Annotated in this window: 62 protein-coding genes and 1 tRNA gene (2 of these 63 only partly in view); 29 read left to right on the top strand and 34 right to left on the bottom strand. The window is 64.1% G+C overall.

Features of this window, described 5'->3' with window-relative positions; all coding sequences use genetic code 11:
• Positions 1-291 carry the end of an indolepyruvate oxidoreductase subunit beta family protein gene (locus O9Z70_RS14765; protein WP_286020198.1) on the top strand. Its footprint begins 1,245 nt before the window's first position, so only the last 291 of its 1,536 coding nucleotides appear in the window; its start codon lies off the left edge, out of view; it ends in the stop codon at positions 289-291.
• Between the two features lie 2 nt (positions 292-293).
• Here the strand turns inward: O9Z70_RS14765 and O9Z70_RS14760 are convergent, their stop codons facing one another.
• Positions 294-827, bottom strand: a complete 534-nt coding sequence (locus tag O9Z70_RS14760) for a MarR family winged helix-turn-helix transcriptional regulator (protein WP_286020197.1) — start codon at positions 825-827, stop codon at positions 294-296.
• Positions 828-1,042: 215 nt separating this feature from the next.
• Positions 1,043-1,118: transfer RNA gene (locus tag O9Z70_RS14755), tRNA-Ala, on the bottom strand.
• Between the two features lie 175 nt (positions 1,119-1,293).
• On the opposite strand from O9Z70_RS14755, the gene O9Z70_RS14750 reads away from it, so the two are divergent.
• Positions 1,294-1,572, top strand: a complete 279-nt coding sequence (locus O9Z70_RS14750; RefSeq protein WP_286020196.1) for a hypothetical protein — start codon at positions 1,294-1,296, stop codon at positions 1,570-1,572.
• Between the two features lie 5 nt (positions 1,573-1,577).
• Here O9Z70_RS14750 and O9Z70_RS14745 read toward each other — a convergent pair whose 3' ends face one another.
• On the bottom strand, positions 1,578-2,783 hold the full coding sequence (locus tag O9Z70_RS14745; protein ID WP_286020195.1) for a GGDEF domain-containing protein: 1,206 nt from the start codon (positions 2,781-2,783) through the stop codon (positions 1,578-1,580).
• A gap of 76 nt (positions 2,784-2,859) precedes the next feature.
• Complete coding sequence (locus O9Z70_RS14740; RefSeq protein WP_286020194.1) at positions 2,860-3,867, bottom strand: LLM class flavin-dependent oxidoreductase; 1,008 nt, start codon at positions 3,865-3,867, stop codon at positions 2,860-2,862.
• Between the two features lie 169 nt (positions 3,868-4,036).
• On the opposite strand from O9Z70_RS14740, the gene O9Z70_RS14735 reads away from it, so the two are divergent.
• Complete coding sequence (locus O9Z70_RS14735; protein ID WP_286020193.1) at positions 4,037-4,627, top strand: acyloxyacyl hydrolase; 591 nt, start codon at positions 4,037-4,039, stop codon at positions 4,625-4,627.
• A gap of 9 nt (positions 4,628-4,636) precedes the next feature.
• On the opposite strand, the gene O9Z70_RS14730 is transcribed toward O9Z70_RS14735, so the two are convergent.
• A complete protein-coding gene (locus O9Z70_RS14730; RefSeq protein ID WP_286020192.1) occupies positions 4,637-5,827 on the bottom strand; it encodes a BaiN/RdsA family NAD(P)/FAD-dependent oxidoreductase in 1,191 nt (396 codons plus the stop codon).
• A gap of 388 nt (positions 5,828-6,215) precedes the next feature.
• On the opposite strand from O9Z70_RS14730, the gene O9Z70_RS14725 reads away from it, so the two are divergent.
• Positions 6,216-7,256: an aspartate-semialdehyde dehydrogenase gene (locus O9Z70_RS14725; RefSeq protein ID WP_286020191.1), complete on the top strand. Its 1,041-nt coding sequence runs from the start codon at positions 6,216-6,218 to the stop codon at positions 7,254-7,256.
• Positions 7,257-7,346: 90 nt separating this feature from the next.
• Here O9Z70_RS14725 and O9Z70_RS14720 read toward each other — a convergent pair whose 3' ends face one another.
• The 3 genes from O9Z70_RS14720 to O9Z70_RS14710 all read right to left on the bottom strand — a co-directional run bounded on the left by O9Z70_RS14720 (position 7,347) and on the right by O9Z70_RS14710 (position 8,965).
• Complete coding sequence (locus O9Z70_RS14720; RefSeq protein ID WP_286020190.1) at positions 7,347-7,601, bottom strand: EF-hand domain-containing protein; 255 nt, start codon at positions 7,599-7,601, stop codon at positions 7,347-7,349.
• Between the two features lie 114 nt (positions 7,602-7,715).
• Complete coding sequence (locus O9Z70_RS14715) at positions 7,716-7,961, bottom strand: EF-hand domain-containing protein (RefSeq protein ID WP_286020189.1); 246 nt, start codon at positions 7,959-7,961, stop codon at positions 7,716-7,718.
• A gap of 365 nt (positions 7,962-8,326) precedes the next feature.
• The gene (locus O9Z70_RS14710) at positions 8,327-8,965 is read right to left on the bottom strand and encodes a carbonic anhydrase (RefSeq protein WP_286020188.1); all 639 of its coding nucleotides are present in this window, start codon (positions 8,963-8,965) and stop codon (positions 8,327-8,329) included.
• Positions 8,966-9,038: 73 nt separating this feature from the next.
• Between O9Z70_RS14710 and O9Z70_RS14705 the strand changes: the two genes are divergently transcribed.
• The 7 genes from O9Z70_RS14705 to O9Z70_RS14675 all read left to right on the top strand — a co-directional run bounded on the left by O9Z70_RS14705 (position 9,039) and on the right by O9Z70_RS14675 (position 15,258).
• Positions 9,039-9,245: a DUF1737 domain-containing protein gene (locus O9Z70_RS14705; protein ID WP_286020187.1), complete on the top strand. Its 207-nt coding sequence runs from the start codon at positions 9,039-9,041 to the stop codon at positions 9,243-9,245.
• Positions 9,246-9,362: 117 nt separating this feature from the next.
• A complete protein-coding gene (locus O9Z70_RS14700; protein WP_286020186.1) occupies positions 9,363-10,955 on the top strand; it encodes a methyl-accepting chemotaxis protein in 1,593 nt (530 codons plus the stop codon).
• A 13-nt stretch (positions 10,956-10,968) separates the two neighbouring features.
• Positions 10,969-11,331, top strand: a complete 363-nt coding sequence (locus O9Z70_RS14695) for a methylglyoxal synthase (protein ID WP_286020185.1) — start codon at positions 10,969-10,971, stop codon at positions 11,329-11,331.
• A gap of 109 nt (positions 11,332-11,440) precedes the next feature.
• Positions 11,441-12,223: an ABC transporter ATP-binding protein gene (locus tag O9Z70_RS14690; protein ID WP_286020184.1), complete on the top strand. Its 783-nt coding sequence runs from the start codon at positions 11,441-11,443 to the stop codon at positions 12,221-12,223.
• Between the two features lie 2 nt (positions 12,224-12,225).
• Complete coding sequence (locus O9Z70_RS14685; RefSeq protein WP_286022025.1) at positions 12,226-12,930, top strand: ABC transporter ATP-binding protein; 705 nt, start codon at positions 12,226-12,228, stop codon at positions 12,928-12,930.
• Positions 12,931-12,934: 4 nt separating this feature from the next.
• Positions 12,935-13,942 carry a branched-chain amino acid ABC transporter permease gene (locus O9Z70_RS14680; RefSeq protein WP_286020183.1) on the top strand — a complete coding sequence of 336 codons (1,008 nt, stop codon included), beginning with the start codon at positions 12,935-12,937 and terminating at the stop codon, positions 13,940-13,942.
• Positions 13,939-15,258 carry a branched-chain amino acid ABC transporter permease gene (locus O9Z70_RS14675; RefSeq protein WP_286020182.1) on the top strand — a complete coding sequence of 440 codons (1,320 nt, stop codon included), beginning with the start codon at positions 13,939-13,941 and terminating at the stop codon, positions 15,256-15,258. The genes O9Z70_RS14680 and O9Z70_RS14675 overlap by 4 nt, the downstream gene beginning before the upstream one ends.
• Positions 15,259-15,310: 52 nt before the next feature.
• Here O9Z70_RS14675 and O9Z70_RS14670 read toward each other — a convergent pair whose 3' ends face one another.
• The gene (locus O9Z70_RS14670) at positions 15,311-15,901 is read right to left on the bottom strand and encodes a class I SAM-dependent methyltransferase (protein ID WP_286020181.1); all 591 of its coding nucleotides are present in this window, start codon (positions 15,899-15,901) and stop codon (positions 15,311-15,313) included.
• A 71-nt stretch (positions 15,902-15,972) separates the two neighbouring features.
• The gene (locus tag O9Z70_RS14665; protein WP_286020180.1) at positions 15,973-17,175 is read right to left on the bottom strand and encodes an ABC transporter substrate-binding protein; all 1,203 of its coding nucleotides are present in this window, start codon (positions 17,173-17,175) and stop codon (positions 15,973-15,975) included.
• Positions 17,176-17,394: 219 nt separating this feature from the next.
• Between O9Z70_RS14665 and O9Z70_RS14660 the strand changes: the two genes are divergently transcribed.
• From O9Z70_RS14660 to pyc, 6 genes are all read left to right on the top strand, one after another.
• Positions 17,395-18,438, top strand: coding sequence for a glycine betaine ABC transporter substrate-binding protein (locus O9Z70_RS14660; RefSeq protein ID WP_286020179.1), 1,044 nt, complete (start codon positions 17,395-17,397; stop codon positions 18,436-18,438).
• Between the two features lie 239 nt (positions 18,439-18,677).
• Complete coding sequence (locus O9Z70_RS14655; protein WP_286020178.1) at positions 18,678-19,703, top strand: glycine betaine ABC transporter substrate-binding protein; 1,026 nt, start codon at positions 18,678-18,680, stop codon at positions 19,701-19,703.
• A gap of 225 nt (positions 19,704-19,928) precedes the next feature.
• Positions 19,929-20,798, top strand: a complete 870-nt coding sequence (locus O9Z70_RS14650) for an ABC transporter permease (protein ID WP_286020177.1) — start codon at positions 19,929-19,931, stop codon at positions 20,796-20,798.
• Positions 20,799-21,851, top strand: a complete 1,053-nt coding sequence (locus O9Z70_RS14645) for a quaternary amine ABC transporter ATP-binding protein (RefSeq protein WP_286020176.1) — start codon at positions 20,799-20,801, stop codon at positions 21,849-21,851. It abuts the gene before it with no gap.
• A 9-nt stretch (positions 21,852-21,860) separates the two neighbouring features.
• Positions 21,861-22,373, top strand: a complete 513-nt coding sequence (locus O9Z70_RS14640; protein WP_286020175.1) for a protein tyrosine phosphatase family protein — start codon at positions 21,861-21,863, stop codon at positions 22,371-22,373.
• Positions 22,374-22,474: 101 nt separating this feature from the next.
• Entirely contained in the window at positions 22,475-25,915 is a 3,441-nt protein-coding gene (pyc, locus tag O9Z70_RS14635; protein ID WP_286020174.1) for a pyruvate carboxylase, read from the top strand.
• Between the two features lie 233 nt (positions 25,916-26,148).
• Here the strand turns inward: pyc and O9Z70_RS14630 are convergent, their stop codons facing one another.
• From O9Z70_RS14630 to O9Z70_RS14620, 3 genes are all read right to left on the bottom strand, one after another.
• Positions 26,149-26,610 (bottom strand): GreA/GreB family elongation factor, encoded by a 462-nt coding sequence (locus O9Z70_RS14630; RefSeq protein ID WP_286020173.1) that lies wholly within the window; start codon positions 26,608-26,610, stop codon positions 26,149-26,151.
• A gap of 196 nt (positions 26,611-26,806) precedes the next feature.
• A complete protein-coding gene (locus tag O9Z70_RS14625; protein ID WP_286020172.1) occupies positions 26,807-27,016 on the bottom strand; it encodes a hypothetical protein in 210 nt (69 codons plus the stop codon).
• Positions 27,017-27,268: 252 nt separating this feature from the next.
• A complete protein-coding gene (locus O9Z70_RS14620) occupies positions 27,269-27,568 on the bottom strand; it encodes a YkvA family protein (RefSeq protein ID WP_286020171.1) in 300 nt (99 codons plus the stop codon).
• 658 nt (positions 27,569-28,226) lie between these two features.
• Here O9Z70_RS14620 and ispG point away from each other — a divergent pair.
• A complete protein-coding gene (ispG, locus tag O9Z70_RS14615; protein WP_502870203.1) occupies positions 28,227-29,468 on the top strand; it encodes a flavodoxin-dependent (E)-4-hydroxy-3-methylbut-2-enyl-diphosphate synthase in 1,242 nt (413 codons plus the stop codon).
• Between the two features lie 60 nt (positions 29,469-29,528).
• On the opposite strand, the gene O9Z70_RS14610 is transcribed toward ispG, so the two are convergent.
• The 4 genes from O9Z70_RS14610 to O9Z70_RS14595 all read right to left on the bottom strand — a co-directional run bounded on the left by O9Z70_RS14610 (position 29,529) and on the right by O9Z70_RS14595 (position 32,131).
• On the bottom strand, positions 29,529-29,975 hold the full coding sequence (locus tag O9Z70_RS14610; RefSeq protein ID WP_286020169.1) for a PACE efflux transporter: 447 nt from the start codon (positions 29,973-29,975) through the stop codon (positions 29,529-29,531).
• Between the two features lie 123 nt (positions 29,976-30,098).
• A complete protein-coding gene (locus O9Z70_RS14605; RefSeq protein WP_286020168.1) occupies positions 30,099-30,731 on the bottom strand; it encodes a class I SAM-dependent methyltransferase in 633 nt (210 codons plus the stop codon).
• The gene (locus tag O9Z70_RS14600) at positions 30,713-31,180 is read right to left on the bottom strand and encodes a YbaK/EbsC family protein (RefSeq protein ID WP_286020167.1); all 468 of its coding nucleotides are present in this window, start codon (positions 31,178-31,180) and stop codon (positions 30,713-30,715) included. Before O9Z70_RS14600 ends, O9Z70_RS14605 begins: the two co-directional genes overlap by 19 nt.
• 48 nt (positions 31,181-31,228) lie before the next feature.
• Entirely contained in the window at positions 31,229-32,131 is a 903-nt protein-coding gene (locus O9Z70_RS14595) for a polyprenyl synthetase family protein (RefSeq protein WP_286020166.1), read from the bottom strand.
• A 258-nt stretch (positions 32,132-32,389) separates the two neighbouring features.
• Here O9Z70_RS14595 and O9Z70_RS14590 point away from each other — a divergent pair, with 258 nt between their 5' ends.
• The gene (locus O9Z70_RS14590) at positions 32,390-33,097 is read left to right on the top strand and encodes a transglycosylase domain-containing protein (protein WP_286020165.1); all 708 of its coding nucleotides are present in this window, start codon (positions 32,390-32,392) and stop codon (positions 33,095-33,097) included.
• 105 nt (positions 33,098-33,202) lie between these two features.
• Here O9Z70_RS14590 and O9Z70_RS14585 read toward each other — a convergent pair whose 3' ends face one another.
• Entirely contained in the window at positions 33,203-33,490 is a 288-nt protein-coding gene (locus tag O9Z70_RS14585; protein ID WP_286020164.1) for a BrnA antitoxin family protein, read from the bottom strand.
• On the bottom strand, positions 33,471-33,740 hold the full coding sequence (locus O9Z70_RS14580; protein WP_286020163.1) for a BrnT family toxin: 270 nt from the start codon (positions 33,738-33,740) through the stop codon (positions 33,471-33,473). Before O9Z70_RS14580 ends, O9Z70_RS14585 begins: the two co-directional genes overlap by 20 nt.
• Before the next feature lie 187 nt (positions 33,741-33,927).
• Here O9Z70_RS14580 and rpmF point away from each other — a divergent pair, with 187 nt between their 5' ends.
• Entirely contained in the window at positions 33,928-34,107 is a 180-nt protein-coding gene (gene rpmF, locus O9Z70_RS14575) for a 50S ribosomal protein L32 (RefSeq protein WP_286020162.1), read from the top strand.
• Positions 34,108-34,227: 120 nt separating this feature from the next.
• On the top strand, positions 34,228-35,628 hold the full coding sequence (gene fumC / locus O9Z70_RS14570; RefSeq protein ID WP_286020161.1) for a class II fumarate hydratase: 1,401 nt from the start codon (positions 34,228-34,230) through the stop codon (positions 35,626-35,628).
• A 105-nt stretch (positions 35,629-35,733) separates the two neighbouring features.
• Here the strand turns inward: fumC and O9Z70_RS14565 are convergent, their stop codons facing one another.
• The 3 genes from O9Z70_RS14565 to gloB form a co-directional block, all read right to left on the bottom strand.
• Positions 35,734-36,213, bottom strand: a complete 480-nt coding sequence (locus tag O9Z70_RS14565) for a VOC family protein (RefSeq protein WP_286020160.1) — start codon at positions 36,211-36,213, stop codon at positions 35,734-35,736.
• Between the two features lie 109 nt (positions 36,214-36,322).
• On the bottom strand, positions 36,323-36,580 hold the full coding sequence (locus O9Z70_RS14560) for a hypothetical protein (RefSeq protein WP_286020159.1): 258 nt from the start codon (positions 36,578-36,580) through the stop codon (positions 36,323-36,325).
• A 157-nt stretch (positions 36,581-36,737) separates the two neighbouring features.
• The gene (gene gloB / locus O9Z70_RS14555) at positions 36,738-37,505 is read right to left on the bottom strand and encodes a hydroxyacylglutathione hydrolase (RefSeq protein WP_286020158.1); all 768 of its coding nucleotides are present in this window, start codon (positions 37,503-37,505) and stop codon (positions 36,738-36,740) included.
• 101 nt (positions 37,506-37,606) lie between these two features.
• On the opposite strand from gloB, the gene O9Z70_RS14550 reads away from it, so the two are divergent.
• Entirely contained in the window at positions 37,607-38,362 is a 756-nt protein-coding gene (locus O9Z70_RS14550) for a class I SAM-dependent methyltransferase (RefSeq protein ID WP_286020157.1), read from the top strand.
• 77 nt (positions 38,363-38,439) lie between these two features.
• Here O9Z70_RS14550 and O9Z70_RS14545 read toward each other — a convergent pair whose 3' ends face one another.
• Positions 38,440-39,102: a TlpA family protein disulfide reductase gene (locus O9Z70_RS14545; RefSeq protein ID WP_286020156.1), complete on the bottom strand. Its 663-nt coding sequence runs from the start codon at positions 39,100-39,102 to the stop codon at positions 38,440-38,442.
• A gap of 21 nt (positions 39,103-39,123) precedes the next feature.
• On the opposite strand from O9Z70_RS14545, the gene argH reads away from it, so the two are divergent.
• Positions 39,124-40,572: an argininosuccinate lyase gene (gene argH / locus O9Z70_RS14540; protein ID WP_286020155.1), complete on the top strand. Its 1,449-nt coding sequence runs from the start codon at positions 39,124-39,126 to the stop codon at positions 40,570-40,572.
• Between the two features lie 154 nt (positions 40,573-40,726).
• Complete coding sequence (lysA, locus tag O9Z70_RS14535; RefSeq protein ID WP_286020154.1) at positions 40,727-41,986, top strand: diaminopimelate decarboxylase; 1,260 nt, start codon at positions 40,727-40,729, stop codon at positions 41,984-41,986.
• Between the two features lies 1 nt (position 41,987).
• On the opposite strand, the gene O9Z70_RS14530 is transcribed toward lysA, so the two are convergent.
• A complete protein-coding gene (locus O9Z70_RS14530; RefSeq protein ID WP_286020153.1) occupies positions 41,988-42,395 on the bottom strand; it encodes a response regulator in 408 nt (135 codons plus the stop codon).
• Between the two features lie 104 nt (positions 42,396-42,499).
• Positions 42,500-43,387 carry a zinc-ribbon domain-containing protein gene (locus tag O9Z70_RS14525; protein WP_286020152.1) on the bottom strand — a complete coding sequence of 296 codons (888 nt, stop codon included), beginning with the start codon at positions 43,385-43,387 and terminating at the stop codon, positions 42,500-42,502.
• Between the two features lie 204 nt (positions 43,388-43,591).
• On the opposite strand from O9Z70_RS14525, the gene O9Z70_RS14520 reads away from it, so the two are divergent.
• The 4 genes from O9Z70_RS14520 (at position 43,592) to O9Z70_RS14505 (ending at position 46,515) form a co-directional block, all read left to right on the top strand.
• Positions 43,592-44,254: a cell division ATP-binding protein FtsE gene (locus tag O9Z70_RS14520; RefSeq protein ID WP_286020151.1), complete on the top strand. Its 663-nt coding sequence runs from the start codon at positions 43,592-43,594 to the stop codon at positions 44,252-44,254.
• Complete coding sequence (locus O9Z70_RS14515) at positions 44,247-45,176, top strand: cell division protein FtsX (RefSeq protein ID WP_286020150.1); 930 nt, start codon at positions 44,247-44,249, stop codon at positions 45,174-45,176. Before O9Z70_RS14520 ends, O9Z70_RS14515 begins: the two co-directional genes overlap by 8 nt.
• A gap of 72 nt (positions 45,177-45,248) precedes the next feature.
• Positions 45,249-46,079, top strand: coding sequence for a lysophospholipid acyltransferase family protein (locus tag O9Z70_RS14510; RefSeq protein WP_286020149.1), 831 nt, complete (start codon positions 45,249-45,251; stop codon positions 46,077-46,079).
• A 91-nt stretch (positions 46,080-46,170) separates the two neighbouring features.
• Positions 46,171-46,515 (top strand): hypothetical protein, encoded by a 345-nt coding sequence (locus O9Z70_RS14505; protein ID WP_286020148.1) that lies wholly within the window; start codon positions 46,171-46,173, stop codon positions 46,513-46,515.
• Here the strand turns inward: O9Z70_RS14505 and O9Z70_RS14500 are convergent.
• Positions 46,503-47,051: a gamma-glutamylcyclotransferase gene (locus O9Z70_RS14500; protein WP_286020147.1), complete on the bottom strand. Its 549-nt coding sequence runs from the start codon at positions 47,049-47,051 to the stop codon at positions 46,503-46,505. The two genes, O9Z70_RS14505 and O9Z70_RS14500, sit on opposite strands and share 13 nt — an antisense overlap.
• 157 nt (positions 47,052-47,208) lie before the next feature.
• Here O9Z70_RS14500 and O9Z70_RS14495 point away from each other — a divergent pair, with 157 nt between their 5' ends.
• On the top strand, positions 47,209-48,180 hold the full coding sequence (locus tag O9Z70_RS14495) for a DUF2125 domain-containing protein (RefSeq protein WP_286020146.1): 972 nt from the start codon (positions 47,209-47,211) through the stop codon (positions 48,178-48,180).
• 31 nt (positions 48,181-48,211) lie between these two features.
• Here O9Z70_RS14495 and O9Z70_RS14490 read toward each other — a convergent pair whose 3' ends face one another.
• From O9Z70_RS14490 to gluQRS, 8 genes are all read right to left on the bottom strand, one after another.
• Positions 48,212-49,183: a prephenate/arogenate dehydrogenase family protein gene (locus O9Z70_RS14490; protein WP_286020145.1), complete on the bottom strand. Its 972-nt coding sequence runs from the start codon at positions 49,181-49,183 to the stop codon at positions 48,212-48,214.
• Positions 49,180-50,274: a histidinol-phosphate transaminase gene (gene hisC, locus O9Z70_RS14485; protein ID WP_286020144.1), complete on the bottom strand. Its 1,095-nt coding sequence runs from the start codon at positions 50,272-50,274 to the stop codon at positions 49,180-49,182. Before hisC ends, O9Z70_RS14490 begins: the two co-directional genes overlap by 4 nt.
• Before the next feature lie 130 nt (positions 50,275-50,404).
• Positions 50,405-50,614, bottom strand: coding sequence for a hypothetical protein (locus O9Z70_RS14480; RefSeq protein ID WP_286020143.1), 210 nt, complete (start codon positions 50,612-50,614; stop codon positions 50,405-50,407).
• A gap of 12 nt (positions 50,615-50,626) precedes the next feature.
• Complete coding sequence (locus O9Z70_RS14475; RefSeq protein WP_286020142.1) at positions 50,627-50,809, bottom strand: putative motility protein; 183 nt, start codon at positions 50,807-50,809, stop codon at positions 50,627-50,629.
• 95 nt (positions 50,810-50,904) lie between these two features.
• Positions 50,905-51,588, bottom strand: a complete 684-nt coding sequence (locus tag O9Z70_RS14470; protein ID WP_286020141.1) for a rhomboid family intramembrane serine protease — start codon at positions 51,586-51,588, stop codon at positions 50,905-50,907.
• Positions 51,589-51,611: 23 nt separating this feature from the next.
• Complete coding sequence (locus O9Z70_RS14465) at positions 51,612-52,205, bottom strand: cob(I)yrinic acid a,c-diamide adenosyltransferase (RefSeq protein ID WP_286020140.1); 594 nt, start codon at positions 52,203-52,205, stop codon at positions 51,612-51,614.
• Between the two features lie 15 nt (positions 52,206-52,220).
• Positions 52,221-52,421, bottom strand: coding sequence for a twin transmembrane helix small protein (locus O9Z70_RS14460; protein WP_286020139.1), 201 nt, complete (start codon positions 52,419-52,421; stop codon positions 52,221-52,223).
• 122 nt (positions 52,422-52,543) lie between these two features.
• A protein-coding gene (gene gluQRS, locus O9Z70_RS14455) for a tRNA glutamyl-Q(34) synthetase GluQRS (RefSeq protein ID WP_286022024.1) crosses the window boundary here: on the bottom strand, positions 52,544-53,373 show its 3' portion. The gene runs 13 nt beyond the window's last position; only the last 830 of its 843 coding nucleotides appear in the window; its start codon lies off the right edge, out of view — the gene reads right to left on this strand; it ends in the stop codon at positions 52,544-52,546.

Here is a 53,373-nt window from a genome sequence, read left to right as displayed (position 1 = left end):
GTGGAGATGGATCATCTGGCCCGCTGGATCGATATCGCCACCGGCCTGCTGCCCTTGAACTATGCCCTGGCCACCCAGGTGCTGGCGACCCGGCGCCTGATCAAGGGCTATTCCGACACCCACAGCCGCGGCGAAGCCAAGTTCGACCGCGTCCTGTCGGCGGTGCCGGCCCTGACCGATCGTCCGGATGGCGGCGAATGGCTGGGCCGCCTGATCCAGGCAGCTCTCATGGACGAAGAGGGCAAAGCGCTGGCGGGCGCGCTGGAAACGGTGCGCAGCCTGGCTCCCTGAGTTCAGGCTTCGCCCGGTCTGAAGCTGCGAGGCTCGCTCGCAGAGCGAGCGTCCATATTGCGCATCACCTTGTGCAGTGTTTCCACAAATCGCTGATACTCGACCGCTTCGACGCCCTCGAACAGGTCGGCATAGAGCCCGTATAAGGTCGGCCAGAACTCGGCGAAGGTGCTGCGGCCGGCCTCGGTGATGTGCAATTCGCGCACCCGCATATCGGTGGCCCGCGATTGCCGCCGCACGAGGCCCTGGACTTCGAGCGCGTCAAGCGTGCGGCTCATCGTCGATTGCTCGACCACCGCCAGTTCCGACAGCTCGTTGACGGTTAAGCCAGGCGAAATGGCGAGTATGGTCAGTGCACGCATCTTGGCGGTGGTCAGTTCGTGCTGCTTCAGCGCTTCCTGCAGATGCGCATTATAGGTCGCTGACAGGCGATTGATGAGATAGGGCGCGAACTGTGCCAAGCCGATTTCGCCCAGGCTCGGCACGCGACCTTCGGGGTCATCCCGGTTCAGGCCACCATGAAACTTCGCAACCATTCCACCCTCGTCGCAATGTCGAAAGACCACAGCAGGATTGCTGGATCGGATGCACGGCGGCCTGCAGTCAGTCAAGGCCAAAGCCCGGACATTCAATCACGCGCGCACGGCTCGACCAATTTGGTGAGTTTTTCTTTTCCGGCCAGTTTCAAGAACCTGCAAGTTCTTGACCTATGGCGCGCCGACTGGGTGAAGATGACAATTACATCCGAAAATGGTGGAGCTGAGCGGGATCGAACCGCTGACCTCGTCGTTGCGAACGACGCGCTCTCCCAACTGAGCTACAGCCCCATTCCGGAGGCGTGTATGAACAATATTCGAGGATGGAGCAAGAGAAATGCGGTGGTTGGCAGACAGGATTTCATGCCGTGGGGCGGGGCCGATGCCCACAAATAATTGACCGGCCCGGCCGGGAACCGCCTGGGAGCCGGTCCGTTTTGAGAGGGATTGACTACAGGAGGCGAAAATGAAAGGCGCGCATGTGCTGACGCGGCATCGGGACATCCGCAACTGGGTCCTCGACCGCAATGGGGCCCCGGCCATTGCCCGGGTGCGCAACAGGTTCGGCGAGGAATATGCGCAATTGAAACTGCGCTTCGCCCAGCAGAATGAAGGCCGCGAGGATACCGGAATGAGCCCCTGTTCCTGGACGGCTTGGCTGGCCGAACTGGACCGGCAGCAATTGGCGCTGCGGGTCGAGCCGACGGGGCGCTGCGATCTGGTGTCGCGCGGAACCATGAACTGAGCGCCTCAGCGCAGAAATGCGTCGGCTTTTCCAAGCATGAAGGCCTGCGGGGCGATTTCATCCCGCGACAGGCAGACGCGATTGCGCCCTTCGCTCTTGGCCCGGTACAGCGCAATATCGGCGCGGCGCATCAGATTGGACAGGGTGTCCCCGGGCCGCAAGGCGGCGATGCCGAATGAGGCGCTGACCGTGCCGGGCAGGCCGGTCATGGCCGGCGACAGGCTGGTGAAGGCGCTGCGCGCGGTTTCGGCGTAGAGCCGCCCGGTCATCAGATTGGCCCCGGGAATGAACACGGCGAATTCCTCGCCGCCCAGACGGCCGACAAGGCTGCGCGGTGCGGCGGTGTCGCGCAAGATGCCGGCAAAGGCCGTGATGACCTTGTCGCCCATGGCATGGCCGAACCGGTCATTGATCGATTTGAACTGGTCGAGATCGGCGACGATCATCACCGCGGGAACGCCGGCGCGCGCCGCCAGCGTCAGGGCCTTGTCGCCGCGATCCTCGAAGCCGCGGCGGTTGAGCAGCAGCGACAAGGGATCGGTTTCGGAGCGCGCCGTGATGTCGGCAAGCATGTCGCGGACGATGATGAGCAGGATGACCAGGCCATTGGTGACCAGCAGAATGGTGCCCAGCGATTGCGAATAGGCGGCATAGGTCGAGCTGAGATAGGCCTGAGGCATGGCGCCCGAGCCGATCAGGGCGGCCAGCACCGGCTTGCCGAGAAAATGCAGGCTCGAAACGATCAGCAGCGCCATCAAGGTCAGGTCGAGCGCCCGCCAATGCCGATGGCCCAGCAAGATGACCAAGGCCAAGGCCTGCATCAGCGTGTAAGGGGTCTGATAGAGCATGGCGCGCAGGAAGCTGTCGCGCGGCATGTCGAGGATGAGCAGATTGGTGAGCATGGAGCCGGCCAGCAGTGCCGCCAATGCCAGCCAGGGCCGGCGGCGCTGATAATGGTAGGCCAGGCCGATGACGCAGGCGGCCAGGGCGCCGAGGAAAGCTGTGAAAATGGCGAAGCTGACCAGGCGGTGATCCTGCTGATAGGGCAGGACGAATTCAAGCAGGACGTTGACCATCCCCATGCCATAGGCCAGAGCCATCCAGCGGGCGCTCAGGGCCGAACGCTGATAGACGGCGACGATGCCGAAGGCCGCCGCGAACAGGCCCGCCACGAACAGATTGATGGCCAGCACAAAGATCGCGGCGCTCATGAACCGATTGTCCCCCCGGGATCGCGCCATGCTAGTCCGGGGGAGCCCAACGAGACGTTAATGCGCCCCCGCCCCGCTAGCGCGGCGCGATGCCGAGAGCCTCGGCAAGCAGGGCATAGGAGCGGCGGCGCAGCGCGTAGGAATGGATGGTCGTGGTGATCATTACTTCGTCGGCGCCGGCCTCGCGGGCTTTTTCCGAGATGGTCTGGGCCATTCGTTCGGGATCGCCGACCAGCCAGAGGCTCGATTGGTGATCGATGACTTGTTGCTGCTGCGGCGTGAGCTTATGGGCCAGGGCCTTGTCGGGCGCGGTCAGCTGCCGCTGTTCGCCGGTGACGAAGCGGGCCCAGTTCACCGCCTGCGAGCTCGACAGGTAAGCCGCTTCTTCCGCCGTCGGGGCGCAGATGACCGACAGGCACAATATGGTGCGCGGCTCGGGGAAATCAGCGGATGGCTGGAAGCCCTGCCGATAGGCGGCGAAGGCCGGGGCGGCCGGCGTATGGCTGAAATGGGCGGCGAAGGCATAGCCGAAACCGAGCTGGCCCGCCGCCTCGGCGCTGGCCCCGGAAGAGCCGAGCAGCCATTTGGGCGGCAGGGAAATGCCGCCCGGCGATACCGGCACACGGGAAAAGGGATGGTCGGCGGGAAAACTGTCCTCGTCGAAGGCCATCAATTCGGCGAGATAGGCGGAAAATTCCTCGCCGCCGCCGCTGCGCAGGGCGCGCATAGCATAGCCGTCGCCGCCGGGAGCCCGGCCCAGTCCCAGATCGATGCGGCCGGGATAGAGGGCCGCGAGGGTGCGATAGGCCTCGGCGATCCGCAGTGGCGCATGATTGAGCAGCATGACGCCGCCCGAGCCGACGCGGATATCCCGGGTCGCGGCGGCGGCGCTGGCGATGAGGATTTCCGGTACCGAGGAGGCGATGGAGGGCATGCCGTGATGTTCGGCATACCAGAGCCTTGCATAACCGAGCCGGTCGGCTTCCCGGGCGAGATGGACGGTTTCGGCCATAGCCTCCGGGGTGGAGCTGCCTTCGGCGATGGGGGCGAGGTCCTGTAGCGACAGGGCGAAGGAAGCGGACATGAAAACACTTTCGGGCAAGCCAATATCAATCGTTAGATCACGATGATGAGGGTAAACGTCAAGGCCGGCCCGGGCATTTCGTGACAGAACCGGGGCGGCTATGGCGCCGGGACGATTGACTCGGGCCGCCGCCAATGGCCCTATGCGGCCGTTTCAGGAGTGCGTGCGCATGATGCGGTGGGCCGGTTTGCTGTTTGCGGGTATGATGGGGCTGGCGAGCGCCCCCGCCAGCGCCCAGGATCTGCTCGATCCGCATCCTCTTGCCGGGGTCGTCGACGAATTGCGCATCGGCCTCAATGCCCATGACGTTCACCATGCGGCGCTGCCCTTCCTTGTGGGGGAATGGCGTCTGGACCGGATCGAGGATGTCAGTTTCGACGTGCTGTTCGCCTCCCCCGATCTCGATGCCTTCCGCTGGATCGGCGCGCCGCGTCCCGAGATCGGCGCCACGCTCAATCTGGGCGGGCAGGACAGCCTGGTCCATGCCAATCTTACCTGGCAATTGCCGGTCTTCGACACCCCGCTTTATCTCGAGGCTGGCCTGGGCGTCGCCGTGCATGACGGGGCGCTGAGCGGCGCGGCGCCGGGCCGCAAGAATTTCGGCTGCCGGATCAATTTCTACGAGCGCTGGGGCGTGGGCATGCAGGTCAGCGACCAGGCCACGGCGACGCTGACCTATGAGCACACTTCCAATAATGGCTGGTGCGACGCCAATGACGGCCTGTCCAATGTCGGCCTGCGCCTGGGCTGGAAGTTCTAGCGGAAGGCCTCAGGCCGCCTGGCCCGCGACCCAGCCCGAGGCCCAGGCCCATTGGAAATTATAGCCGCCGAGCCAGCCGGTGACGTCCACCGCTTCGCCGACGAAATACAGCCCCGGCACGGTTCGGGCCATCATGGTCCGGGCATCGAGCCCCGTGGTGTCGACGCCGCCCAGCGTCACCTCGGCGGTGCGATAGCCTTCCGAGCCCACCGGCTTCAGCGTCCAGCGGCTGACGAGGCCGGCGGCGGCGCTGAGCTTCTTGTCGGAGAGATCGCCGATCATGCCGGGCTGGTCGATGAGGTCGCCCACCAATTGCGCCAGCCGTTTGGGCAGCTTTTCGGCGAGCACGGTCTGGAGATGCAGCCGCGGCGTCTGCTGCCGGGCGGCGCGGAACAAGGCCAGGGCGTCCGCGCCGGGCAGCAGGTCGACGGCGATGGCGTCGCCTTCGCGCCAATAGGAGGAAATCTGCAGGATGGCCGGGCCGGAAAGCCCCCGATGGGTGAAGAGCAGCGCTTCCTCGAACGCGGTCTTGCCGTGGCTGACGACGGCCGGGGTGGAGACGCCGGCCAGGGGCTTCAATCGTTCCAGCGCGCCGGGTTCGAACATCAGCGGCACCAGCGCCGGGCGGGTCTCGGTAATGGCCAGGCCGAACTGGCGGGCAAGGTCATAGGCCAGGCCGGTGGCGCCCATTTTCGGGATGGACTTGCCGCCGGTGGCGACGACGAGGCTGCTGGAAGTTATCCGTCCATCGCCGATCATGACATCGAAGCCGTCGCCGGCCCGTTCGATGCTGCCGACGCTGCGGCCGGTCCAGATGGCGCCGCCGGCCTGGCGCAATTCGTTGATCAGCATGGCCACGATCTGGGTGGCCGACCCGTCGCAGAACAGCTGGCCCAGGGTTTTTTCGTGATAGGCGATGCCGTTCTTCTTCACCCGCTCGATAAACATGTCGGGGGTGAAGCGCGACAGCGCCGAGAGCGCGAAGCGCGGATTGGCGCTCAGGAAACGCTCGCGGCCCAAGGTGTGGGTGGCGTTGATATTGGTGAAATTGCAGCGGCCGCCGCCGGAAATGCGGATTTTTTCGCCCGGGTCGCGCGCATGGTCGACCACCAGGACCTTGCGGCCGCGCCGGCCTGCCTCGATGCCGGCCATCAGGCCCGCGGCGCCGGCGCCCAGGATGATCACGTCGAAATCGGCCATGTTTCGTCCTTTCTGGCGTAGCCCCTCATCCCCGAAAGCGGGCGGCAGCGCAAGAGCCGAAACCCGTCTTCGCTGTAAGGCGGAGCCATTTCCGGCAATTGCCGGCGGCCGCCGGCGTGCCGCATGGATTGACTCTTTCCTATTTGAGCGTATGAGAAGTCCTGCTCTGCTATAGGAAGCATTTATTCGTCATGGTTCGCACTGGCTCCATCGCCGCTTTCGCCTTGGCCCGGCCGTTCGCCGGGAGCGCCGCCGTCATGACTAAAACCACCAAAACCGCCTGACGCTTGTCCCCGGGCCGTCTCCGCCGGGGAGAGGCGCCAATCAGCAGCCGCGTCGCCAGGGCGATGCGCGGGGGCGGAAATGGTAAGGAACCGGAGTTCCAAAAATGGGTTATCGCGTCGCTGTAGTCGGGGCCACGGGCAATGTGGGCCGCGAGGTTCTCAATATTCTGGCCGAGCGCAAGTTTCCGGCCGACGAGGTCATTGCCTTGGCGTCGTCCCGCTCGATCGGCAGGGAATTATCCTTCGGCGACAAGGTGCTGAAAGCCAGGGACCTCCAGCATTTCGATTTTTCCACCGTCGATTTCGCCATCCTGTCGGCGGGCGGCGCGCTGTCCAAGGAATGGGCGCCGCGCATTGCCGCGGCCGGCGCCATCGTCATCGATAATTCCTCCTATTGGCGCTATCATTCCGATGTGCCGCTGATCGTGCCGGAAGTGAACGGACAGGTGCTCGACCGCTGGCTGGCCGATCCCCGGCGCACCAATATCATCGCCAATCCGAATTGCTCGACGGCGCAGCTGGTGGTGGCGCTCAAGCCGCTGCATGACCTGGCGACCATCAAGCGCGTCGTGGTCTCGACCTATCAATCGGTGTCCGGCGCCGGCAAGGAAGGCGCCGACGAGCTGTGGAACCAGACCAAGGGCATTTTCGTCAATGACAGCCCCAGTCCGCAGAAATTCTCCAAGCAGATCGCCTTCAACGTCATCCCGCATATCGATGAGTTCATGGAGGACGGCTATACCAAGGAAGAGTGGAAGGTGCTGGCCGAGACCAAGAAAATGCTCGACCCCAAGATCAAGGTGACCTGCACCGCGGTGCGCGTCCCGGTCTTTGTCGGCCATTCCGAGGCGGTCAATATCGAGTTCGAAAAGCCGATCAGCGCCGATGAGGCGCGCGAGGCGCTGCGCGAAGCGCCGGGTATTTCGGTGCTCGACAAGCGCGAGGCCGGCGGCTACGCGACGCCGGTGGAAAGCGTGGGCGAAGACGACACCTATGTGTCCCGCATCCGCGAGGATGTCACGGTCGAGAACGGCCTGGCCATGTGGGTGGTTTCGGACAATCTGCGCAAGGGCGCGGCGCTCAACACCATCCAGATCGCCGAAGCGCTGATCGAAAAGGGTTTTGCGGGCCGCCAGGCCGCCTGACGGAAACTCCAGTGGCGGCCGCAGGCCGCCGGACCGTTTGCGCGGGGAACAGATCGAGCCGGATATCCGGCTCGATCGGCAGCGGCCGCTCTATTCGTCGCTCGGAGCCGGCAGGGTGCTGGGCTGCAGGGCGTCGAGTTCGTCCGGGGTCAGCCCGCCGCTCATATTGACGTCGGCGCGATTGAACTCCTCCTCGCTGAGATCGGGCCATACGGCGGTCAGTTCCTCGAAGCTCAGCTCGCCATTGCCGTCGAGATCGACATCGGCAAAGGTGAGCGGCGTCTGGGCCAGGGCGGCGGAAGTAGCAAGGGTCAGGGCGACAAGGCCCAAGGCGATCCTGCGCATGAAAGTCTCCAAATTCGGGGTGAACACACCCCCTGATGTCATTAAAAGCCGCGGCCACCCCGGGGACGTTCGGGGTGGCCGGCAGGACTGCCCTTAAATAGGGCAGGAACGGCCTTATTGGGCCGGGACGGAAGCACCCGCGAGGGCGTCATATTCTTCGGCCGAAAGTTCGCCATTGCCGTCGATATCGGCTGCGGCAAAGGCCTCTTCAGCCAGGTCGGGCCAGGCCAGTACGGCTTCGGCATAGGAAATGCCGCCATTGGCATCGGTATCCACCGAGGCGAAATCGGTGGCGGCCTGGGCCAGGGCGGCGCTCGAAAGGCCGATGGCGAAGAGGGTGCCGAGAACGATCTTGTGCATGGGATAATGCTCCATGTTGACTTTGGGAGGAGGCGGCGCCGGCTCATCCGGCCCCGACGGGCCGCTGTCCGGCGACCCGTGGGACAGACAATCACCGCTCAATGTGGCTCACACTGGCCCGGAGCGGGGCGGGGCCGGACCGATCTCGGGGCAATTTGATGGCATCGCGGAAAGCGCGGAAAACCGGCGCTCTCGAAGTTGTGAACGAAAAATTTCGAGGACTCGAGACGTTGAAGGGTGGCGTCAAGTGTTCACGATTGTGTCAGGCCAAGTGCAATTTGAGGGCAATCCAATGGCAACGAGGCATAGCGCAAATGAAAACGGCCGCCTATTGGCGGCCGCATCGTCGCGTTAATGAAGCAAGCTCAGAGTTCGGGGCGGATGAAATCGCCGCTTTCGTTCATCACCCATAATTCGCCGGTGGAAATATCGAACCAGGCGCCATGCACGGCGAGCTGCCCCGAATCCTCCAGGGCTTTGACATAGGGGAAGGTGCGCAGATTGTTGATCGAATTGCGGATGGAAATCCGCTCCATGGCCGTCTGTTGCTCGGTGGCGGTCATCAGCCCATTGCCGCCCAATTGCGCCGGCAGATCGCCCAGCATGGTCAGCCATTTGCCGATGAAATCGCCCTGGTCCAGCGGCTTGTGCTGGGGGTCGAGCGCCGCCTTGATGCCGCCGCAGCGGCCATGGCCCATGATCACGATATCGGCAATGTTGAGCGCCTTGACCGCGAATTCGATGCCGGCCGAGGTGCCGTGCTGGCCGCCGCTGGGCTCATAGGGGGGCACCAGATTGGCCACATTGCGCAGGACGAACAGCTCGCCCGGGCCGCAATCGAAGATCAGCTCGGGGGCGGCGCGGCTGTCGCAGCAGGCGATCATCATGGTGGTGGGGTTCTGCCCGGAGGCGGCGAGGTCGCGATAACGATCCCGCTCGCGCGTATAGCGCCCGGACATGAAGTTCGCGTGGCCGTCAAGCAGATGCTGAGGAAAGCTATGCATATGCGTTCGATTAGCGCTAAGAGGCGACGGAATCAATCGCCGGTTTCTGCACGCCGGCATATAGGGATCATGCATGCAAATCTATCGTTTTCTCACTGGCGAGGATGACAGCGCCTTCTGCCACAAGGTCACCGAGGCGCTGGCCCTGGGCTGGCAATTGCATGGCGGGCCGAGCTATGCCTATGACGCGGTCAGCAAGAAAATGCGGTGCGGCCAGGCAGTTACCAAGATTGTTCGCGACCAGGCCTACGATCCGGACAAGAAGCTGGTGGATTATTAACCGGGCCTGGTCCGGGCCATATACCCGGACTTAACCATAAGCGGATAGTTCTCGGGCGATGGTCCGCAGCTGCAAGCGGCGCGGATCATATGCCAAATGCCTGGGGGCCCTCGCTTCATGTCTTCGTCTCATCACGACCAGTTCCAAACCCGTCTCGACTTTCTGGGTCTGGATGAAGCGGCGCTCGCTCGCCTGGCCGCTGCCAAGCCCGCCGTCGACGCCCATCTGGAGCCGGCGCTGAGCCGGTTCTACGATTTGCTCGCCGCCGTGCCGGAGGTTGCCCGCTTCTTCGATGGCAAGGCCGGGATGAACCGTGTCCAGGGCAAGCAGGCGCAACATTGGCAGGCGATCGCCGACGGGGCGCTGGATGCGGATTATTATGCCGCCTCCAGCCGGATCGGCCTGCGCCACGCCCAGATCGGGCTGGAGCCGCGCTGGCATATCGGCGGCTATGGCCTCATCATGGAAACCCTGGTCAAGGGCGTGGTCCATGAATTGATGGCCGAGGCGCTGCAGCCGCAAAAGACCCGGTTCGGGCGCCAGGTGCCGCGCAGCGCCGAGGCGGTGCTCGCCAGCGCCGATGCCATGGGCGAAACGCTGGCGACGCTGCTCAAGGCGATCATGCTCGATATCGATATCGGGGTCAGCGCCTATTTCGACAAGCTCAGCGCCGATGCGCGGGCCATCGAGGAGGCTTCGCGCGCCAAGATCCAGAAGGCGGTGGCGGCAACCGGCGCGGTTCTGCGCGACGTGGCGGCGGGCGACCTCACCAGCCGGGTGACTGCCGAGCTCGATCCCGAATTCGACCAGATCAAGGCCGATACCAATGCGGTGGTCGAGCGCCTCGCCGATATTGTGGGGCGGCTGCAACAGACGTCGGGGTCGCTCAAGACCGCCACCGGGGAAATCCTGGCCGGGGCCAATGACCTGGCCGAGCGCACCACGCGGCAGGCGGCGACCATCGAAGAGACCGCCGCCGCCATCGAGCAATTGTCCGCCGCCGTGGTGGACAATGCCAAGCGGGCGGTCACCGCCAATGACAAGGCCCAGGCGGTGGCGGCCAGCGCCACCCATGGCGGCGAGGCGATGAAGCAGGCCAATGCGGCGATGAATGCCATCGAAAGCTCCTCGTCTAAGATTTCCAACATTATCGGGCTGATCGACGACATCGCCTTCCAGACCAACCTGTTGGCGCTCAATGCCTCGGTGGAAGCGGCGCGGGCCGGCGAGGCCGGCAAGGGCTTTGCCGTGGTGGCGGTGGAAGTGCGAAGGCTGGCGCAGAGCGCCGCCAATGCCTCCTCGGAGGTCAAGGCGCTGATCGAGACCAGTGCCGGCGAAGTGCGCGGCGGCAGCCAATTGGTGGCCGAGGCCGCCGAGGCCCTGCTGGACATTCTGGCGGGGGCCGAGGAAAGCGCCGGCCTGATCGAAAATATCGCCGCGGAAAACCGCAATCAATCACGCGCACTCGAAGAGGTCAGCGTGGCGATGCGGCAGATGGACGAGATGACCCAGCATAATGCCGCTCTGGTGGAACAGACCAATGCCGCCATCGAGCAGACCGAGAGCCAGGCCTCGGATCTGGACGGCATTATCGAGGTGTTCCGCACCGGACGCGAGGCTGCAATTCCGCCCGCCGCGAAGCCGGCGCCCGCGCCCGTGCCGCGCGCCATGGGCAATGCCGCCCTGGCCGCGGATTGGGACGAGTTCTGAGCCGGAGGCCCGCATGGTTCGGATCGGCCTGGTGGCCCATGACGACAAGAAGGACGATCTCTGCCGCTGGGCCGAAGCGCATCGCCACAAGCTGAGCCTGCACGAGCTCTGGGGCACCGGCACGACCGGCAGCCGGATCATGGCGGCCACCGGGCTCGACGTGCATCTGCTCAAGAGCGGCCCGCTGGGCGGCGACCAGCAATTGGGCGCCATGATCTGCGAGGGACGTCTGGATGTCCTCGTCTTCTTCATCGATCCGCTCTCGGCCCAGCCCCATGACGTGGATGTGAAGGCCCTGACTCGGCTGGCTACCCTCTATGATGTGCCGCTGGCCAATAATAAATCCACAGCAAACGCGGTGCTGGCGGCGGTTTGACTGTTCGGACAAGGTTGACCGTTTGCCGCTGTTATGAACAGATGCCGCAAAATTGCCCGGATTGAACCGGGTCCGGGAAGACATTCAGGAAAATCGGGGCGCATCGCATTTGTCCGCCGACTTGGTCATAGACGTTCGCAACGTCTCAAAACGCTTTGGCGGTCTCCAGGCCGTCAATAATTGCTCGCTCTCGGTGAAAAGCGGTTCCATTACCGGTCTTATCGGCCCCAATGGCGCCGGCAAATCCACCCTGTTCAACATCGTGGCCGGCAATATCGTGCCCGATAGCGGCGCGGTGATCTTCGATGGACAGGACGTCACCGGCTGGCAGCCGCATGAATTGTTCCGCATCGGCATGTTGCGCACCTTCCAGATCGCGCATGAATTTTCCCAGATGACGGCGCTGGAAAACCTGATGATGGTGCCCGGCGACCAGCCGGGGGAAAAGCTGCTCGACAATTGGCTGCGGCCCGGGCTGGTGCGGTCGCGCGAAACCGAAGTGCGCAAGAAGGCGCTGGACGTCATCGACTTCCTCAAGCTCGGTCACGTGCGCGACGAATTGGCCGGCAATCTGTCGGGCGGGCAGAAAAAGCTGCTGGAGCTGGGCCGCACCATGATGGTCGATGCCAAGGTGGTGCTGCTCGACGAGGTGGCGGCGGGCGTCAACAAGACCCTGCTCAACGATCTCGCCGCCAATATCGAGCGCATGAACCGCGAACTGGGCTATACTTTTTTCGTCATCGAGCACGACATGGACCTGATCGGCCGGCTCTGCGATCCGGTGATCGTCATGGCGCAGGGCGAAAAGATCGCCGAAGGACCCATGGCCGAAATCCGCGCCAATCCGGCCATCGTCGAAGCCTATTTCGGCTCCCCGGTGGAGGCGGCGTGACCATGGCGCTAATCGAACTCAAGCACGTCGTTGGCGGCTATGGCGGCGCGCCCATTCTCAACGGCGTCGACATCGCCATCGACAAAAGCGATATCGGGGTCATTGTCGGGCCCAATGGCGCCGGCAAGTCCACCACGCTCAAGGCGATTTTCGGCCTGCTCCGGGTGACCGGCGGCACTATCGAATTCGCCGGCGAGAATATCGTCAATTCGCTGCCCGACAAACTGGTGCCCAAGGGCCTCAGCTTCGTGCCGCAGGAGAAGAATGTCTTCACCTCGCTGACGGTCGAGGAAAACCTCGAAATGGGGGCCTTTACCCGCAGCGACGATTATTCGGACACTATGAGCTGGGTCTATGGGATGTTTCCGGTCCTGGCCGAAAAACGCCGCCAGCCGGCAGGCGAGCTCTCCGGCGGGCAGCGGCAGATGGTGGCCATGGGCCGGGCGCTGATGAGCCGCCCGAGCCTGCTCATGCTCGACGAGCCCTCGGCGGGCCTGTCGCCGCGCTATGTCATCTCGATCTTCGAGACGGTCCAGCGCATCAATCAGGAAGGCGTCGGCATTCTCATGGTCGAGCAGAATGCGCGTCAGGCGCTGGCCTTCGCCTCCAAGGGCTTCGTGCTCGCCCAGGGGCAGAACCGTTTCACCGGCACCGGGCCGGAACTGATCGCCGACCCTGAGGTCGCCAAGAGCTTCCTGGGGGGCTGAGCCGATGGATGAACTGATTTTCTTCATCAACCGCGTGCTGATCTCGGGCACGGTGCTGGGCTCGATCTACGCGCTGGGGGCCATCGGCATCACGCTGATCTTCGGCATATTGCGCTTCGCCCATTTCGCCCATGGCGACATGATGACCATGGGCGCCTTCATCGCCTTCGTGCTGGCCAGTGCGCTGGCGGCGCTGGGCATCGTGCTGCCCCTGCCCATGGCGTTCGCGGTCTTGCCGGTGGCCATGGTGCTGACCGCCTTTCTGGCGCTGGGCATCGACAAGGGATTTTACGCGCCATTGCGAGCGCGGGGCGCCCGGCCGGTCACCCTGCTCATCGCCTCGATCGGCGTCACCCTGATGATCCAGGGGCTGATCCGCCTGCTCTTCGGCTCGGGCACCAAGTCGATCTTCGTGGCCGGCGAGAGCAAGGATATCTTCCGCTTCGACATGAGCTGGGCCGGGGGCATGCGGCCGATCAACATTACTGAGCCGCAAATCATCATGTTCGCGGTCACGGCGCTGCTGGTGGTGGCCCTGCATCTTTTCCTCACCCGCTCGCGGCTGGGCAAGGCCATGCGCGCCATGGCCGACAATGCCGATCTGGCGCAGGTTTCGGGCATCAACACCGCCTTGGTGGTGCGGGTGACCTGGATCATTGCCGGCTCGCTCGCCTGCGTCGCCGGCACCATGCTGGCGCTCGACGTGGCGCTGATGCCGGACCTGGCCTTCAATATCGTGCTGCCGATTTTCGCCGCGGCCATTGTCGGCGGGCTGGGCCACGCTTACGGGGCCATTGTCGGCGGCTTCCTCATCGCCTTTGCCGAGACGCTGGCGGTGTTCAACTGGACCGCGGTGCTGCGCCCGCTCAATGCCGTGCTGCCCGAAGGCATGGCGCTGCCGGCCAATCTGGCCCTGGTCCCCACCGAATATAAACTCACCGTGGCCTTCGTCATCCTGGTGATCACGCTGCTCTTGCGGCCCACCGGTATCTTCAAGGGAGCTTCGACATGAGCGCCGCTTCCGCGTCCAATGCCGGCTGGGACAGCCCGCTGCGCCGGGGCCTGCTGCTGTTTGCCGCCATGTTCGTCATCGTCGTGGTGGTCGGACTGGTGCAGGGCACCGCCTCGATGCTGCTCATCCTCACCCAGGCCACGGCCTTCGCGCTGATCGCCCTGGGCCTCAATATCCAATGGGGCTATGGCGGGCTGTTCAATTTCGCCATTATGGGCTTCCTCATGGTGGGCGGCGCCTCCACGGTCTTCCTGTCCTATCCGGTCAATATGGCCTTCTGGGAGAGCGAGGGGCCGATGATGCTGGGGCGGGCTTTGGCCGCCTTCGTGGTCGGCGTGGCGCTGGTCATGCTGGCGCGGCGGGCCGACCGCATCGGCATCAGGGGCAAGTGGAAAACGACGCTCGTCGCCCTGGCGTGGTTCGCCGGCTATATCATCTATCGCACCCAGATCGATCCGGCCGCCGCCTATATCGAATCCACCGCCGGTTTCGTCGGCGGCCTCGGCCTGCATCCGGTTCTCGGCTGGGGCTTTGGCGGGCTGGTCTCGGCGGTCATCGCCTTTTATATCGGCAAGATCAGCCTGGGGCTGCGCACCGATTATCTGGCCATCGCTACTATCGGCATGTCGGAAATCCTGCGCGCCCTGATCAAGAACATGGACTGGCTGACGCGCGGCACCATGACGGTGTCGCCCATGCCCTGGCCGACGCCGCTGCCGCAGCATTTGCAGGCCGCCGGCATGTCGATCACCGAGAGCTTCATCTTTGCCCGGCTCGGTTTCCTGGCCCTAGTCATCATCATCCTGATCGGCGCCTTCGTGCTGGTGCAGCGCGCCTATGGCGGCCCCTGGGGTCGGATGATGCGCGCCATCCGCGACAATCACATCTCCGCGGCCTCCATGGGCAAGGACGTTACCGGGCGGCAGCTGGAATTGTTCATCTTCGGCTCGATCCTGATGGGGATCGGCGGGGCGATGCTCGCCACCTTCACCCAGATTTTCGATCCCTCCGGCTATCAGCCGATCAACCACACTTTCATGGTCTGGGTGATGGTGATCGTCGGCGGCGCCGGCAATAATTGGGGCGTCGTGCTGGGGGCTTTCCTCATCTATATCGTCTGGATCATTTCCGATCCGCTGGCGCAGCTCATCTTCATCAATCTCTCCCAGCTCACCAGTTCCCTCGGCTGGGGCGCCATCCCCGAGATCGATTCCCGGGCCCTGCAAATGCGGGTCTTCGTGCTCGGCGTGGTCATCTCCATCGCCCTGCGCTACGCCCCGCGGGGGCTGATCCCGGAAGTGGTGCGGCGCGGCTGAGCCCGCCCCGCTATCCCGATATATGGCCCGCCGGCTTTCCGGCGGGCCATTGTCATTTGCGCGCCGTCACCCAGAGCCATGGCGTCGGCTGGCCGTCATACCCGCCGCCCGCGACCGTATCGAGACTGAGAAACGCCCAATCGGCCGCCGAGCGATAATGGGCCAGCAGCGTTTCCGCGTCCGGATAATTGTAATAGCGGTTGAACCGGTCGCGGCCCTCGCCATTGCCGGCCTTGAAGCTGGCCACGAAAAGCCCTTCCGGTCGCAGGGCGCGGAAAATACGGGCGAGGTCCCCGGTCAGTTCGCTCGCCGGCGCATGCAGCAGGCTGGCGCAGGCCCAGACGGCGTCATAGGTTTCGAGCGCTTCCAATTGGTCGAAACGCAGCAGCCGCACCGGCTTGCCGAGGCGCTTTTCGGCTTCCTCCGCCAGCGCGGCGGAGGCGTCGGTGGCATCGACCTGCATGCCACGGCGCGCCATGTAGGCGGCATCGCGTCCGCTGCCGGCGCCCAGTTCCAATATGCCGGCGCCTTCCGGCAGCTCATCCACGAAAGCCACCAGGCGCGGGTCGGGCGCATCGCCGCCATGGGCCACATAGCGCGCCGCGTTGCGGGCGTAGAAATCAAGCGTCGGATCGTCCGGCATGGCCGTTCCCTCATAAAAAACGGCCCGGGAGAAATCCCCCGGGCCGCGACTGTTCGATAGCGTCGAGCCGCTTACTCGATCAGGCCCTTATCGACGGATTCACCGCCTTCGATGACCCAATAATTGATGGCGCCGGCCACGTCGCCGACCTCGTCGAATTCGACGGAGCCCGAGGCGCCTTCATAATTGATGTCGGTACCGGCGGCGATCAGTTCCTTGGCCTTGGCCCATTCGCCCGGCAGGATGGTCTCGCCCGGAGCATTGGCGATCTCGCGCAGCGCGGCGGAAAGCCCCTCGCGCTCGGCCGAGCCGTTCTTCTCGATGGCCAGGGCCAGCAGGAACACGGCGTCATAGGAATTGGTCACATAGGTGCCATTGACGTCCTGGCCGGCAGCCTCGGTCACGGCGGCCAGGGCGTCGAAGGCGGGGCCTTCGGCGGCGGCGGCCTGCGTGAGGATCATGCCTTCGAGATCGGCGCCGTTGCGGCTGGCGAGCAGGGCGTCGCCGGCCATGCCGTCGCCGCCCATGAACAGGTCGAACGAGCCGGCTTCGATGGCCTGGTTGAGGATGGCGCCGCCACCGGCATTCTCATAGCCATAGATCACCAGCGTCGTGGCGCCGGCGGCTTCGATCTGGCCGATTTCCGGACGATAATCGGCCTTGCCGTCTTCATGGGCGACATTGGCGAGCACGGTGCCGCCGCCGGCCGCGAAGGCTTCGGCGAAGGCGCCGGCCAGGCCGGAGCCATAATCGTTGTTCACATAGGTGACGCCGGCTTCGGTGACGCCCTGGCTGAGCAGCAATTCGGCGGCCTTGACGCCCTGGATGGAGTCGGGAACCACGTCGCGGAAGACGAGGTCGTTGTCATCGAGTTCGGCGACGGCCGGAGCGGTCGAGGCCGGGGAGATCATGACGACATTGCCCGGAATGGCCGAGCCATTGGCGCCGGCCAGGGTGGAACCGGAGCAATAGCCGCCGAAAATGGCGGTGACGTTCTCGGCATTGACCAGACGGTCGGCGGCCGGCCCGGCGGCGCCGGCGTCGCAGGCGCTGTCGGCGATCACCGAAACCAGCGTCTGGCCGTCCAGGATGCCGCCCTGGTCGTTGACATTGGCGATGGCGAGATTGCCGGCATCGATCATGCCCGGGGCGAAGCCGGCAATGCCGCCGGTCACGTCGGCCAGAAAGCCGATTTTGACCTCCTGGGCGAGGGCCGGGGCGGCGATGATCAGGGTGGAGGCGGCTGCCGCCAGGGTCAGGGTTTTCTTGAACATGGACATCCCTCTGTTACGGTTGCGCGCCGATGGCCTTGCTGGGCTCGCTTTTTGCGGCGCGACAACGATTTGGGGGCGCGCGATGCGCCCCGCTGGATGCGACTGTTGCACATTCCAGTGGCAAAAGTCACCGGGATTTCAGCGCCAAATCCTCAGACTCGTCCAGTTGCTTAACATGGCGGTTTTCAGCATAGACTGGGCGGGAGGCAAAGGATGGTCATGAACGGCAAGGCTGCGGCAATCATCGGACTGGTGCTGACCCTGCTGGCCGGGCCGGCGCTGGCGCAATTCACCACGCTCGACGACGCCGGGGACGCGCCGGCCCCGCCCCCCGAAAGCGAGGAAATCGCGCCCGGCGCCCCGGAACCGGTCTGCGGCGACCAGCCCTTCACCATTGCCCGGATGAACTGGCCCTCGGCCATGCTGCTGGCCGAAATCCACGCCCTGGTCCTCGCCGCCGAATTCGATTGCGAGGCGCGGGTAATGCCCGGCGATCCGGGGGGCACGGCGTCGTCCATGGGCTCCACCGGCCAGCCGGCAATGGCGCCCGAACTCTGGGTCAACCGCATCGCCGATGTCTGGAACGGGGCGATGGAAGCGCAGATGGTGCGCAGCGCCGCGCCGGCCTATGCCGAAAGCAGTTTCGAAGGCTGGTACATGCCGGTCTATCTGGCCGGCAATTTCACCGCGACGCCCAGCGCGGCGGCGCTGGCCGAAGCCTTGCCGCTGCTGTCGCCGGGCCAGCCAATGCGCTTCATTTCCTGCCCCATCGACTGGGCCTGCTCGATCATCAACCGCAATCTGGTGCGGGCCCATGGCCTGGACGGCCTGGTCGAGCTGGTCGAGCCGGCCAACCGTCTCGAAATGGACCGGCTGATCGCCGAGGGAGTCAGCCGGCGCGAGCCGTTCCTGTTCTATTATTGGCAGCCCAATGCGGTGCTGGCACAGCTCGAATTCACCGCGCTCGACATGGGCGCCTATGACGAGGCGGCGGCCAAATGCCTGGCCAGCCGCATCTGCGCCGAGCCGCAGCCCTCAGCCTTCCCGCCCGATCTGGTGATCATCGCGCTGGCCGAGCGGGTCTTTGCCGACATGCCGCAGATCGCCGGCTATTTCCAGCGCGCCACGCTGCCGCTGGCCGAGATGGATGCCATGCTGGCCCAGCTCAACCTGCCCGGGGCCACGCCCGAGACGGTGGCCAAACGTTTCGTCGCCGAGCGCGCCGATATCTGGCGGGCCTGGATCGGCGACGGGACGCCCTGACCGGCGCTCTGTGGCCCCATAGATTTTTTTGATTTGCTGGATAGTTGTTTTTCTACATGCGGGCTGCTTGGGCAGTCAAGACGCGCAGTCCAGTCAATAGAGTCCTGAAGTTTTCAAGTCCGTCACGCCAAGAAATCACCGGTGTGATTGTCTGTTATTGCTCAAATATTGCCAGATTTGACACACAATTCTGCCATCTTTATGGTCCCGCGCATCCCATAACAACAGGAGTTAGCCTGATGATTTTGAAATCCGGTGGCATTGCCGCCGCGATAGCTGTTGCCCTTTTTTCCGTGGCCAGCTTTCCCGCCCTTGCCCAGGATGATGCCGCCCTGTGCGGTACCGATCGCAAAATCGACATTGCCGAAATGACCTGGCCGTCCGCAGCCGCTCTGGCGCATATCCATGCGACGATCCTGGATGCGGGCTTCGGCTGCAATGTCGAGATCGTCACCGGCGACACCGTGCCCACCGCCTCCTCCATGCTGAACCGCGGCACCCCGGCCGTGGCCCCCGAATTGTGGACCAGCACCATCGAGGAAGCCTGGGCCAACGGCATCGAAGAAGGCATTGTGGTGCAATTGGGTGATGCCATTACCGATGGCACGGTGGAAGGCTGGTTCATTCCCGCCTATCTCCAGGACGCCCATCCCGAATTGCAGACCGCCGAAGACGTCATCGCCCGTCCGGACCTGTTCCCCGACCCGGAAGATCCCGGCAAGGGACGGCTCTATTCCTGCCCGCCGGGCTGGGCCTGCGAGCTTTCCACCACGGCCCTGTTCGATGCCTATGACATGGACGAGACCTGGAACCTGTTCTCGCCCGGTTCGGGTGGCGCGCTCGATGCCTCGATCGCCCGGGCCTTTACCCGCGAAGAGCCGATCCTGTTCTATTATTGGGGTCCCTCGGCCATTCTGGGCAAGTTCCCGGCCGCGCAGCTCGATCTGGGCGAAGCCCGGCCCGAAATCTATGCCTGCAATACCGATATGGATTGCACCGAACCGGCCGGCGTGACCGCCTATCCGTCCAGCCCCGCCGTGGTCGGGGCCGCCGCCTGGCTGCAGGACGAGGCTCCGCAAGTGGCGCAATATTTCTCCGGCGTCGGCCTCACCAATGCCGAGATCAGCGAATTGCTGGTCTATGGCGACGAGAACCAGGCCGATGCGGCTGAAACCGCCGAGAATTTCCTGCGCACCAGGCAGGATGTCTGGACGCAATGGGTCCCGGCCGAAGTGGCCGACAGGGTGCTGGCCGAACTCGGCTAGCCCGAAGCTGCTGCTTGCGACGGCCGGGTTTCGACCCGGCCGTTTTCAATGGCAGCTCCGAAAACCGGTCCCGAACCCGCCTTCCCGAGGAGGACGGCAAGGGCCGGCGCCGGTCGATAGCAATAGAGCGGTGAATGGGGCGAGAGCCCTCACCCTCAATCCCTGCTTCTAAAGGCAGGGAGGCGAAAGAGCCCGTTTCTCGGCTCCAAAAAAGAGAACCAAGACATGTTTCCTGAACTGATCGATACCCGCCCGCTGCGCCGGGCCATTGACGATGGCCTCAATTGGGTCGTGCGCCATTGGGGCGGTGAACTCGAAGCCGCCGCCTATCCGCTGCTCATGCTGCTCAATGCCATCGAGCGCCTGCTCGTCGCCACGCCCTTCTGGCTGATCATGGCCATTCTGGTCGGCACGGCCTGGCTGGCGACGCGCCGCTGGCAATTGCCGGCCCTGGTGCTGGTCTCGCTGCTGTTTCTCGGCGTCATGGGCCTATGGCGCGACGCCATGGCCACTATGGCGCTGATGATCGCCGCCACGCTCACCGTCATCGTCGCCTCCATCCCCATCGGGGTATGGATGAGCCGCTCGCTGCGGGTGCGGCAGGTGGTGACGCCGATCCTCGACCTGATGCAGACCCTGCCCAGCTTCGTCTATCTCATTCCCACGGTGATGATTTTCGGTCCGGGCAAGATTCCGGCCCTGCTCGCCACCATCGTCTATGCGGCGCCGCCCCTGGTGCGGCTCACCGATCTGGGGCTGCGCTCGGTCGATCCGGCGGTGATGGAGGCCAGCCGCTCCTTCGGCACCACGCCGGGCCAGCGCCTGTTCGGGGTGCAGATTCCCCTGGCCCTGCCGACCATCCTGGCCGGCGTCAACCAGACCACGATGATGGCGCTGGCCATGGTGGTCATCGCCTCGATGATCGGGGCCGGGGGGCTGGGCTATCAGGTGCTGCAGGGGATCGGGCGGCTGGAAGTCAGCCGTGGGCTCTTTGCCGGCCTCGGCATCGTGGTGCTGGCCATCATCTTCGATCGCATCACCCAATCCTTCGGCAAACAGCTCCAGGCCCGGATCGGCCTGGCGGAGGCGCGCTAAATGAACGCTATCGATATCAATACCGACCTCGCCATCTCGATGCGCGGCATCACCAAGATTTTCGGCAGCCAGCCGCAGGCGGCGCTCGAATTGCTGCGTAGCGGCAAGTCGAAGGCCGAGGTGCAGGCCGAAACCAATCATGTGGTGGGGCTCGACAATGTCTCGCTCGATATCGCGCGGGGCCAGATTTTCGTGGTCATGGGCCTGTCGGGCTCGGGCAAGTCGACGCTGATCCGCCACGTCAACCGGCTGATCGATCCCACGGCGGGGGAAATCCTGGTCGAGGGCAATGACGTGCTCAAGATGAGCCTGGCGGATTTGCGGACCTATCGGCGCAATACCGTCGCCATGGTATTCCAGAAATTCGGCCTCCTGCCGCATCGCTCGGTCATCGACAATGTCGCCTATGGGCTGGAGGTCAAGGGGGTCGGCAAGGCCGAACGGCTGGAACAGGCGGCCAAGTGGATCGAGCTTGTCGGCCTGTCCGGCTATGAGCGGAGCCAGCCGCGCCAGTTGTCGGGTGGCCAGCAGCAGCGCGTCGGACTGGCCCGGGCGCTGGCGCTCGATACCGACATCATCCTCATGGATGAGGCGTTTTCGGCGCTCGACCCGCTGATCCGCTCCGGCATGCAGGACCAGTTGATGGAATTGCAGAAGACCCTGGGCAAGACCATTCTGTTCATCACCCACGATTTCGACGAGGCGCTCAAGATCGCCGATCATATCGCGGTGCTCCGGGACGGGGCGGTGCAGCAGCAGGGCCGTCCCGAAGACATCGTGCTCAAGCCGGCCAACGAGCATATCGAGGATTTCGTGCGCGAGGTGAACAAGGCCCGCGCCATCCATGTCCGCACCATCATGGAGCGGGGCGAATTCGAGCCCTGCCAGTTCACCGTGCCGGTCAGTGCCCGCTGCGAGGACGTGCTGCCCTATTTCGCCGAACATCAATCGGTCGGCGTCACCGATGAGCAGGGGGTTCAGGTCGGCCGCATCACCGCCAGGCGGGTGATTCAGGCCCTGGCCCGCTATACGCCGGGGGCGAATGAAGGCTAAGGCGATAGTATGATGACGGCTCGGCGCCGCGGGGAGTTGCATCCCGGCGATGCCGGTGGCTATAACGGGGCCGCAAATGCCCATCCCGATACGAGGAGCAGCGCCTTGGAATTGAAGCGGATCAACGATCACGTCAGCGTTTCGGGACAGATCCAGCCGGAAGACGTGGCGACGCTCAAGGCGCTTGGCTTTGTCACCATCGTCAATAACCGCCCGGACGGCGAAGCCCCCGACCAGCCTGCGGGCGCTGAAATCGAAGCGGCCGCCAAGGCCGCCGGACTTGGCTATGCCGCCATTCCGCTGGGGCGGGAAGGGGTAACCCCCGATCTCGTGCGTGAGACCAAGGCCGCGCTTGAGGGGAGCGATGGCCCGGTCTTGTGCTATTGCCGGTCGGGCACCCGTTCGACGACGCTCTGGGCGCTGAGCCAGGCCGGGGATGTTCCGGTGGAGGACATCATCACCCAGGCGGCGGAAGCCGGCTACGACATGAGCCACCTGGCCGGCCATCTCGGCCGGACCTGAAAACTGAATTGCGGCGGTTGGGCGGTCAACCGTCCCTTCCGTTCATTTGCTGAGCCGGACCGGCAGCGGTCCTTCGCCCCTTTTGCTCGGAACTGCACTCGATGCCCATCAAGAAAATCCTCGTCGCCAATCGCAGCGAAATCGCCATCCGCGTGTTTCGCGCCGCCAACGAACTCGGGCTGAAGACGGTCGCCGTCTTCGCCGAGGAAGACAAGCTGGCGCTGCACCGCTTCAAGGCCGACGAGGCCTATCTGATCGGCAAGGGGCTGGGGCCGGTGGAGGCCTATCTCCAGATCGAGGAATATATCCGCATCGCCCGGATTTCGGGGGCCGATGCCATCCATCCCGGCTATGGCCTGCTCGCCGAAAGCCCCGAATTCGTCGATGCCTGCGAGGATGCCGGCATCACTTTTATCGGTCCGCGCGCCCAGACCATGCGCGATCTCGGCAACAAGGTCGCCGCCCGCAATATGGCCATCGCCTCCGATGTGCCGGTGGTGCCGGCCACCGAGGCGCTGCCCGACGATCCGGAGACCATCAAGAAGCTGGCCGCCGAGATCGGCTACCCGCTGATGCTCAAGGCGAGCTGGGGCGGCGGCGGGCGCGGCATGCGCCGGATCATGGACGAAAAGTCGCTGCTTTCGGAAGTCTCCGAAGGCAAGCGCGAGGCCAAGGCGGCCTTCGGCAAGGACGAGATGTATCTCGAAAAGCTGATCGAGCGCGCCCGCCATGTCGAGGTGCAGCTGATCGGCGACGAACACGGCAATCTCGTGCATCTTTACGAGCGCGATTGCTCGGTGCAGCGGCGCAACCAGAAAGTGGTGGAGCGCGCGCCGGCGCCCTATCTCAACGACGAAGTGCGTCAGAGCCTGACCGACGCTGCCGTGAGGCTCGGCAAGGCCGCCAATTATCGCGGCGCCGGCACGGTCGAATTCCTCATGGATGCCGATAATGACAAATTCTACTTCATCGAGGTCAATCCGCGCATCCAGGTGGAGCATACGGTCACCGAGGAGGTGACCGGCATCGACATCGTCAAGGCGCAGATCCACATGCTGGACGGCGCGGTGATCGGCACGCCGGAATCGGGTGTGCCGGCCCAGGAAAATATCCGCCTCAACGGCAATGCCATCCAGTGCCGGGTCACCACCGAGGACCCGGAGCATAATTTCATCCCCGATTACGGCCGCATCACCGCCTATCGCGGCGCCACCGGCTTCGGGGTGCGTCTGGATGGCGGCACCGCCTATGCGGGAGCGATCATCACCCGCTATTACGATCCGCTCCTGGAAAAGGTCACCTGCTGGGCGCCGAGCGCCGACGAGGCCATTGCCCGCATGCATCGGGCCCTGCGCGAATTCCGCATTCGCGGCGTCGCCACCAATCTGGCCTTCCTCGAAAACATCATCACCCATCCCGATTTCGTCGAGAACCGCTATACGACGCGCTTCATCGACACGACGCCGGACCTGTTCAATTTCAAGCCGCTCAAGGACCGGGCGACCAAGCTGTTGAGCTATATCGCCGACGTCACCGTCAACGGCCATCCCGAAGTGCGCGACCGGCCGCGCCCGCCGGCGGAGGCCGCCGCGCCGATCGTGCCCGAATTCCCGCCGCTGGCAATGGTGGACGGCAGCCGCCAGATTCTCGAGCGCGACGGCCCCGAGGGTCTGGCCCGCTGGATGAAGGCGCAGGAACGGGTCCTCTTTACCGACACCACCATGCGCGACGCGCATCAATCGCTCCTGGCGACGCGGATGCGCAGCTTCGACATCACCCGCATCGCCCAGGCCTATCGGGACGGGCTGCCCGATCTGTTCTCGCTCGAATGCTGGGGCGGCGCCACGTTCGACGTCGCCATGCGCTTCCTCAACGAGGACCCGTGGGAGCGGCTGGCCAAAGTGCGCGAAGGGGCGCCCAATATCCTCACCCAGATGCTGCTGCGCGGCTCCAACGGCGTCGGCTACACCAATTATGCCGACAATGTGGTCAAGTTCTTCGTGCGCCAGGCGGCGCGGGGCGGGGTCGACGTGTTCCGCATTTTCGACTGCCTCAACTGGGTCGAGAATATGCGGGTCTCCATCGACGCGGTGGTCGAAGAAGGCAAGGTGGCGGAAGGCGCCATCTGCTATACCGGCGATCTGTTCGATCCTGATCGCGCCAAATACGACCTCAAATATTATGTCGGCCTCGCCAAGGAACTGGAAGCCGCCGGCGCCCATGTGCTGGGCATCAAGGACATGGCCGGGCTGTTGAAGCCCGCCGCGGCGAAGAAGCTGGTTGCGGTGCTCAAGGAAGAAGTGGGCCTGCCGATACACCTCCATACCCACGACACGTCCGGCGCGTCGGCGGCGACGGTGCTGGCGGCGGTGGAAGCCGGCGTCGATGCGGTCGATGCGGCCATGGACGCGCTCAGCTCCACCACCAGCCAGCCGACGCTGGGCTCGCTGGTCGCGGCGCTCGAGGGCGATGCCCGCGATCCGCAGCTCGACGCCCGGGCGATCCGCCAGATTTCTTTCTATTGGGAAGCGGTGCGCACCCAGTACCGCGCCTTCGAGAGCGATCTCAAGGGCGGGGCCTCGGAAGTCTATCTGCATGAAATGCCGGGCGGCCAGTTCACCAATCTCAAGGAACAGGCGCGCTCGCTGGGCCTGGAAACCCGCTGGCACGAAGTCGCCCAGACCTATGCCGACGTCAATCAGATGTTCGGCGATATCGTCAAGGTCACCCCCTCGTCCAAAGTGGTGGGCGACATGGCCCTGGCCATGGTCTCGGCCGGCATCACCCGCGCCGAGGTCGAAGACCCCAATAAGGACATCGCCTTCCCCGATTCCGTCATCGGCTTCTTCGCCGGCGATCTCGGCCAGCCGCCGGGCGGTTTTCCCGAGGCGCTGCAAAAGAAGGTGCTCAAGGGCAAGAAGCCGCTGAGCGAGCGCCCCGGCTCCTATCTGCCCGATGTGGATCTCGAAGCCGAGCGGCGCAAGATCGCCGAGGAGGCCGGCCTGGATATCGACGATTTCCGCCTCGCCTCCTACCTGATGTATCCCAAGGTCTTTGCTGATTTCGAAAAGACCCAGGAGCGCTACGGCCCCACCGAAGTCCTGCCGACGCCGGTCTATTTCTACGGCCTGCATGAGGGCGACGAATTGTTCGTCGATATCGAGAAGGGCAAGACGCTGGTTATCGCCTATCAGGGCCGCGCCCCGACCAATGAAAAGGGCGAGGTCCGCGTCTTCTTCGATCTCAACGGCCAGCCCCGCACTATCATCGTGCCCGACCGGCTGAAGGCCGGCGAGGTCAAGGTCCGCGCCAAGGCCATTGCCGGCGATGCCAGGCAGGTTGGCGCGCCGATGCCGGGCGTGGTCTCGACCCTGGCCGTGCATGAGGGCCAGAAGGTCTCGGCCGGCGACGTGCTGTGCTCGATCGAAGCGATGAAGATGGAAACCGCCATCCATGCCGAGGTCGACGGGGTGGTGGCCGAGCTCTTGATCAAGCCCGGCGACCAGATCGACGCCAAGGACCTGCTGGTCCGGCTGGAATAGAACAAGGCCCGGAGCGATCAAAACCAAAATTCGGCGGTTCAGACCACCATTCGTCGAGGGAAGGCGTCATCCACGCCAATGCGATGGCCCTGCTCTCAAGACCCTCACCCCGATACCCCGCAGACCTCATCCCGACCCTTCGGCAAGCTCAGGATGTCGAAGGAGGAGGTCGGTTAATGCAGCGGCTGCGACCTCATGGTTCGACAAGCTCTCCATGAGGTCTTTGGGGCGGACTACGCCGCGCTCGGCCCGGGATCGTCGGAACCCGGCTCTTCTATCGGCCGCGGCCCGGTATTGGCGACCTTGAGCACCTTGATGCGCTGCGTGCCGCTATCGGGGTCGATCCAGGTCATGATATGGCCGGGCCGCAAGCCGAGCAGCGCCGCGCCATGCGCCGAGGTGACCGAAAGCCGGTAGCCGCCGGGCAGGTGCTCGTCCGCCGGCAGCACCAGCTTGATGGTGCGTTCCTCGCCGGGCAGCGATTTGTAACGCACGATGCTGCCGATGCGGATGACATCGGCAGGCAGCAGCGCATCCCGCATGATCCGGGCCCGATCCAGTTCATAGAGCAGGAAGTCGATGCGCTCGGCGCCGCCCACATCGGTCATGGCGGTGATGGTGAGCCGTTTATGCTCCTGCTCGCCGACCAGGATTTCGGGCGATTGCGACCAGTCGGACAGGGAAATCGTCGTCATTGCCGCTCCTCGCTCATGGTCGTCGCCGGCGGACCGCTTATGGAGGCGCGGTCATAGATGGCGAACAGGTGTTCGGGCTGTGAAGCGTTCTCACCATAGCTTCGGTGGCACCACGGGCAGCGGCGCGACGCGCGTGGACGGGGACCGGAACAGGACCGGCAATAGCGTAGGGCTTGCACATCATCTCCTTTCCAGCTCAAGCAAAGGGCGTCTTGGCGAAGGTTTCGAGCACCCGGGCGCGATCGGTGATGGACAGCAGCCGCACGGTCATGGTCTCGGTCTTGACGGGGGTCTGCGGCGGCAGGCTATAGCTCAGTTCCGGCAGGTGGCTTTCGGCCCATTCGCGGAACCGGCGCAACTTGTTGTTGCCGCTGATCGGAAGGGTCACGGAATATTTGAAAGTCATGGCAAGGTCTCTTTCAGGCCATGCGTCATCGTCGCGCGCAGGCGACGCGATGGGCATGTTCAGGAAATCAGGAGAGGTGGCGATCGAAATCCTGGTGCCGCTCTTGCCCATGGGCAGGTAGCAACACCAGGCAATCATCCTGCCTTGCGAAGACGACTTTCAAACAGACGTGTGACTGCGAAAACCCGGTTCATGGCCGCTATCATGGCCAAATCCCAGATTTTGTCAAATGGGCTGGGGGGTTGCACGGAATCACATCCGCCGCGCCCGGCCATCCAGCGTCGGGCCGTATTTTCCGGCATAGACCTTGGCCGGCACCGGCAGGCGCGCCACGATCCAGCTGACCAGCAGCGGGATCAGCACGATATCGTCGACCCAGCCGAGCAGGGGGATGACATCGGGGATGATGTCGAACGGATTGACCAGGTAGAAGGCGGCAAACAGGGTCGCCGCCTTGAGATAGAGCGGGGTCTCGGGCGCCCAGAAAGCCTTCCAGAGCTGCACGACTTCCTTGCGGAAGAGGATAATGCGGGGGAGGAGCCTGTTCATCATGCCTCTTAAGATGGTCCTGCCCGGCGCCGGTTCAAGATCGGGCCGAGCAAATTTGCAGCGCGGCTCCTGCCTTGAGGACCCGGGGATGAAGTCTACGTGAAAATTGTGCGGGAATTGCCCACAACCACCACTCGTCACCCTCGCGCTCGACGCGAGGGCGTTACCGGCACCGCAAGAGCCCTCGTGTCGAGCACGAGGGTGACGATCCGGGGAGGGGCGCCATCCACGTCACGGACGATAGCTCTACTCCCCGGGCGATTTGGGGGCCACACAATTGCCCAACCTCCCGCTCGTCACTCCTGCGCCTCCCTCCCCCTTGAGGGGAGGGATTGAGGGTGGGGGTGTCGGAGCCAGGACCAGGCTCCCGGATGTGTAGGAACCGCAGCACCCCCACCCCGGCCCTCCCCTCAAGGGGGAGGGGGCTAAGGGTCTCACGTCCCGAGACAATTTGGCTCGAAGTGCCCGATGTAAACACTGCCGAAGCGGAGGGGGTGCTGCGGTGATGCTCCGGCGTCCTTAAACCCCATGGTGAGCTTCGAACCACGAGGTCGGGGCATGGATTTTTTCGCTCCCGGGCCAAACGTCACTTTATTGTTCGGTTGCCAGGCTCAAAGGGAAGTCCTATCTCGTGACGACAAGGAAATTTCCGAGGATGACCATGGCCGGTCCAGCGCCGCGCAGGCAATCGGTGGGAGTGGATGTCGGCGGCGTCATGGTCGGCGGCGGCGCTCCCGTCGTCGTGCAATCCATGACCAATACCGACACCGCCGATATCGACGCGACCGTCAGGCAGGTGATGCAGCTGGCTCGCGCCGGCTCGGAAATCGTGCGCATCACCGTGGATCGCGACGAGAGCGCCGCCGCCGTGCCCATCATCCGCGACCGCCTCGCCGTCATGGGCTATGACGTGCCGCTGGTCGGCGACTTCCACTATATCGGCCACAAGCTGCTGACCGATCATCCGGCCTGCGCCGAGGCCCTGGCGAAATATCGCATCAATCCGGGCAATGTCGGCTTCAAGGCCAAGCGCGACATGCAATTCGCCACGCTGATCGACATTGCCAACCGCCATGACAAGCCGGTGCGCATCGGGGTGAATTGGGGCTCGCTCGACGAGGAATTGCTCACCCGCCTCATGGATGAGAATGCCGCCGCGCCCCATCCGATCTCGGCCTCCGCCGTGCAGCGCGAAGCCATCATCCAGTCGGCCCTGCTCTCGGCGGCCCGCGCCGAGGAATTGGGCATGGGCCGTGACAAGATTCTGCTCTCCACCAAGGTGAGCGACGTCCAACATCTGATCGCCGTCTATCAGGACCTCGCCGCCCGCTGCGATTATGCGCTGCATCTCGGCCTCACCGAGGCGGGCATGGGCTCCAAGGGCATTGTCGCCTCCTCGGCGGCTTTGGGCATCCTGCTGCAGCAGGGCATCGGCGACACGATCCGCATTTCGCTGACGCCCGAGCCGGGCGGCGACCGGACCACGGAAGTCAAGGTGGCGCAGGAATTGCTGCAGACCATGGGCTTCCGCCAGTTCCTGCCGGTGGTGGCCGCCTGTCCCGGCTGCGGGCGCACCACCTCCACCACGTTCCAGACCCTGGCCAAGGACATCCAGGACCACCTCAACATGTCCATGCCCGAATGGCGCGAGCGCTATCCCGGCGTCGAGACGCTGTCGGTGGCGGTGATGGGCTGCATCGTCAACGGGCCGGGCGAGAGCAAGCAGGCCAATATCGGCATTTCCCTGCCCGGCACCGGCGAAAGCCCGGCCGCGCCGGTTTTCGTCGATGGCGAAAAGGTCGCGACGCTGCGCGGGGCCGACGTCGCCGACCAGTTCAAGGTCATGGTGGCCGATTATATCGAGAAGAAGTTCGGCGCCGGCCGGCAGAGCGCCGCCGAATGAACGAGCGCCATCAGCGACGTCTGTTCTGGCTGGCCATGCTGATCATCGTGCTTGGCGGGCTCAAGCTGCTGGGCCAGATTTAGCCGGCTCCCGCCATTCGGGCAGCGGGAAGACCCGGTCATAGGCCAGGTTGAAGACGAAGGCATAGCCCATATAGAACAGGGCGAAGGCGATATCCATGACCAGCGCCTGCCAGAGGCTGATGCCCAGGTAAAAGGCGATCAGCGGCAGCAGCATGATCAGCAGGCCCAATTCGAACAGCATGGCATGCAGCACGCGCAGCAGCAGCGACTTTTCGGTATTGCCGCGCCAGCGCCGCATGGCATGGTCGAAGAGCAGGTTGTAGACATAGTTCCAGGCCATCGCCACAGTGGCGCTGCCGACGACGATGACGGCGCTGTCGCCGCCCGGCAGGTGGAAGGCGAAGGCGGCGAGCGGCGTCGCCAGCACGATGCCGATGAGTTCGAAGCTGACCGCGTGGCGGATACGGTCCGAGGTGGTGCGCATGGATTTCCCCATAGCTGCCGGGCCGTCCCGAACGCTTGCCAAGATGGGCGAGGCCGTCCCCGCTGGCCTGGATATAGGACAAGGCCATTGGGCGGGCAAGGCCGGGCCGGCATGTCCGATATTCTAGGGGCGCAGGGCGAAGATGCCGGCCCTGACCGGCGCGCCGCTCCCCATATCGGGCACCCTGTATTCGGCCAGCAGCTCCAGATGGTCCAGCGGCAGGTCGCGGCGAAAGGGATCGCCGATCAGCACTGTCGCGCCGCGCTCGGCGGCCTGGCTGAGGACGGGCAGGGTGCGGGCCGCCACTTCGGCCGTGTAGAAGACGTCGCCGGCCAGGACGATATCGGTCTTGGGCAGTTCGGTGCCGATGCTCAATTCGACGCCATTGGCCTCGGCATTGAGCCGCGCGGCCGCCTGTCCGAGCGGGTCGGGTTCCAGCGCCGTCACCCGGCCGGCGCCCGCCTTGGCCGCGGCAATGCCCGCCAGGCCCGATCCGGCGCCGAAATCGAGTACCGTCCGGCCGGAGACGAGTTCGGGATGGTCGCGGAGATAGAGCGCCAGGGCGGCGCCGCCGGCCCAGGCATAGGCCCAATAGGGCGGAACACCGGCGCGGCCCTGTTCGGCCAGCCAGGCATTCAGGCCGCTGCCGGGCGTCGGGCGGTAGAGCGAAATGTCGGGCCGGAAGGGCAGGGGCGCCAGTGCCAGCCGGGTGCGAATGAAGTCCTCGGGGGACAGGCTCACCCGGGCAGCTGGCAAACATCCACCCATTGATTGCCGCACAATTCGGCCAGCCGGTCCAGGGTCAGCTTGATCGAGGCATGGCTGTCGCCGCCCGCCGGAATGACGATGTCATAGATTTTGAGCGAGGTGTCGAGATAGATCGGCAGCGGCGCCGGCAGGCCGAAGGGGCAGACCCCGCCCACCTGATGGCCGGTGAGCCGCAACACGTCCTCGGCCCCCAGCATGCGCGGCCGCCCGCCGAAGGCGCTTTTGGATTTCTGGTTGTCGAGCCGGGCATCGCCCCGCGTCACCAGCAGGAATTCCGCATCCTTGACGCGGATGCACAGCGTCTTGGCGATCTGGCCGGGTTCGACCCCATGCACGTCCGCCGCCAATTGCACCGTGGCGGTCGAGGCCTCGGTGACGAGGACGGTGAGGTCGGGGGCGCGGGACGCAAGGTCGGCGCGGACGGATTCAAGGCTCATTGCACATATACCGCATTATCTGACGATGGTGGAAGGAATGGTCAAAGCTCACTTCTCCCGCGCCGCGAAATAGCGGGCGGTGGCGCGCAAGCCGTCGGCCCGGGGGCCGAAAGTGCGCAGCGCCGAAATGGCGTCGGCGACGATGTCGTCCAGCATCTGCCGCGCCGCCTCGACGCCGAGCCGGGCCACCAGGGTCTGCTTGCCGGCGCCCGCATCCTTGCCGGTGGCCTTGCCCATGATTTCGGGCGTCGCGGTCACGTCGAGAATGTCGTCGGCCAGCTGGAAGGCGCGGCCGGCCGCTTCGGCATAGGCGGTGAGCGCCGAGAGCGCCCGGGCATCGGCGCCGCCGAGCAGGGCGCCCATCCGTACCGAGGCCCGGATCAGCGCCCCGGTCTTCATGGCCTGCATGACGGCGATCTCGCCTTCGGTGAGGCCGCCGCTTTCCCCTTCGATGTCGCGCATCTGTCCGCCCACCATGCCGCCGGCGCCGCCGCCTTGCGCCAGTTCGGCGATCAGCGCCACGCGCACGGCGGGATCGGCATGGCAATGGGGATCGGCCAGAACGGCAAAGGCCTGGGCCAACAGGGCGTCCCCCGCCAGGATGGCGGTGGCCTCGTCATATTGCTTATGCACGCTGGGCCGGCCGCGCCGCAAATCGTCGTCGTCCATGGCGGGCAGGTCGTCATGGATCAGCGAATAGCAATGCACCATTTCCACGGCCATTCCGGCCGGCAGCGCCGCCTCGCGCGGCACCGAGAAGATCGCCGCCGCCTGCCGCACCAGGAGCGGCCGCAAGCGCTTGCCGCCTTCGAGGCTCCCATGCCGCATGGCTTCCACCAGCCTTTCGGCGGCGGGACCCGGGCCGGACAGCCTGGCGCCGGTCAGATAATCGGAAAGCCCGGCCTCCACGGCGCGGGCGCAATCGGCGCTGTCGGCGGAAAAGTCATACATGGTTCGTTGCTAGCTTTTTGCCCGGCATCGGGCAATCCCCCCATCACCCGCCCTTCGGGGCACCCTCCCGAGGGGGAGAGGAATAAGGGGCGCAGGCCGAACCATTCTTCTCCCCCTCGGGGAGAAGGTGGCGCGCAGCGCCGGATGAGGGGGAACACGGCCGGGCGCGCAGCGCCGGATGAGGGGGAACGTGGCCGGGAGCACAGCGCCGGACGAGGGGGCTTGGCCGCAACCGCACACGCGGTTACACACCCGCCCATGGCGCGACGCAAACAGCTCTGGCACATTCTCCGCATTCCCTTGGGGATACTTGCCGTGCTCGTGGCCCTGCCGCTGATCCTCACCCCGATTTATCTGGTGATCCAGCCGGTCTCCGTCCCCATGCTGGCCCGCCTGCTCACCTTGCAGCCGGTCGAGCGGCAATGGCGCGATATCGACGATATTTCCGACCGCCTCAAGGCGGCGGTGATCCTCTCCGAGGATGGCCAATTCTGCCGCCATTGGGGCGTGGACGTCGCCGCCCTGCGCATCGAGATCGACAATTATCTCGCCGGGCGGGAGGCGCGGGGCGCCTCCACCCTCACCATGCAGGTGGCGCGCAATCTGTTTCTGTGGAACGGCCAGAGCGCCATCCGCAAGGCGCTGGAAGTGCCGCTGGCGGCCTATATCGATCTGGTCATGCCCAAGAAGCGGATCATGGAGATCTATCTCAACATCGCCGAATGGGGCCCGTCCGGCCAGTTCGGCGTCGCGGCCGGCGCCGAACACGCTTTCGGCCGCGAACCGCAAAATCTCGACTGGCAGACCGCCAGCCTGCTGGCCGTCACCCTGCCCAATCCCCTCCTGCGCAACCCCGCCCGCCCCAGCGCCGGCCTGTTGCGGGTGGCGCGCATCGTCGAAGCCCGCGCCCGCGAATATGGCCCCAGGGCAGCCTGTGTGGGCCAGGACGGCAAGCTGGCGCTGTAGCGGCGGCGAGCCACGGAAGCGGTGACAAGCGCTCCCCCCTTTGAGGGGGGCAGTGCGGGCCGGTGGCGGCCCTCGTTCCCGTAAGGGGGAACGAAACACTCACATCTAGCGGCCCTTGGCGACTTTTTCGGCCAGAACCGCATTGATGCGGGTTTGCCAGCCGGGCCCCTGGCTCTTGAAATGCTCCACGATCCCGGCATCGAGCCGCATCGTCACCCGCACCTTGGTCTCGTCCTGCCTGGGCCGGCCGGCTTTGCGGGGCACCGGCATGGGCAGGCCGCGTTCGGCGAAAAATTCCCGCGCCGGGCGCAGCGTCTTGATTTCTTCCTCGGTGAGCGGGGCGGCGGGATCGTAATTGTCCGGCGGCTTGCCCTTAGTCTTGTGCGAGGCCATAGCGTCTTGCCTCCTTTAAATGCATGGGGCGCAGGCTGATGATGCGGATATTGTCTCCGCGAAGAACATAGGCAAGACAGTGAGGCCGCTCGCCGATGAAGCCGAAGGCGCGAAAGCGCTCTTCGCCGTAATCGAAGCGCCTGTCCTGCTGGAATACTGCACTATCCCAGTCGAAATTCTCGACGTCCTCGAAGCCGACCCCATGCTTCAGCCGATTGGCGGCATCTTTTTCCCTGTCCCATTCGTACACGTCCGGCTTCCCCCAAGCCTTTAATTATTGTACATACGATAATTGATCGCAGCAAGCCCCGGCCCGATTCACAAAACCCCTAGCCAAGCGTCCTGTCTTGCTCTATAGAGCCGACCAATCCTGACAGAGATAATTCTCTGGCCGCTTTCGGCGGCGCAACGATTTTGAATTTCGGAAGGACCGAACCATGGCTGTGCCAAAACGCAAGACCTCGCCGATGAAGCGCGGCTTCCGCCGTTCGGCCGACGCGATCGCCAATCCCACCTATGTCGAAGACAAGGATTCGGGCGAGCTGCGCCGTCCGCATCACGTCGACCTCAAGACCGGCATGTATCGCGGCCGTCAGATCCTCGCGGTCAAGAACTAAGCCGAAAGGCGCTTTGGCGCCGCGGCGCTTTATCTGATATTCGAGCGGCCGGCCCCCCGAAGGGTCGGCCGTTTGGTTTTTTCCGCCGCCGGAGCGGCGGCCAGCTGGAGCAAAGGCAATATGAGCATGCGCGTCGAATCGGACACTATGGGCAATATCGAGGTCCCGACCGATAAATATTACGGCGCGCAGACGGCCCGAAGCCTGCAGAACTTCGATATCGGCGCAGAAAAGATGCCCGCCGAGATCATCACCGCCTTCGGCATCCTCAAGAAGGCGGCGGCTCTGGCCAATTTCAAGCTCGGCCTCATGGACGAGAAGACGCGCGACCTGGTGGTCGCCGCCGCCGACGAGGTGATCGAGGGCAAGCTGGCCGAGCATTTCCCGCTGGTGGTCTGGCAGACCGGATCGGGCACCCAGTCCAATATGAATGTCAACGAAGTCATTTCCAACCGCGCCATCGAAATGGCCGGCGGGGAGATGGGCTCGAAAAAGCCCGTCCATCCCAATGACCACGTCAATATGAGCCAGAGCTCCAACGACACCTATCCCACCGCCATGCATATCGCCGCGGTCGAGGCGGTGGAGAACTATCTTTATGAGCGCGTCGCCCTGTTGCGCGACACCCTACAGGCCAAGGCCGATACGTTCATGGACGTGGTCAAGATCGGCCGCACCCATCTCCAGGACGCGACGCCGCTGACCCTGGGCCAGGAAATCTCCGGCTGGGTGGCGCAGATCGATTATGCCATTGCCGCCATCAAGGCGAGCATGCCGCAATTGAAGGAACTGGCTTTGGGTGGCACCGCCGTCGGCACCGGGCTCAATGCCCATCCCGATTATGCCGTCACCGTCGCCAGGGAAATCGCCGACCTCACCGGCCACGATTTCGTCACCGGCCCCAACAAGTTCGCCCTGCTGGCCGGTCATGACGCCTTTGTCGGCGCCTCGGGCGCGCTCAAGCAGCTCGCCGTCGCCTTCATGAAGATCGCCAATGACGTGCGCTGGCTGGCCTCCGGCCCGCGTTCCGGCCTGGGCGAAATCACCATTCCCGAAAACGAGCCCGGTTCCTCGATCATGCCGGGCAAGGTCAATCCCACCCAGTCCGAAGCCATGACCATGGTGGTTGCCCAGGTCATGGGCAATGACGCCGCCATCGGCTTTGCCGCCAGTCAGGGCAATTTCGAGCTCAATGTCTTCAAGCCGGTCATCGCCTATAATTTCCTGCAAAGCGTGCGCCTCCTGGCCGATGCTGCCAAGAGTTTCAACGACAATTGCGCAATGGGCATCGAGCCGGACCGGAAGCGCATCCAGCAACTGGTGGATCAGTCGCTGATGCTGGTGACGGCGCTCAATCGCCGCATCGGCTATGACAATGCCGCCAAGATCGCCAAGACCGCGCATCGGAACGGCACGACGCTGCGCGAAGAAGCCATCAATCTGGGCCTGCTCACCGGCGAGGAATTCGACGCCGAAGTGAAGCCCGAACAGATGGTCGGCCCGCTCAAGCTCAAGCAATAGGGCGCTGGCATTTGAGGAGAGCCGCGCTGGCTCCTTCTTCCCGGATCGTCACCCTCGCGCCTGACGCGAGGGTGACGAGCGTGATATTGGCAATCACATAGCCCGCTAGCCGCGCCGCGCCGCCTCGATCGCCGCCACGTCGATTTTTTTCATCGTCATCATCGCCTCGAAGGCGCGCTTGGCTTCGGCGCCGCCTGCGGCCATGGCTTCGGACAGGGTTCGCGGGGTGATCTGCCAGGAAATGCCCCATTTGTCCTTGCACCAGCCGCACATGCTCTCCTCGCCGCCATTGCCGACAATGGCGTTCCAATAGCGGTCGGTCTCTTGCTGGTCGTCGGTGGCGATCTGGAAAGAGAAGGCTTCGCTATGGGTGAAGGCGGGGCCGCCATTGAGGCCGATACAGGCAATGCCCATCAGGGTGAATTCCACCGTCAGCACGGCGCCCGCCTTGCTGGACGGGTTATCGCTCGGCGCCGTGCTGACGGCGGTGACCCGGGTGTCGGGAAAGGTTTCGGCATAGAAGCGGGCCGCCGCTTCCGCGTCCTTGTCGTACCAGATGCAGACAGTGTTCTTGGCGATTGGCATGGAATCTCTCCTCGTTATCCGGCGCCTATAGGCGCCCTCATCATTGCGACGTTCGAGGCCGGGCGAATTGAACCGCCAATTCCAGAATTATTGGAACGGCGCCGGCACGCTAGATCAAAAGCGTGCGGCGATAGCCCAGCGGCATGCGGCGCTCGGCGATGCGGCCGCCTTTGCCATAGGCGCCCACCGCCCCCGCAGCATTTTCCAGGCGGCTTGTACGTTGCGGGCTGAGCCGCTCGCGGGCGGCGATGAGCTGGCTGACAAAGGCGGCGTTCGGAGCGCTATGGGCGAGCGAGGGGCGCGGCGTGGCCGGGGCCGCCGGCACGGGCAGGGTTCGATCTGTCTCGCTTTGCTCCAAATGGGGCATGACTGTACCATTTTGCGCCGCTCTGTCCCGGAATGGCACAGAACCCGCGGCGTGTTACCCCTATCGGGGCAAACGCCGTGCCAGATGATAACAGTCTGTTAACGAATTTCGATCCCCGGTGAAGGATTCCGCACAGGCGAATGGTTAATCGCCGGGCTCAGAAATTGTCCTTGCCCTTGCGGATGGCGGCGAAAACCTCAGCCGGATCGGCGCCCTCAAGGCCATAATGCCGGGCCAGTTCCGGGGCGTCGGCGCGCATGAACGGATTGGCCCGCTTGTCCTCGCCCAGCTTGAACGGAATGGTGGGTTTTCCAGCGGCGCGCAGCGAATTTACCTCGGCGGCACGGGCCTTTAGCGCCTCGTTGTCCGGGTCGATGGCGAGGGCGAAGCTGGCATTGCTCTGGGTATATTCATGGCCGCAATAGACCAGGGTTTCGTCGGGCAGATCGCGGAGGCGCTTGACCCCTTCCCACATCGGGCCGGGCGTGCCCTCGAACATGCGTCCCACCCCCAGCGAGAACAGCGCATCGGCCGAAAAGAGATGCCCGCCCAATGCGTTATAGAAAACGATATGACCCAGCGTATGACCGGGCGCGGCGATAATGTCGAAGACGGATTCGCCGAGATGGACCTGGTCGCCATCGCTGACCAGCACGTCGAGGCCCTCGATCTTGTCGGCCTCGGCCGCGGGCCCGGTCACCTTGGCGCCGAAGGCGGCCTTGAGCTCGGGAATGGCTTCGACGTGGTCGACATGATGGTGGGTGATGAAGATGTCGCTCAGCTTCCAGCCGCGCCGGGCGAGGGCGTCGCGAATGGCGGCCGCCTCAGGCGCATCGATCGCGGCCGTGCGGCCGGTGGCCTCATCATGCACGAGATAGCCGAAATTGTCCTGGCGGGCGGCGAAGACGTCGACGATGAGGGCCATGGCATTGTTCCTTCTTGCGTTTGGACTGCAAGCTAGGGAGCCGCGCCGGCAGTTGCAACCGGGGATTGGACAAGTTCATCCAGCTTTGGCAAGCTCGCCGCATGACCAGCGATGTCCGGCGTCTCATCGACTATTACAAATCTCCGCTGGGGCATATGTCGCGGGCGCTGGTGCGCGATCAGGTGATCGACCTGGCGGGCGATATAAGGGGAAAGCGGGTTCTCGGCCTGGGCTTTGCCACGCCCTATCTGCGATTCTCGCTGGGCCGGGCCGAGCGGGTTCTCGCCTTCATGCCGGCGCGCCAAGGCGCCTCGGCCTGGCCGCGCGAGGGCCCGTCCCGCACCGTGCTCTGCGATCCGCTGGAAATGCCGCTCACCGATGCGGCCGTCGATCTCACCATTGCCATACATGCGCTGGAACATGTGGCGGATGCCGAGGAATTGATGCGTGAGCTCTGGCGGATAACGGCGCCCAACGGGCACCTCGTCATCGTGGTGCCGCGGCGGCGGGGAATCTGGGCCCAGCGTGACAACACGCCCTTCGGCCAGGGCAATCCCTATTCCGGCGGACAATTGGAAAAGCTGCTGCGCGACCACAGCTTCGTGCCGGTGGCGTGGCGCGATGCGCTGTTCATGCCACCGCTCCAATCCGGTCTGGCGCTGCGGTCGACGCGGTTCTTCGAGCGCTTCGGTCGGTTGCTCGGCCCGGCGATGAGCGGGGTCATCTGCGTTCGGGCGCGCAAGGAAGCGTTTCCGGCCGTGCCGCGCCGCAAGCGCGCCGAACGCTTTGTCCGCGTGCCGGGCCTGTCGGCGGCAACGGCGCGGACGGCCGAGAGTGTTTCCAGCAAAAGTGGCTAGCACTTTTGTGATTCGGAAACTTAATAAAACAAGGACTTACGACCGTTTTACCGATTCAGGAAAAACGGTGAAACGGTCTAGCCGCGCAGGCCGATCAAGGCTTCCACCACCGTCCTGCCGTCCGTGCTGTGCCACTCGGCGGGGCCTTGCAAGACCGCCAATTCGCACCCTTCGGGATCGAGCAGCAGCGTGGCCGGCAGGCCCACGGCCACCGCTTCGCGCTTCAGCCGCTCGAAGGCGGCGAAGGTGTTGTCGGCATAAAGCGGCAGATTGTCGAACTGGCCCTCATCGAGAAAAGCCTGCGCCTTTTCGAGGCCGCCCGCGCCGATATCGAGATTGATCGGCAGCACCATGAAGCGCTCGGAATTATATTGGGTGGCAATCTCGTCGAGCGCCGGCATTTCCTCGCGGCAGGGTACGCACCAGCTGGCCCAGAAATTGACCAGCAATGCCTTGCCGCCGAAATCGGCAATGGTCAGGTCCTTGCCCGCGACATCCTTGAACGCCATATCGGCATAGCCGCGCCCCTCGCCGGTGCCGTTCAGCGCCGCCAATTCGCCGGTTGCGGCGGCATCGAGCACCTGTGCCGGCATGGATTGCACCGGGCAGGAGTTCGCCTGGGCGGCATTGCCCAGATAGAACCACGCCGCTATAGCTACGCCCAAACCGGCCACCCCTATCAAGACAGGAAGCTGCCAGCTTTTCCGGTTCTGCGGCGGGGGGGCAATGGTCTCCGACATGGGTTCTCCGAAAGGCTAAAGATGAGCAACAAGATGTGGGGTGGACGGTTCGCTTCCGGCCCCGACGCCATCATGGAAGAAATCAACGCCTCGATCGGTTTCGACCAGCGCCTGTTCCGCCAGGATATTGCCGGATCGAAGGCCCATGCGGCAATGCTCGAGGCCACGGGCATTTTGACGCGAGGCGACCGTGATGCGATCCTTGCCGGTCTAGACGAGGTGCTGGCCGAAATCGAGGGCGGCAGCTTCACGTTCTCGCGTGCCCTCGAAGACATCCATATGAATGTCGAGAGCCGGTTGCGCGAAAAGATCGGCGATGCCGCCGGACGCCTGCACACGGCGCGGTCCCGCAACGACCAGGTGGCGACCGATTTCCGGCTCTATGTCCGCGACGGCATCGACATGCTGGTGGCCCAGATCCGCAGCCTGCAATTGGGCCTGGTCACCCGGGCCGAGGAAGAGGCCGAGACCATCCTGCCGGGCTTCACTCATCTGCAAAATGCCCAGCCGGTCACGTTCGGCCACCATCTTTTGGCCTATGTCGAAATGCTCGGCCGCGATGCCGGCCGCCTGCTCGATGCGAGAAAGCGGCTCAATGAGAACCCGCTGGGCTCGGCTGCCCTTGCCGGCACGCCCTATCCCATCGATCGCGACATGACCGCGGCGGCGCTCGGCTTCGACCGGCCGACGGCCAATTCGCTCGATGCAGTTTCCGATCGCGATTTCATCCTGGAAACGCTGGCCGCCGCCGCGATCTGCGCCATGCACCTGTCCCGCTTTGCCGAGGAAATGGTGATCTGGTCTTCCGCGCAGTTCGGCTTCATCCGCCTGTCGGACAAGTTCACCACCGGCTCGTCCATCATGCCGCAAAAGCGCAACCCGGATGCAGCGGAGCTGGTTCGCGCCAAGATCGGCCGCATCCTCGGAGCACTCAATTCGCTGCTCGTGGTGATGAAGGGCCTGCCGCTGGCCTATTCCAAGGACATGCAGGAAGACAAGGAAGTCGCCTTCGACGCGCTGGACGCCCTGTCGCTGTCGCTGGCCGCCATGACCGGCATGGTTGCCGACATGGTGCCCAATCGCGAAAGAATGCATGCCTCGGCCTCGGCCGGCTTTTCGACCGCCACCGACATCGCCGACTGGCTGGTGCGCGAGCTCGATATCCCCTTCCGCGACGCCCATCACATTACCGGGCAGATCGTCGCCCTGGCCGAGCAGAAGAATTGCGGGCTCGAAGGCCTCAATATCGAGGACTTCAAATCCATCGATCAGCGCATCGACAGCCGCATCCACAAGGTGCTGACCGTCGAGGCCTCGGTCACCGCGCGCAAGTCCTATGGCGGCACCGCGCCCGCCAATGTGCTGGTGCAGGCGGCCCGCTGGAAGAGCGAGCTGACCGGGGAAGCGCATGAACCGCGCCCGCTCACGACGAAGAAACCTGGCGGCCATGGCGACGGCGGGATCGCTTAGCTTCGCCCGGTCCGCGACCGATCGGCAAGTCTTGCTTCCGTTTTCGATGCACCTGCCGTAGAGGTCTCGGCAACCAGCCGCACCCGCCATTCTATCCCTCGGGGCAGATCGGCGTGGCAGGGTTGGGGCAATCATCCACTGGGGCAGGCATATCGTGGTCCACCACTTTGAACAGCGTGACGGCATTCTTTTTGCCGAGGATGTCAATCTCAACGATCTTGCGCGCGAGGTCGGCACGCCCTTTTACGTCTATTCCAGCGCCACATTGCGGCGCCATGTCCGGGTGGTGAAACAGGCATTTGACGGCATCCCGACGCTTGTCGCCTATGCGATGAAGGCCAATTCCAATCAGGCGGTGCTCAAGCTCATGGCGGCCGAGGGCTGCGGGGCGGACGTGGTCTCGCTGGGCGAGCTCGAACGCGCGCTGGCTGCCGGCATCAGCCCCGACATGATCGTGTTCTCCGGCGTCGCCAAGACCGTCGCCGAAATGCGCCGGGGCCTCGAAGCGGGCATCAAGTGCTTCAATGTCGAGAGCGAGCCCGAACTGGAGCGCCTGTCGGCGGTCGCTGCGGATATGGGAGTGACGGCCCGCGTGTCGGTGCGCATCAATCCCGATGTCGATGCGCGCAGCCATGCCAAGATCTCGACCGGCAAGTCCGAGAACAAGTTCGGCATTCCCTATAAGCGCGCCCGCGCCGTCTATCGGCGCATCGCCGAATTGCCCAATGTCGAGGCGGTCGGCGTCGACATGCATATCGGCAGCCAGATCACCGATCTCGAACCGTTCGACAATGCGTTCGGCCTCATGGCGGAACTGGTCGCGGCCCTGCGGGCCGACGGGCACCATATCGAGCATGTGGATGTCGGCGGCGGCCTCGGCATTCCCTATCATCACGACCAGGAGGCGCCGCCGCATCCCGATGCCTATGCCGCGGTGGTGCGCGACAAGGTGGGGCAATTGGGGTGCTCGCTGGTGATCGAGCCGGGGCGCCTCCTGGTTGGCAATGCCGGCATCCTCGTCACCAAGGTCGAATATGTGAAGCAGGGCGACGCCGATTTCATCATCGTCGATGCGGCGATGAACGATCTGCTCCGCCCCACGCTTTATGAGGCGCATCACGATATCGAGCCGGTCAACCAGAGCAATCTGCCGCCGATCACCGGCGACATTGTCGGCCCGGTCTGCGAAACCGGCGATTATCTCGCCCGGAACCGCACCCTTGCCGGCGTCAAGGAAGGCGATCTATTGGCGGTGATGAGCGCCGGCGCCTATGGCGCGGTCATGGCCTCCACCTATAATTCGCGGCCGCTGATCCCCGAAGTGCTGGTGGATGGCGCTCGCTGGCACGTCATTCGCCCGCGCAAGTCCATCGCGGAATTGCTGGCGCTGGACAGCGTGCCGGACTGGCTCTGAACTATTGCAGCGCCTGCCGGCCGAGCGACACGACCTCGACGGGGCGGCCATTGAGCGCGTCGTCGACCTTGGCCAGCAGACCGGCCAGGGTGAAGGGCTTGGCGATGACGTCATAGATCAAGGCGTCGAGCCCATGGGCCCGCTCACGCTGGTCGGCGAAGCCGGTCATCAGCAGGATGGTCAGGTCCGGATAGCGCGCCCCCACATGCAGGGCCAGGGCAATGCCGTCCATCACCGGCATCTTGATGTCGGAGAGCAGGAGATCGAACTGCCCATCCTCCGCATCGGCGGTTTCGGCCGCCAGGCCGCCATCTTCCTCGGAGACGACTTCGTGGCCCTTCATGGTGAGGGCGCTGACGACAAAGGCACGGACCGAAGGATCGTCTTCGGCGACAAGGATGCGGGCCATTGGCTCTCTCCTGGGGCGTTTCCGGAAAATGGGAAACGGGACGACAAAGTTTGAGGATTCAGTTGGTCTTTTTTGTGTGAAGCTCGACCAAATCCCCGCGGTGCTCATTCTGGGACGGGAGGCGCGGTGCGGCCGCTCCCGTTGCGCTCGGCCTGGGGGCCATTGCTGCGGGCAAAGCTGAGCCGCACCCGCGCGGCTTCGCTGGGCGGCAGCGATAGACGGGTATCGAAGGTCGCCCGCTCTCCGGCCATCAGGTCGCGTACGCGCGGCGTGACGCTCCATTCATAGACTGCCTTGCCCTCGCCATCGAGCAAGCTCACCACGACCGGCGGCACGCCTATCGGCTCGCGCGACAGACCCACGATCTGCGCCGAAACCACCAATATGTCATTGCCGCCGGACAAGGTCTTGAGTGTCTCCAGATTGGAAAAATCCAGCCCCACCACATTGACGCCCAGTCCCACCGCGTCATAGAGGCCGGCAAGATCGGGATAGTGCCTGACCAGATCCACGCGACCGAAATAGGCGGTGACCGCCAATGAGGCCAGAGTGACCATTCCGGCAATACGTGCCGCGCGGCGCAGCCGGGCCAATGGCAGGCGGGAAATCATCGCGCTCTGCCTCTTGGAAAAATCGGCCTGGCGCTTCTTCACTTCCGCCGCATTGGGAGCGCGCAGAGACGGGGTTTCCACAGGTTCCCTGGGCGCGCCATCCTTGCCTGCCGGAGAAGCGGCCGGGGCGAATTTCGTCTTCTCGGCGATCATGGCCTGCTCTTCGCTCAACATGGCCTCGTCCAGCGCATCCTCGGCCATGGACGTGAACAATCTGTCGGCCTCTGGCTGGCCCGCCGCCGGGGCCGGACGCTTGAAAGAACCAGGCCGCTGGTCCCAGGCCTGATGGCAATGAGCGCATTGCACCTTGCGGCCGGCCGATCCGATGGCCTCATAGGCCACCTGATACTTGGTCTGACAATGCGGGCAGGTGATGATCATCAGACGGCTTTGATCGTTTAAGGGCTGGATGCCGACCCTAGCGCCGGGGGGTTAAAACTCCTCAAACCGGGGCCGCCACCAAAATTGTGCCGCTTTCCTCCGTCCAAAGCCTTGCCGATGCCGCAGCGGGCCTCGCCGCTGCTATGATGCGCCGGTGCTGATTCGCCCTCGTAACGCTGCCGGACCAAATGGGGAGCAGACTTTTTGATCGAATTTTCCGATGTGGGCCTGCGCTATGGCAATGGCCCCGAAATTCTCAAAGACCTGACCTTCGCCATCGAGCCTGGTTCATTTCATTTTCTCACCGGCCCGTCCGGCTCGGGCAAGACCAGCCTGCTGCGCCTGTTGCTACTGTCGCTGAAGCCCAGCCGCGGCCGCGTCACCATGTTCGACGAGGATGTCGGCAATCTCGATCAGGACCGGCTGTTGCAGATGCGCCGGCATATCGGCATCGTCTTTCAGGAATTCCGTCTGCTCGGTCACCTGACCACGTTCGAGAATGTGGCTCTGCCGCTGCGGGTATTGGGCCAGCCGGAAAGCGAATACCGCCCCAATGTCATCGAATTGCTCGAATGGGTCGGGCTGGGGGAGCGCATGCATGCGCTGCCGACCTTGTTGTCGGGCGGCGAAAAGCAGCGCGCCGCCATTGCCCGCGCGGTGATCGCCCGGCCGAAAGTGCTGTTGGCGGACGAACCCACCGGCAATGTCGATCCCGACCTGTCCAGCCGGCTGGTCCATCTCTTTGCCGAATTGAACCGAACGCTGGGCATGACCATCATTCTGGCGACGCACGAATTGCCCTTGCTCGACCGCTTCCCCTATCCCCGCATGGTGCTCAACAAGGGGGAGTTGACCATTCATGATTAGGCAATTGCTGTCCCAGCTCTCCCGCCGTGGGGGCGCCGCTCCCATCGTTCCAGAGAAAAGCGTGGCCGGGCGCACCCTGTTGCTGCTCATCACCATCATGGCGTTTCTGTCTGCCGTGACCCTGGGCGGGGTCCTGCTGGTGCAGAAATCGGCCATTGCCTGGTCTGCCGATGTCGGCCGCGAGCTCACCATCCAGATTCGCCCGGCCGAGGGCGAGGTCATGGAAAGCAATCTGCGCACCGTGGTGTCGCTGGCGCAATCGACACCCGGCATAGCGGCGGCAAGGGCTCTCACGCTTGAGGAGAGCCAGGCGCTGCTCGAACCCTGGCTCGGCGCCGGCCTCGATCTCTCCGTCATCGCCATTCCACGTCTGGTCGTGGTGCAATTGGCCGATCCCGTCGATGCCGATATCGAGCAATTGCAGCGCAATCTCCAGGCGATCGAAGGGGCCAGCCTCGATACCCATGCGGCCTGGCGCCAGCAGCTCAACACCATGGCCGGAACAATGGTGTTTTCAGGGCTCCTCGTCCTGGGGCTGATCGGCGTTGCCACGGTATTGGCCATCGTCTTCGCCACGCGCGGCGCCATGGCCTCCAATCGCGAAATCGTCGATGTCCTGCACTTTATCGGCGCCTCCAACCGCTTCATCGCCGGAGAATTCCAGGGACGTTTCCTGTCCATCGGCCTGCAGGGCGGATTGCTCGGGGCCGTGCTGGCTCTATTGTTCTTCGCGCTGATCGGCGCGGCGGCCGGCAGCGTATTGCCGAGCGAAGCCAATACGCAGATGGGCGTATTGTTCGGCCAGTTCCTGCTCGGATGGGACGGCATGGTCGGCATTGCCCTGGTCGTGCCGGTGATCGCCGCTCTCACCGCCGTCACCTCCCGGGTCACGGTCCGCCGCTATCTCAGCGAGGCGTCGTGAGCAATTTCCTCGCCAAGCGTTTCGCTGCCCGGTAAGAGGGGGGATAACGGGGCGCGAAAGCCGGGGAATTTCATGGCAATCAAGAGCGTCATCCAGGCAGTCCGCACGGCGATCTTCTATGTCGTCTTCATCGGCCAGACCGCTATCCTGGCCATTCTGGCGGGGATCAGCGGCCTGCTGTTCGGCCGTACGCCCTTCGGTTGGGCCATAGCCCGCTATTGGTGCTGGTCCAATCCGCTGATCCTGCGCTTTCTCACCGGCGTCGGCACCCAGGTCGAAGGCGCCGAGCATATCCCGCCCGGTGGCTGCATCATCGCCTCCAAGCACCAGTCGGATTGGGATATCTTCGCCACTTTTCCCCATACCGGCCGCCCGGCCTTCATCGCCAAGAAGGAGCTGATGCGCATTCCTTTTTTCGGCTGGGCCGCGCGTTCGCTCGATTGCATCGAGATCGACCGGCAAAGGGGCGCGCAGGCCATCCCGGAAATGATCAGGCAGGCGCGCGAAGCCATCGAAAGAGGCTGTCGCATCGTCATCTACCCCGAAGGCACCCGCAGGGCGGCGCTGGCGCCGCCCGATTACCGGCAAGGCATCGTGCGCCTCTATAGCACGCTCAACGTGCCCGTCGTGCCGGTGGCGCTCAATTCGGGCCTCTATTGGGGCCGCAATAGCCCGATCATCTGGCCGGGCATGGCCAAGGCCCGGTTCCTGCCCGCCATCGAGCCCGGCCTGGCGCCCGAAATCTTCCTCGAAAAACTCAAGCAGACCATCGAGGCCGAATCGGACAGGCTCGCTCTCGAGGCATTGGACCAGGGGCTGGACCGTCCGGTCGACGCGAAATTGGCTGCACGGATCGACCAGCTTCATGAGCGCCAAAACCGCCAGATGCCGGGAAATTCCTGAGCGCGTAGCCAGCGTCGCAACGAAGCGCGCTTGACGCCGGACGTCGTTTGTTCTATTTTTGTTCTTCTTCTGAGCGTACAGGGGAACGGGAATGGCAGCGATCAGCGATCTGACGTTTGAAGCCGGTGGGCGGCAGGCCGAAATGGTGGATTGGCAGGGCCGCTCGGGCCGCCATTACCTGCTTTCCAGCGAAAATCTCGCCAGCTTCGTGATGCGCGAGACCGCCCTCTACCTGCTTGCCAAGGGCAGGCAGGTGCTCTGGGTCGGCTCGGCCGGCGATCTGGTTACCGATCCTGCCAGCCGGGCGCGCTTTCGCCTTGCGCTTCGTGGCGCCAGCCGGGCCTTCCGGCTCGACGCACCCATGGACCGGCTTGCGGCGATCTGGGATCTGGAGGCGGCGATGCCGGCGCCGCTGGGTGCGGCTCAGGCCGCCTGACCATCCGCTTCCAGCGCCCGGGCCAATGCCATCAGGGTCCGGTCGCGGATGCCGAGCTGTTGCAGGTGCCGGGCCGTGTTGAGCACATAATCGACGTTGGGACCGGCAATGCCGATGCCGGCGCGCACCATGGCCACCTGCTGTTCCAGGCTGAGCATGCCGACAAATTGCTCATGGGTCTCGTCCACCACATAGGCTAGGGCTGCCACCCGCCGTCCATCGACGAGGCTGACCGGCCGCATCACGTCGCGATAAACCGAGGTGACCTGTTCGCGCGCATGAAGATAGACCAGCGCCTCCTCCCAGTCCGCCGCCGCCACTTCGAAAGCCACGCCCCGGCAGGACCCGCCCCGGGTCAAGCCAAAGACCAGTCCCGGCTGCTCCGGGGTGCCGCGATAATGGTGGGAGATGATCGAGAGCGAGCGATGCGCGCCATGCAGCAGGCCAAGCTGGGCGCTGACAAAGGAAAAGCCCGGATTCCAGATCAACGAGCCATAGCCGAAGACCCAATGATTTTCGCTGCCAGTCTGCGCCATTCGTGTCATCGCTAAACCCAAATCGCTTTCTAGCCTGCCTCATTCGGCGGGAGATGCAAGTCATTCCGGTCCGGTTTATGGGCAAGGACAGGGGTGAAGGGACGACGATCGCGAAAACCCGCTTCTGAGCGGGCAGCGGCAGCGGTAAGAAGAGATCATGGAGAAGCGAATCATCATTCTGGGCGCTGTAGTGCTCGTAGTCGTGCTGGCCTGGACCGGGGGCTGGTATTTCGCGGCGGGACAAATCCGCCAGCAGGTCGATGCCCTGGCCCTGGCCGATGGCGAAGCGGCGCCCCAGCTCACCTGCCGGGAGCTGGCGATAGGCGGGTTTCCCTTCCGCTTCGATCTCCAATGTTCGGACGCCGCAATCCTGTCCGGCGACGTGCTGGTCGAACTTCCCCATTTCCGCGCCAGCGTCATGGTCTATAGGCCCAACCATGTCCTCGCCTCGGCTGTCGGACCGGCCCGCATCGCCGATGCCTTCACCGGCCTCAAGCAAGAGATGTCCTGGACGGAGATCGAGGCCAGCCTGCGGCTGGAAAGCTGGCGCATCGCCAGAATCTCGATCGTCGGCAATGACCTTGCCTGGAGCGACACCCTGTTCGGAAACTCGCTCATCGCTCGGACCCCGCATGTCGAAATGCACCTGCTCGACATGCCGGAAATGCATGATGCCACAGCGGGCCGAGCGGCTCTCGCGCTGTTCGCCCGCGCTGCGGATGTCGAAGTTCCCGCTATCGAACTCACAGCCGTCAATGCCGAAATCGAGACGGAGATTACCGGGCTGCGTGACGATATCCGCGCTTGGGGGGCAAGGCCTTTCCTGCCCGACTGGCAACAGGCCGGGGGCCGATTGCGCCTTGCCGGGCTTCGGGCCAGCGATGGCGTCTCCGATCTCAGCGCCGATGGCGAACTGGGCCTCGATGCCCAGGGCTATCCGACCGGCTCGATCAGCATCGATTCTCTGGGGGTCGCGGAGCGTATCGGCCCCTTCATCGACGAGCCGTGGCGCACCCTGGTCCTGGGCGTGGCCGGCGAAGATGCACGGCATCAGAACCAGCTCAATTTCGCCGCTGGTGGCATGTCGTCGGGCCTGGTTCCCGTCGCTGCCATCCCGTCGCTGTTCTAGCGGCTATTGCCTCATAATGGCGGGAGCGACGTCAAGCGTCGTCGCCCCCGCCATGTTCGCGCACCAAGGGAATGTCCGGCACTGGCGGCACGTCATGTGGCCGGCCGAAATCGGGCGCTGCGGTTTCCTGGCCGGCATCGATGACGGAGCGGCGAATTTCCCGGGTGCGGGCAAAGAGCGATTCCAGCGTCGGGCCATCGCCGGTCCGCACCGCCCGCTGCAATACCGAAAGATCTTCAAGGAAGCGTCCGAGCATTTCCAGCACCGCATCGCGGTTGGTGAGGAATACGTCGCGCCACATCACCGGGTCGGAGGCGGCGATGCGGGTGAAGTCACGGAAGCCCGAGGCCGAGAACTTGATGACTTCGGACTTGGTATCGGCCTCGAGGTCGGCCACCGTGCCCACGATATTGTAGGCGACCAGGTGCGGAATATGGCTGGTAATGGCCAGGACCATGTCGTGATGGTTCGCATCCATGCATTCCACCATCGAGCCCATGGCCTGCCAGAAGGCGACCAGCCTGTCGGTATCGGCCTGGGATATATCGGATCCCGGCGTCAGGACGCACCAGCGCCCGGCGAAAAGTTCGGCAAAACCGGCCGCAGGGCCCGAATGCTCGGTGCCGGCAATGGGATGGCCGGGAATGAAGCTGACACCAGGGGGCACATGCGGGCCGACGACCTTGACCACATGCGCCTTGACCGAGCCGACATCGGAGAGGATCGCGCCGGGTTCCAGCGCCGGCGCAATGGTTCTGGCCAGGTGTTCATAGGCGCCGACGGGCGCGCAGAGGATAACGAGATCGGCGCCGCGCACTGCCTCGGCGGCATCGAGCGTATAGATGTCGCCCAGGCCCAGTTCCCGCGCTTCATCGAGGGTTTCCTGTCGCCTGGTGGCAATGGAGATGACGTCCACCAGCCCCTGCCGCCGCGCCGCCAAGGCGATGGAAGCGCCGATCAGGCCAATGCCGATCAGCGCCAGCTTGCGAAATTGTGCGCTCATTGCGTCTTGTCCATGGATTTGAGCACTTTGGCCACCATGCGCATCGCTTCTTCCGTGCCGATGGAAATGCGCAACCCATTGCCGATGCCGTAGGAGGGGCCGATTTCGCGCACGATATAGCCGGAATCGGCCAGTGTCTCGAAGGCCTTTGCCGCCATGTCCGGCGTGTCGAACAGGATCATGATGAAATTGGCCTGGCTGGGAATGACGCGCAGCCGATTGCTCGACAGTTCGGCGGTCAGCCAGTCGCGCCAATGCGCATTGTGCTCCCTGAGCCGCTGGGTGAATTCCTCATCCCGCGCCGCCGCGGCGCCCGCCATCTGCGCCGGCAGATTGACATTGAAGGGCCCGCGAATGCGGTGCAATGCGTCGACCACGTGATCCGGGCCCACCAGCCAGCCGATGCGGATTGCCGCCAGGCCCATCTTGGAAAAGGTGCGGACCATGACGACGTTCTGCTGTTCGCGAACCAGGTCGAGGCCGACGGAATAATCGGCTGCCGTCACATATTCGGCATAGGCGCTGTCGATGACCAAGAGAATGTCGGGGCGGAGCCCGGCATGCAGCCGCCGTACTTCGGCATCCGAGAGATAGGTGCCGGTGGGATTGTTGGGATTGGCCAGCCAAACCACCTTGGTGCGCTTGGTCACGGCCGCCAGCAAGGCATCGACATCGGCTCGATAATCGCGTTCCTCGACCAATACGATCTTGGCGCCGGCCGCCCTGGTGACGATCGGATAGACGGAAAAGCCGTAGCGGTTCATCACCGCCTCGTCGCCGTCCCCGAGATAGACCTGCGCCAATAGATGCAGCAGATCGTCCGAGCCATTGCCGCAAACGATGCTGGTGGGGTCGACGCCATGCACCTCTCCCAGCGCCTCACGCAGGAGCCGCGAAGATCCTTCCGGATAGATTTCCAGGTGCGCGGAGGCCTCGATCATGGCCGCCAGCGCCTTGGGGCTGGCGCCCAGGGGCGATTCATTGGCGGAGAGCTTGACGGCCTGGCTACCGGGTCGGCCGGACTTGCCGGGCAGATAGGGTGCTATATCGAGAATGCCAGGCTGCGGCTTGGGACGAATTGGTTCGGACATGATGATCTTGTGATGGGCAGGAAAAGCCGCGCGGACCATAGTGAAAGCCAGAGCCAAAGGCAAAAACTTCCGTGGGGGCCAGCCTGGCTTCGGACGGAGCGGATTCGAGTGTATTCCGGCCCACAGGAGCCTAGATCAGCAGATCGACTTCGGCGCCGTTGATGGGATTGGCCGGGGCCTGTTCATCGGAGGAAAGCTTGTCCGCCTGCTCGGCCTGGGCGATGGCCATTTGCATGCGCAATTCAGCCACTTTGGCCAATTGCGTGGCAAGCGATGCGCCGTTCTCCTGGGCGATGCGGGTGATCATGACGGCGGGGCCGATACCGCTGGGATTGGTCATGCGACCCCCGGATCAAGCCAGTTTGTCGATGCGGAGGCCCTGGCCGGGCGGCGGGGCGCTGAGGGCGGTCTGCATGAGCGTTTCGAGCAATTCGGTCTGCATTTCATGCGCCTTCTTGAAGACGGCGATCTGCACGGCATTGTTCGTCGCGGCATGGCGCGCGGCGAGCATCTGCATGGAGAGATCGATGTCCAAGGGTCGGGCTTCCTGATCAATACCGGGCCGAGCTTATGGACAAGGCGTAAACAAAACCTTCCGGGGTGGACTGGCTTTTCGGCAAAGACGGAGAATCAGCGGCCGCCAAAGAGCGGCAGGTCCCGGCGCTTCAGCGGCGCGACCAGAGCCATGCCGGCGAGAAAGCCGCCGATATGGGCCCACCAAGCCACATCCTCGCCATTGCTCGCCAGGACATAGAAGAACTGGCTGGCGATCCAGAAGCCGAGCATCCAGAATGCCGGCACCGGCAAGGGGATCAGCCAGACGATACGGGCCAGGAGGAAAACCCGGGCATGGGGATAGAGCAGGACATAGGCGCCCATGATCCCGGCGACGGCGCCCGAAGCCCCGATCAGCGGGCCATTGCCATCGAGATTGAACAGCAGATGGGTCAGCGCCGCCAGCACCGCGCAGGCCAGGTAGAAGAACAGATATTTCACATGGCCCAATGCGTCCTCGATATTGTCGCCGAAGACCCACAGGAACAGCATATTGGTCAGCAGATGCAGCCAATCGGTGTGCAGGAACGCATAGGTGACCAGGTTCGCCCAGTCGGGCAGCCAGGGCACGGGCTGCGGATAGAGGTCGCGCACAACGATGGGGATCATGCCGAAATTGATCGTGGCCTGCTCGAAGGCGGCGGGCGGCAGCGCGGACTGGACGAGAAATGCCAGAATGGTGACGCCGATCAGGCCGTAATTGACGAAAGGGAATTGGACGTGGCGGATCGGATTGGCGTCGTGCAGGGGCAGGAACAATGCCTCTCTCCTTGCTCGGGCGATCAGCCCTTTTTCACGTCGCCGTAATTTCCCGGCACCCACAAGACATCCTTGGCGCCATTTTCATTGGCCACGCGACCCAGCACGAATAGCAGGTCCGACAGGCGATTGAGATAAATCATGGTCTGAGGATTGGTGTCGGGCTCCGCCGCGAGCAATGCGGAAACCAGCCGTTCGGCGCGGCGGGTTATGGTGCGGGCTAGGTGCAGGGCGACCGACAAGGGCGTGCCCCCGGGCAGGACGAAGCTTTTCAGCGGCTCGAGATCGGCATTGAAACGGTCGATCTGGTTTTCAAGCCATTCGGTCTGAATCGGGCGGATGCGCAGGCTGGGATATTGGGCATCGGGATCGTCGGCGCCGGGCGTCGCCAGATCGGAGCCGACATCGAAGAGATCGTTCTGGATGCGGCCCAGAAGCAGGTCGAGCTGGGGCATGTCCGCGGCGGCCAGCCGGGCATTGCCGATAAAGGCATTGGCTTCCTCGACCGTGCCATAGACCTCGATGCGCAGATCATGCTTGGATCGGCGCGGACCACGCACCAGGCCGGTCGTGCCTTTGTCGCCGGTTCGCGTATAGATGGCGTTGAGCTTGACCATGTTCCGCGCCGCCCCTTATCGGACCTGTCCGCCGAAGAAGAACAGGGCGCCCAGGAGCAGAATCAGGGCAATGGCCTGACCGATGACACGCAGGCGCATCAGGCGCTGGCTGGTATTGCCCGACCCGCCCTTGAGCATGTTCCACAGGCCCATGCCCAGCACGATAACGACAAAGAGCAGCGCGAGGGCGATGGCGATATTGAGAAGGGTTTGCATGTGAGCCTAACGGATGAGGGTCCAGCGGGTTCGCCATTGATATAGGCAATGGGGCCAGCTGCCACTGCGTCATAAATGGCATGAATTCGCCGCGAGGTGAACAATTCCCTGCGCGGGGAGGCCTAGAAGCCGATGCGGCGCCGGATGTCGGCGGGGGTCCAGCCCTGGGCGCGCAGGTCGCGCAGGCTGGGCGAGCCTTTCGATTTGGAGAGTTTCCCGCCAGTGTCGTCTTTCACCAATCGGTGGAAGTGGTAACGCATTGTTGGCATTTCGAGCAGCATTTGCAGCAAAACATGCACATCGGTGGCCGCTTCGAGGTCCTTGCCGCGGGTGACATGGGTGATGCCCTGCGCGGCGTCGTCGACGACGACGCTGAGATGATAGCTGGTGGGCACATCCTTGCGTTGCAGCACCACGTCGCCCCAGCGTTCCGGACGGGCATAGCGGATCTGCGGCCGGTCGAGAATAGTGGGTCCGACGATTGTATAGGTCAGCAGGCCGGTGCGGGCGGTGGCCTTGGTCATGTCGAGACGGAACTGCACCGGATCGCCGCGCTCCAGCCCGGCAATGCGTTCGGCATTGGACAGATGCCGGCAGGTGCCGGGATAGAGCGGGGCGCCATCGGGATCTTTGCCGGTGGACTGGGCGGCGATATCGGCGCGGGAGCAGAAGCAGGGATAGAGCAGGTCCATGTCGCGCAGACGATTGGCGGCGTCGGCATAGAGCTGGAAACGTTCGGACTGGTGGAGGACGGGTTCGGGCCAGGCGAGGCCCAGCCAGGCGAGGTCCTCGAATATGGCCCGGATAAATTCGGGTTTACAGCGGTTGATGTCGATGTCTTCGATGCGTAGCAGAGCCGTGCCGCCAAGCGTCGCCGCCGCGTCCCAGGTGAGCAGCGCCGAAAGGGCGTGCCCGAGATGGAGATAGCCATTGGGACTGGGGGCGAAACGGA

Origin of the sequence: Devosia sp. YIM 151766, from assembly GCF_030285925.1 — a bacterium.
GTDB lineage: Bacteria > Pseudomonadota > Alphaproteobacteria > Rhizobiales > Devosiaceae > Devosia.
The sequence above is the reverse complement of the archived record's forward strand: the minus strand, read 5'-3'. Positions and strand labels throughout refer to the sequence as shown.

Excerpts from the sequence above, each read along its gene's own strand:
- O9Z70_RS14610 (WP_286020169.1), bottom strand. The coding sequence starts at position 29,975 with ATGCGCACCACCTCGGACCGTATCCGCCACGCGGTCAGCTTCGAACTC.
- gloB (WP_286020158.1), bottom strand. The coding sequence starts at position 37,505 with ATGGCCCTCATCGTCGACGTCTTCGCCGCCCGCCAGGACAATTTCGGC.
- O9Z70_RS14680 (WP_286020183.1), top strand. The coding sequence starts at position 12,935 with ATGGATGAACTGATTTTCTTCATCAACCGCGTGCTGATCTCGGGCACG.
- O9Z70_RS14500 (WP_286020147.1), bottom strand. The coding sequence starts at position 47,051 with ATGGCGCAGACTGGCAGCGAAAATCATTGGGTCTTCGGCTATGGCTCG.
- O9Z70_RS14700 (WP_286020186.1), top strand. The coding sequence starts at position 9,363 with ATGTCTTCGTCTCATCACGACCAGTTCCAAACCCGTCTCGACTTTCTG.
- O9Z70_RS14720 (WP_286020190.1), bottom strand. The coding sequence starts at position 7,601 with ATGCGCAGGATCGCCTTGGGCCTTGTCGCCCTGACCCTTGCTACTTCC.
- O9Z70_RS14735 (WP_286020193.1), top strand. The coding sequence starts at position 4,037 with ATGATGCGGTGGGCCGGTTTGCTGTTTGCGGGTATGATGGGGCTGGCG.
- ispG (WP_502870203.1), top strand. The coding sequence starts at position 28,227 with ATGGCCGGTCCAGCGCCGCGCAGGCAATCGGTGGGAGTGGATGTCGGC.
- O9Z70_RS14625 (WP_286020172.1), bottom strand. The coding sequence starts at position 27,016 with ATGACTTTCAAATATTCCGTGACCCTTCCGATCAGCGGCAACAACAAG.
- O9Z70_RS14745 (WP_286020195.1), bottom strand. The coding sequence starts at position 2,783 with ATGAGCGCCGCGATCTTTGTGCTGGCCATCAATCTGTTCGTGGCGGGC.
- hisC (WP_286020144.1), bottom strand. The coding sequence starts at position 50,274 with ATGTCCGAACCAATTCGTCCCAAGCCGCAGCCTGGCATTCTCGATATA.
- fumC (WP_286020161.1), top strand. The coding sequence starts at position 34,228 with ATGAGCATGCGCGTCGAATCGGACACTATGGGCAATATCGAGGTCCCG.
- O9Z70_RS14750 (WP_286020196.1), top strand. The coding sequence starts at position 1,294 with ATGAAAGGCGCGCATGTGCTGACGCGGCATCGGGACATCCGCAACTGG.
- O9Z70_RS14725 (WP_286020191.1), top strand. The coding sequence starts at position 6,216 with ATGGGTTATCGCGTCGCTGTAGTCGGGGCCACGGGCAATGTGGGCCGC.
- O9Z70_RS14480 (WP_286020143.1), bottom strand. The coding sequence starts at position 50,614 with ATGACCAATCCCAGCGGTATCGGCCCCGCCGTCATGATCACCCGCATC.
- O9Z70_RS14560 (WP_286020159.1), bottom strand. The coding sequence starts at position 36,580 with ATGCCCCATTTGGAGCAAAGCGAGACAGATCGAACCCTGCCCGTGCCG.
- O9Z70_RS14460 (WP_286020139.1), bottom strand. The coding sequence starts at position 52,421 with ATGCAAACCCTTCTCAATATCGCCATCGCCCTCGCGCTGCTCTTTGTC.
- O9Z70_RS14655 (WP_286020178.1), top strand. The coding sequence starts at position 18,678 with ATGATTTTGAAATCCGGTGGCATTGCCGCCGCGATAGCTGTTGCCCTT.
- O9Z70_RS14465 (WP_286020140.1), bottom strand. The coding sequence starts at position 52,205 with ATGGTCAAGCTCAACGCCATCTATACGCGAACCGGCGACAAAGGCACG.
- O9Z70_RS14525 (WP_286020152.1), bottom strand. The coding sequence starts at position 43,387 with ATGATCATCACCTGCCCGCATTGTCAGACCAAGTATCAGGTGGCCTAT.
- O9Z70_RS14650 (WP_286020177.1), top strand. The coding sequence starts at position 19,929 with ATGTTTCCTGAACTGATCGATACCCGCCCGCTGCGCCGGGCCATTGAC.
- O9Z70_RS14740 (WP_286020194.1), bottom strand. The coding sequence starts at position 3,867 with ATGTCCGCTTCCTTCGCCCTGTCGCTACAGGACCTCGCCCCCATCGCC.
- O9Z70_RS14495 (WP_286020146.1), top strand. The coding sequence starts at position 47,209 with ATGGAGAAGCGAATCATCATTCTGGGCGCTGTAGTGCTCGTAGTCGTG.
- O9Z70_RS14715 (WP_286020189.1), bottom strand. The coding sequence starts at position 7,961 with ATGCACAAGATCGTTCTCGGCACCCTCTTCGCCATCGGCCTTTCGAGC.
- O9Z70_RS14645 (WP_286020176.1), top strand. The coding sequence starts at position 20,799 with ATGAACGCTATCGATATCAATACCGACCTCGCCATCTCGATGCGCGGC.
- O9Z70_RS14705 (WP_286020187.1), top strand. The coding sequence starts at position 9,039 with ATGCAAATCTATCGTTTTCTCACTGGCGAGGATGACAGCGCCTTCTGC.
- O9Z70_RS14565 (WP_286020160.1), bottom strand. The coding sequence starts at position 36,213 with ATGCCAATCGCCAAGAACACTGTCTGCATCTGGTACGACAAGGACGCG.
- O9Z70_RS14630 (WP_286020173.1), bottom strand. The coding sequence starts at position 26,610 with ATGACGACGATTTCCCTGTCCGACTGGTCGCAATCGCCCGAAATCCTG.
- O9Z70_RS14710 (WP_286020188.1), bottom strand. The coding sequence starts at position 8,965 with ATGCATAGCTTTCCTCAGCATCTGCTTGACGGCCACGCGAACTTCATG.
- argH (WP_286020155.1), top strand. The coding sequence starts at position 39,124 with ATGAGCAACAAGATGTGGGGTGGACGGTTCGCTTCCGGCCCCGACGCC.
- O9Z70_RS14620 (WP_286020171.1), bottom strand. The coding sequence starts at position 27,568 with ATGATGAACAGGCTCCTCCCCCGCATTATCCTCTTCCGCAAGGAAGTC.
- O9Z70_RS14585 (WP_286020164.1), bottom strand. The coding sequence starts at position 33,490 with ATGGCCTCGCACAAGACTAAGGGCAAGCCGCCGGACAATTACGATCCC.
- pyc (WP_286020174.1), top strand. The coding sequence starts at position 22,475 with ATGCCCATCAAGAAAATCCTCGTCGCCAATCGCAGCGAAATCGCCATC.
- O9Z70_RS14510 (WP_286020149.1), top strand. The coding sequence starts at position 45,249 with ATGGCAATCAAGAGCGTCATCCAGGCAGTCCGCACGGCGATCTTCTAT.
- O9Z70_RS14695 (WP_286020185.1), top strand. The coding sequence starts at position 10,969 with ATGGTTCGGATCGGCCTGGTGGCCCATGACGACAAGAAGGACGATCTC.
- O9Z70_RS14675 (WP_286020182.1), top strand. The coding sequence starts at position 13,939 with ATGAGCGCCGCTTCCGCGTCCAATGCCGGCTGGGACAGCCCGCTGCGC.
- O9Z70_RS14595 (WP_286020166.1), bottom strand. The coding sequence starts at position 32,131 with ATGTATGACTTTTCCGCCGACAGCGCCGATTGCGCCCGCGCCGTGGAG.
- O9Z70_RS14515 (WP_286020150.1), top strand. The coding sequence starts at position 44,247 with ATGATTAGGCAATTGCTGTCCCAGCTCTCCCGCCGTGGGGGCGCCGCT.
- O9Z70_RS14545 (WP_286020156.1), bottom strand. The coding sequence starts at position 39,102 with ATGTCGGAGACCATTGCCCCCCCGCCGCAGAACCGGAAAAGCTGGCAG.
- O9Z70_RS14505 (WP_286020148.1), top strand. The coding sequence starts at position 46,171 with ATGGCAGCGATCAGCGATCTGACGTTTGAAGCCGGTGGGCGGCAGGCC.
- O9Z70_RS14550 (WP_286020157.1), top strand. The coding sequence starts at position 37,607 with ATGACCAGCGATGTCCGGCGTCTCATCGACTATTACAAATCTCCGCTG.
- O9Z70_RS14670 (WP_286020181.1), bottom strand. The coding sequence starts at position 15,901 with ATGCCGGACGATCCGACGCTTGATTTCTACGCCCGCAACGCGGCGCGC.
- O9Z70_RS14600 (WP_286020167.1), bottom strand. The coding sequence starts at position 31,180 with ATGAGCCTTGAATCCGTCCGCGCCGACCTTGCGTCCCGCGCCCCCGAC.
- O9Z70_RS14490 (WP_286020145.1), bottom strand. The coding sequence starts at position 49,183 with ATGAGCGCACAATTTCGCAAGCTGGCGCTGATCGGCATTGGCCTGATC.
- O9Z70_RS14530 (WP_286020153.1), bottom strand. The coding sequence starts at position 42,395 with ATGGCCCGCATCCTTGTCGCCGAAGACGATCCTTCGGTCCGTGCCTTT.
- O9Z70_RS14685 (WP_286022025.1), top strand. The coding sequence starts at position 12,226 with ATGGCGCTAATCGAACTCAAGCACGTCGTTGGCGGCTATGGCGGCGCG.
- rpmF (WP_286020162.1), top strand. The coding sequence starts at position 33,928 with ATGGCTGTGCCAAAACGCAAGACCTCGCCGATGAAGCGCGGCTTCCGC.
- O9Z70_RS14640 (WP_286020175.1), top strand. The coding sequence starts at position 21,861 with ATGATGACGGCTCGGCGCCGCGGGGAGTTGCATCCCGGCGATGCCGGT.
- O9Z70_RS14760 (WP_286020197.1), bottom strand. The coding sequence starts at position 827 with ATGGTTGCGAAGTTTCATGGTGGCCTGAACCGGGATGACCCCGAAGGT.
- O9Z70_RS14665 (WP_286020180.1), bottom strand. The coding sequence starts at position 17,175 with ATGTTCAAGAAAACCCTGACCCTGGCGGCAGCCGCCTCCACCCTGATC.
- O9Z70_RS14590 (WP_286020165.1), top strand. The coding sequence starts at position 32,390 with ATGGCGCGACGCAAACAGCTCTGGCACATTCTCCGCATTCCCTTGGGG.
- O9Z70_RS14730 (WP_286020192.1), bottom strand. The coding sequence starts at position 5,827 with ATGGCCGATTTCGACGTGATCATCCTGGGCGCCGGCGCCGCGGGCCTG.
- O9Z70_RS14660 (WP_286020179.1), top strand. The coding sequence starts at position 17,395 with ATGAACGGCAAGGCTGCGGCAATCATCGGACTGGTGCTGACCCTGCTG.